Source organism: Actinocrinis sp. (assembly GCF_035605935.1).
GTDB lineage: Bacteria > Actinomycetota > Actinomycetes > Streptomycetales > Catenulisporaceae > Actinocrinis.
In genome coordinates, this window is record NZ_DATNGK010000128.1 from 1 (window position 1) to 57,671 (window position 57,671).

46 protein-coding genes and 1 pseudogene (1 of these 47 running past the window's edge) are annotated in these 57,671 nt (G+C 69.3%); 24 read left to right on the forward strand and 23 right to left on the reverse strand.

Translation table 11 applies throughout. The annotated features are described in order from the left end of the window. On the reverse strand, positions 1–626 hold a 626-nt coding region (locus tag VN779_RS10910), incomplete at its 3' end, for a response regulator transcription factor (RefSeq protein ID WP_325722353.1). Further along, positions 614–1,948, reverse strand: coding sequence for a sensor histidine kinase (locus VN779_RS10915; protein ID WP_325722354.1), 1,335 nt, complete (start codon positions 1,946–1,948; stop codon positions 614–616). The genes VN779_RS10910 and VN779_RS10915, both read right to left, overlap by 13 nt. A 317-nt stretch (positions 1,949–2,265) precedes the next feature. Here VN779_RS10915 and VN779_RS10920 point away from each other — a divergent pair, with 317 nt between their 5' ends. From VN779_RS10920 to VN779_RS10935, 4 genes are read left to right on the forward strand one after another with little or no spacing between them, the layout of a single operon-like run. Beyond that, positions 2,266–3,018 (forward strand): DUF4239 domain-containing protein, encoded by a 753-nt coding sequence (locus VN779_RS10920; RefSeq protein ID WP_325722355.1) that lies wholly within the window; start codon positions 2,266–2,268, stop codon positions 3,016–3,018. A gap of 10 nt (positions 3,019–3,028) precedes the next feature. Next, a complete protein-coding gene (locus VN779_RS10925) occupies positions 3,029–4,156 on the forward strand; it encodes a hypothetical protein (RefSeq protein WP_325722356.1) in 1,128 nt (375 codons plus the stop codon). 40 nt (positions 4,157–4,196) lie between these two features. Further along, entirely contained in the window at positions 4,197–5,030 is an 834-nt protein-coding gene (locus tag VN779_RS10930; RefSeq protein WP_325722357.1) for a class I SAM-dependent methyltransferase, read from the forward strand. A 1-nt stretch (position 5,031) separates the two neighbouring features. Beyond that, complete coding sequence (locus VN779_RS10935) at positions 5,032–5,787, forward strand: hypothetical protein (protein ID WP_325722358.1); 756 nt, start codon at positions 5,032–5,034, stop codon at positions 5,785–5,787. A 41-nt stretch (positions 5,788–5,828) separates the two neighbouring features. Here the strand turns inward: VN779_RS10935 and VN779_RS10940 are convergent, their stop codons facing one another. From VN779_RS10940 to VN779_RS10970, 7 genes are all read right to left on the reverse strand, one after another. Further along, positions 5,829–6,917, reverse strand: a complete 1,089-nt coding sequence (locus VN779_RS10940) for a polyprenyl synthetase family protein (RefSeq protein WP_325722359.1) — start codon at positions 6,915–6,917, stop codon at positions 5,829–5,831. A 474-nt stretch (positions 6,918–7,391) separates the two neighbouring features. Next, entirely contained in the window at positions 7,392–9,005 is a 1,614-nt protein-coding gene (locus VN779_RS10945) for an ATP-dependent DNA ligase (RefSeq protein WP_325722360.1), read from the reverse strand. Between the two features lie 81 nt (positions 9,006–9,086). After that, positions 9,087–9,563, reverse strand: a complete 477-nt coding sequence (locus tag VN779_RS10950) for a GNAT family N-acetyltransferase (RefSeq protein ID WP_325722361.1) — start codon at positions 9,561–9,563, stop codon at positions 9,087–9,089. Then, complete coding sequence (locus VN779_RS10955) at positions 9,560–10,873, reverse strand: MFS transporter (protein WP_325722362.1); 1,314 nt, start codon at positions 10,871–10,873, stop codon at positions 9,560–9,562. Before VN779_RS10955 ends, VN779_RS10950 begins: the two co-directional genes overlap by 4 nt. A 105-nt stretch (positions 10,874–10,978) precedes the next feature. Further along, the gene (locus VN779_RS10960; RefSeq protein WP_325722363.1) at positions 10,979–12,904 is read right to left on the reverse strand and encodes a cellulose binding domain-containing protein; all 1,926 of its coding nucleotides are present in this window, start codon (positions 12,902–12,904) and stop codon (positions 10,979–10,981) included. A gap of 177 nt (positions 12,905–13,081) precedes the next feature. Next, on the reverse strand, positions 13,082–13,414 hold the full coding sequence (locus tag VN779_RS10965) for a hypothetical protein (RefSeq protein WP_325722364.1): 333 nt from the start codon (positions 13,412–13,414) through the stop codon (positions 13,082–13,084). Continuing rightward, on the reverse strand, positions 13,407–13,592 hold the full coding sequence (locus tag VN779_RS10970) for a hypothetical protein (RefSeq protein WP_325722365.1): 186 nt from the start codon (positions 13,590–13,592) through the stop codon (positions 13,407–13,409). Before VN779_RS10970 ends, VN779_RS10965 begins: the two co-directional genes overlap by 8 nt. 239 nt (positions 13,593–13,831) lie before the next feature. Between VN779_RS10970 and VN779_RS10975 the strand changes: the two genes are divergently transcribed. Both VN779_RS10975 and VN779_RS10980 read left to right on the forward strand, forming a co-directional pair. After that, entirely contained in the window at positions 13,832–14,581 is a 750-nt protein-coding gene (locus VN779_RS10975; RefSeq protein ID WP_349260738.1) for a TetR family transcriptional regulator, read from the forward strand. Between the two features lie 650 nt (positions 14,582–15,231). Beyond that, positions 15,232–16,677: a GH1 family beta-glucosidase gene (locus VN779_RS10980; RefSeq protein WP_325722367.1), complete on the forward strand. Its 1,446-nt coding sequence runs from the start codon at positions 15,232–15,234 to the stop codon at positions 16,675–16,677. 122 nt (positions 16,678–16,799) lie between these two features. Here the strand turns inward: VN779_RS10980 and VN779_RS10985 are convergent, their stop codons facing one another. Both VN779_RS10985 and VN779_RS10990 read right to left on the reverse strand, forming a co-directional pair. Further along, entirely contained in the window at positions 16,800–17,486 is a 687-nt protein-coding gene (locus VN779_RS10985) for a LytR C-terminal domain-containing protein (RefSeq protein ID WP_325722368.1), read from the reverse strand. Between the two features lie 2,229 nt (positions 17,487–19,715). Next, the gene (locus tag VN779_RS10990; protein WP_325722369.1) at positions 19,716–21,956 is read right to left on the reverse strand and encodes an MMPL family transporter; all 2,241 of its coding nucleotides are present in this window, start codon (positions 21,954–21,956) and stop codon (positions 19,716–19,718) included. Positions 21,957–22,188: 232 nt separating this feature from the next. Between VN779_RS10990 and VN779_RS10995 the strand changes: the two genes are divergently transcribed. From VN779_RS10995 to VN779_RS11005, 3 genes are all read left to right on the forward strand, one after another. Then, on the forward strand, positions 22,189–23,076 hold the full coding sequence (locus VN779_RS10995; protein ID WP_325722370.1) for a TetR/AcrR family transcriptional regulator: 888 nt from the start codon (positions 22,189–22,191) through the stop codon (positions 23,074–23,076). Between the two features lie 116 nt (positions 23,077–23,192). Beyond that, the gene (locus VN779_RS11000; RefSeq protein WP_325722371.1) at positions 23,193–24,809 is read left to right on the forward strand and encodes a serine/threonine-protein kinase; all 1,617 of its coding nucleotides are present in this window, start codon (positions 23,193–23,195) and stop codon (positions 24,807–24,809) included. A gap of 141 nt (positions 24,810–24,950) precedes the next feature. After that, positions 24,951–25,877 carry a cation diffusion facilitator family transporter gene (locus tag VN779_RS11005; protein ID WP_325722372.1) on the forward strand — a complete coding sequence of 309 codons (927 nt, stop codon included), beginning with the start codon at positions 24,951–24,953 and terminating at the stop codon, positions 25,875–25,877. Here VN779_RS11005 and VN779_RS11010 read toward each other — a convergent pair. Beyond that, on the reverse strand, positions 25,870–27,327 hold the full coding sequence (locus VN779_RS11010; RefSeq protein WP_325722373.1) for an FUSC family protein: 1,458 nt from the start codon (positions 27,325–27,327) through the stop codon (positions 25,870–25,872). The genes VN779_RS11005 and VN779_RS11010 overlap by 8 nt on opposite strands. A gap of 67 nt (positions 27,328–27,394) precedes the next feature. On the opposite strand from VN779_RS11010, the gene VN779_RS11015 reads away from it, so the two are divergent. Both VN779_RS11015 and VN779_RS11020 read left to right on the forward strand, forming a co-directional pair. Then, positions 27,395–27,949 carry a MarR family winged helix-turn-helix transcriptional regulator gene (locus VN779_RS11015; RefSeq protein ID WP_325722374.1) on the forward strand — a complete coding sequence of 185 codons (555 nt, stop codon included), beginning with the start codon at positions 27,395–27,397 and terminating at the stop codon, positions 27,947–27,949. A gap of 26 nt (positions 27,950–27,975) precedes the next feature. Further along, entirely contained in the window at positions 27,976–28,401 is a 426-nt protein-coding gene (locus VN779_RS11020; RefSeq protein WP_325722375.1) for a PPOX class F420-dependent oxidoreductase, read from the forward strand. A gap of 108 nt (positions 28,402–28,509) precedes the next feature. On the opposite strand, the gene VN779_RS11025 is transcribed toward VN779_RS11020, so the two are convergent. Together VN779_RS11025 and VN779_RS11030 are read right to left on the reverse strand one after the other, a co-directional pair. Continuing rightward, complete coding sequence (locus VN779_RS11025; RefSeq protein WP_325722376.1) at positions 28,510–29,316, reverse strand: DNA-formamidopyrimidine glycosylase family protein; 807 nt, start codon at positions 29,314–29,316, stop codon at positions 28,510–28,512. A gap of 63 nt (positions 29,317–29,379) precedes the next feature. Beyond that, entirely contained in the window at positions 29,380–29,817 is a 438-nt protein-coding gene (locus tag VN779_RS11030; protein ID WP_325722377.1) for a TIGR03668 family PPOX class F420-dependent oxidoreductase, read from the reverse strand. A gap of 113 nt (positions 29,818–29,930) precedes the next feature. Here VN779_RS11030 and VN779_RS11035 point away from each other — a divergent pair, with 113 nt between their 5' ends. The 3 genes from VN779_RS11035 (at position 29,931) to VN779_RS11045 (ending at position 31,924) form a co-directional block, all read left to right on the forward strand. Then, entirely contained in the window at positions 29,931–30,200 is a 270-nt protein-coding gene (locus VN779_RS11035; RefSeq protein ID WP_325722378.1) for a DUF1876 domain-containing protein, read from the forward strand. A 24-nt stretch (positions 30,201–30,224) separates the two neighbouring features. Then, positions 30,225–30,755, forward strand: a complete 531-nt coding sequence (locus VN779_RS11040; protein ID WP_325722379.1) for a universal stress protein — start codon at positions 30,225–30,227, stop codon at positions 30,753–30,755. A gap of 278 nt (positions 30,756–31,033) precedes the next feature. Beyond that, complete coding sequence (locus tag VN779_RS11045; protein ID WP_325722380.1) at positions 31,034–31,924, forward strand: hypothetical protein; 891 nt, start codon at positions 31,034–31,036, stop codon at positions 31,922–31,924. 18 nt (positions 31,925–31,942) lie between these two features. On the opposite strand, the gene VN779_RS11050 is transcribed toward VN779_RS11045, so the two are convergent. Next, positions 31,943–33,145: an ROK family transcriptional regulator gene (locus VN779_RS11050; RefSeq protein WP_325722381.1), complete on the reverse strand. Its 1,203-nt coding sequence runs from the start codon at positions 33,143–33,145 to the stop codon at positions 31,943–31,945. Positions 33,146–33,270: 125 nt separating this feature from the next. Between VN779_RS11050 and VN779_RS11055 the strand changes: the two genes are divergently transcribed. The 6 genes from VN779_RS11055 to VN779_RS11080 all read left to right on the forward strand — a co-directional run bounded on the left by VN779_RS11055 (position 33,271) and on the right by VN779_RS11080 (position 39,362). Continuing rightward, complete coding sequence (locus tag VN779_RS11055; RefSeq protein ID WP_325722382.1) at positions 33,271–34,437, forward strand: Gfo/Idh/MocA family oxidoreductase; 1,167 nt, start codon at positions 33,271–33,273, stop codon at positions 34,435–34,437. Then, positions 34,434–35,354, forward strand: a complete 921-nt coding sequence (locus tag VN779_RS11060; RefSeq protein ID WP_325722383.1) for a sugar phosphate isomerase/epimerase — start codon at positions 34,434–34,436, stop codon at positions 35,352–35,354. The genes VN779_RS11055 and VN779_RS11060 overlap by 4 nt, the downstream gene beginning before the upstream one ends. A gap of 62 nt (positions 35,355–35,416) precedes the next feature. Beyond that, positions 35,417–36,184 (forward strand): sugar phosphate isomerase/epimerase, encoded by a 768-nt coding sequence (locus tag VN779_RS11065; RefSeq protein WP_325722384.1) that lies wholly within the window; start codon positions 35,417–35,419, stop codon positions 36,182–36,184. Next, positions 36,181–37,284: a Gfo/Idh/MocA family oxidoreductase gene (locus VN779_RS11070; protein ID WP_325722385.1), complete on the forward strand. Its 1,104-nt coding sequence runs from the start codon at positions 36,181–36,183 to the stop codon at positions 37,282–37,284. The genes VN779_RS11065 and VN779_RS11070 overlap by 4 nt, the downstream gene beginning before the upstream one ends. A 57-nt stretch (positions 37,285–37,341) precedes the next feature. Further along, entirely contained in the window at positions 37,342–38,646 is a 1,305-nt protein-coding gene (locus VN779_RS11075; protein WP_325722386.1) for a D-arabinono-1,4-lactone oxidase, read from the forward strand. Between the two features lie 149 nt (positions 38,647–38,795). Further along, positions 38,796–39,362 carry a YceI family protein gene (locus VN779_RS11080; protein WP_325722387.1) on the forward strand — a complete coding sequence of 189 codons (567 nt, stop codon included), beginning with the start codon at positions 38,796–38,798 and terminating at the stop codon, positions 39,360–39,362. An 82-nt stretch (positions 39,363–39,444) separates the two neighbouring features. On the opposite strand, the gene VN779_RS11085 is transcribed toward VN779_RS11080, so the two are convergent. The 4 genes from VN779_RS11085 to VN779_RS11100 all read right to left on the reverse strand — a co-directional run bounded on the left by VN779_RS11085 (position 39,445) and on the right by VN779_RS11100 (position 45,830). Next, complete coding sequence (locus VN779_RS11085) at positions 39,445–41,319, reverse strand: serine/threonine protein kinase (protein ID WP_325722388.1); 1,875 nt, start codon at positions 41,317–41,319, stop codon at positions 39,445–39,447. A 221-nt stretch (positions 41,320–41,540) separates the two neighbouring features. Continuing rightward, a complete protein-coding gene (locus VN779_RS11090) occupies positions 41,541–43,271 on the reverse strand; it encodes a glycerol-3-phosphate dehydrogenase/oxidase (protein WP_325722389.1) in 1,731 nt (576 codons plus the stop codon). A gap of 115 nt (positions 43,272–43,386) precedes the next feature. Then, complete coding sequence (gene glpK / locus VN779_RS11095; protein WP_325722390.1) at positions 43,387–44,907, reverse strand: glycerol kinase GlpK; 1,521 nt, start codon at positions 44,905–44,907, stop codon at positions 43,387–43,389. 86 nt (positions 44,908–44,993) lie between these two features. Then, positions 44,994–45,830: an MIP/aquaporin family protein gene (locus VN779_RS11100; RefSeq protein WP_325722391.1), complete on the reverse strand. Its 837-nt coding sequence runs from the start codon at positions 45,828–45,830 to the stop codon at positions 44,994–44,996. A gap of 339 nt (positions 45,831–46,169) precedes the next feature. Between VN779_RS11100 and VN779_RS11105 the strand changes: the two genes are divergently transcribed. Then, a complete protein-coding gene (locus tag VN779_RS11105; protein ID WP_325722392.1) occupies positions 46,170–46,937 on the forward strand; it encodes an IclR family transcriptional regulator in 768 nt (255 codons plus the stop codon). Positions 46,938–47,073: 136 nt separating this feature from the next. After that, a complete protein-coding gene (gene glpK, locus VN779_RS11110) occupies positions 47,074–48,591 on the forward strand; it encodes a glycerol kinase GlpK (protein ID WP_325722393.1) in 1,518 nt (505 codons plus the stop codon). Here glpK (VN779_RS11110) and VN779_RS11115 read toward each other — a convergent pair. The 3 genes and pseudogenes from VN779_RS11115 to VN779_RS26645 all read right to left on the reverse strand — a co-directional run. Beyond that, entirely contained in the window at positions 48,576–50,198 is a 1,623-nt protein-coding gene (locus tag VN779_RS11115; protein WP_325722394.1) for an APC family permease, read from the reverse strand. The two genes, glpK (VN779_RS11110) and VN779_RS11115, sit on opposite strands and share 16 nt — an antisense overlap. 125 nt (positions 50,199–50,323) lie before the next feature. Further along, positions 50,324–51,949 (reverse strand): hypothetical protein, encoded by a 1,626-nt coding sequence (locus VN779_RS11120; RefSeq protein WP_325722395.1) that lies wholly within the window; start codon positions 51,947–51,949, stop codon positions 50,324–50,326. A gap of 87 nt (positions 51,950–52,036) precedes the next feature. Beyond that, positions 52,037–52,237: pseudogene (locus VN779_RS26645) on the reverse strand (zinc-ribbon domain-containing protein); the annotation flags it as partial. On the opposite strand from VN779_RS26645, the gene VN779_RS11125 reads away from it, so the two are divergent. Continuing rightward, on the forward strand, positions 52,224–52,457 hold the full coding sequence (locus VN779_RS11125) for a DUF2277 domain-containing protein (protein ID WP_325722396.1): 234 nt from the start codon (positions 52,224–52,226) through the stop codon (positions 52,455–52,457). The pseudogene VN779_RS26645 and the gene VN779_RS11125 sit on opposite strands and share 14 nt — an antisense overlap. 33 nt (positions 52,458–52,490) lie before the next feature. Here the strand turns inward: VN779_RS11125 and VN779_RS11130 are convergent, their stop codons facing one another. After that, positions 52,491–53,834: a helix-turn-helix transcriptional regulator gene (locus VN779_RS11130; protein ID WP_325722397.1), complete on the reverse strand. Its 1,344-nt coding sequence runs from the start codon at positions 53,832–53,834 to the stop codon at positions 52,491–52,493. Between the two features lie 280 nt (positions 53,835–54,114). Between VN779_RS11130 and VN779_RS11135 the strand changes: the two genes are divergently transcribed. Next, positions 54,115–57,671: the 5' portion of a hypothetical protein gene (locus VN779_RS11135; RefSeq protein WP_325722398.1), read on the forward strand. 1,387 nt of this gene lie beyond the right edge of the window; only the first 3,557 of its 4,944 coding nucleotides appear in the window; its start codon is at positions 54,115–54,117; the stop codon falls past the right edge of the window.

Here is a 57,671-nt window from a genome sequence, read left to right on the forward strand (position 1 = left end):
CGCAGGACCGCCAGGACCCTGCGATGGTCGCCCTCGTCGGGCGGCAGGTCGAGCTTCGTGAAGATGTTGTTGATGTGCTTGCCGACCGCGCTCTCCGTGATGACCAGGGTGTGCGCGATCCGGGCGTTCGAGCGGCCCTCCGCCATCAGCGCCAGCACGTCGCGCTCGCGCGGGGTGAGCCGGTCCAGCGGGTCGTTGCGCCGTCGCAGCAGCAGTTGCGAGACGACCTCGGGGTCGAGCGCGGTGCCGCCGGCCGCGACCCGCTCCAGTGCGTCGATGAACTCTGTCACGTCCGCGACCCGGTCCTTGAGCAGGTAGCCGACCGCGGCCGTGTTCGTCGCCAGCAGGTCCGCGGCGTAGCGCTCCTCAACATACTGAGACAGCAGCAGTACTGCGACCTCGGGCCAGGCGCGGCGGATCACCATGGCCGCGCGCACACCTTCATCCGAGTGCCCCGGAGGCATGCGTACGTCCACGACGGCCACGTCGGGCCGGTGCTCCTCCACTGCGGTGAGCAGCGCCTCCGCGTCACCGACCGCGGCGACCACGTCGATGCCGGAGCCTTCCAGCACCCTCGTCAATCCCGCGCGCAGCAGCACGGAATCCTCGGCGATCACAGCACGCACGGCAACTCCACGGTGATGACGGTCGGGCCGCCGACCGGGCTGGCCAGGGCGAAGGTCCCGTCCACCGAAGCCGCGCGGCGGGCCAGGCCGGCCAGGCCGGAGCCGCGCGCCGGGTCCGCACCGCCGACCCCGTCGTCCACGATCCGCATCCGCAGCCGGCCGCGGGTCTGCACCACCTCGACGTCGGCATGAGTCGCCTCCGCATGCTTGGCGATGTTGGTCAGCGCCTCGGAGACCACGAAGTACGCGACCGCCTCGACCGCGGGGGCGGCCCGTTCGGGCACTTCCACACTCAGCCGCACCGGGAACGGAGCGCGCGCCGCGATGCCGGAGAGGGCCGCGTCGAGCCCGCGGTCGTCGAGAACCGCGGGGTGCAGGCCGCGCACCAGGTCCCGCAGCTCGGCCATCGCCGCCTTCGCCTCTTCGTGCGCCGAGTCGATGACCGCGCCGGCCTCCGGCGGCAGACCGTCGAGCTTTGAGCGGGCCATGCCGAGATTGATGGCCAGCGAGACCAGCCGCTGCTGCACGCCGTCGTGCAGGTCGCGCTCGATCCGGCGGCGCTCGGCGTCCACGGCGTGCACCAACGCGGACCGGCTCTGCGTCAATCCGGCGACCCGCTGTTCGAGCTGCACCGCGCGGTCCGGCCCGAGCAGCGAGATGGCGGCCCGCTCGTCAAGCGCGGCGATGATGCCAGCCAGCCATGAGGACAGCCAAAGGGCGGCAACCCCGGCCGCGCACAGCAGCACATCGCGGGACGCGGCGTCGGGAGCGCGCAGCGGTGAGTGCAGCGGCAGCGCCGGGGCGATCGCCGGGAGCAGCAGCAGCACGAAACCGGCCCCGCCGAGCGTGATCATGCCGAGCCCGGCCGCCGCGAACGCCGGGGCCGCGACGAGGTGATAGCCGAGCTGCCGCCAAGCGTCGCCGGTGCGCAGGGTGACCAGGAAGCCGCGCCAGCTGGCCGACTGAGCGTCCAGGCCGCCATCGGTGCGCAGCTCGACGCCGAGCAGTGAGCCGAACCGGCTGCGCTGCATGATCGTGGCGAGCCGCAGCACCCGAGGCAGCAGCAGCAAGCCGATCACGGTCGCGAGCGAGAAGATCGAGTACCACAGTTTCCAGTCCACGAACACTGGCAGCACGAACACCGTGGCCCAGCAGCTGCCTGCGGCCACGAATGCGGCGTCACGCCAGACGAGCCGGGAGAACGGCCCGCGCAACATGGGCGCGTGCCGGGACGGCGCGGTGGCACTGCCGCTCGGCGCGCCGGCCGCCGCGGCGCCGCCGGAAGCCCCCGTGGCGCCGGATGCCCCCGTGGCGACAGTCATGATCGAACCCCAGTCATGATCGGAAACCTGTCATGACCGGAAGCCTATGCAAGCCGGCGGTGCCAAACCATGACGTGAGGCTCCGTAACCAAGGTGGGGCTAGCCATACCCTCGACTCAGTGTTGTGCGCTACTGACCCGGAGGTACAGCCCCGGCACAGTCCGCGCGGCTTCATCCTGGGTCGCTCTTATGACCGCGCACTCCCCCATCACCCGAACGAGCGACCCTGATTCAGTCATCGGCGGGGAATGCTGACCGTGCGGTCGCCGTGACGTGGCGTGACGCGCATTCGTCAGCAAAGGGGAGGGGCCGGGCCTATGGGGCTCTCGATTCTGATCGGCCTTGTCGTTGTCGCGGTGGCCGTGCTGGTGCTGCTGGACCGGCGGCGCAAGGATGCGAGGGTCGAGCGTGAGGACGCTCAGGCCGTCGAATACATCAACTTGTTCATCGGAACGCTGTACATGGTGCTGCTGGCGCTAGTCGTCGTGGTGATGTGGCAGAACGTCTCCGATGTCAGCAGCGACGTACGCACGGAGGCTTCCGGATTGCAGGCCCTCGCGCAGACGGCGCAGCGGCTACCGGCGGCCGAGGGGCAGCCGCTACTCAAAGCAGCACACGAATACGCCGCCACCGTGCTGAGCTCCGAGTGGCCGCCAAAGCCGGGCAGCGATAACGGCGCGGACGAGAGTGCCCCGGCGGCGCGCATCCTCGCCGCAGCCCGAGCGGCCGTCACGCATCCAGTGGCGTCCGGGGCGACGGCTGGAACCATCGAGGACCAGGCCATCGGCGAAATCAACACGGTGGCCGACGCGCGGGACGACCGTTTGGCGAAGTCCGGCGCCAGCATCCCCGACGTGCTGCTGATCGCGCTGGCGGTACTGAGCCTGATCACGATCGCCACTCCGCTCGCGCTCGGTCTGCGCGCCGACGCCCTGGCCTTCGCCGGGTTCGTCGTCACGACGGCGCTGGTATGTCTCGCTTTCTGGTTCGTCGTGGAGCTTCAGTCGCCCTTCCACGGGCTCATCCATGCCAGTCCGCAGCCTTTGCGAGACGCGCTGGCGGATGCGTAGCAGGCCGCTGATGAGACTTTCACTCCTGGGCGCGCTGCTGGCAGCCGGGATCGTCCTGTCGGCGAGCCCGTCAGCCGTGGCGGCATCCGGCTCGAATCCGCCGGCGGGCGTTAGCGTTGGTCTCGACCTCGGTTCGCTGCACCTTTCCACGTTCACCGACACACTTCCCGGCGAGGCGGCGACGGCGTTTCACGCACTGGCCGGCGATGTGGTTCGGCGCGTGTATGTCGTGCGCAACGACGGCCTGCTACCGCTGATCGACGTGGCGGTGCACGATCCGGATGTGTCCTCGTCCGCGATCCGTTGCACACCAGACGGCGATGACGATGATGACGCGGATCTGGGTCCGCTGAGCTGGATGAACTGCTCCGCGACTTTCCGAGCCTCGGCTGGCGAGCACGTCAGCAGCGTTACCGCGACTGCGGTCTCAGCCGTCTTCAGACGCACCCTCTCCGCAGCTGCCGCCGCGGGCTATACGGCCGTCGCTCCTGGCCTCTCCGCAACCCTCGATTTCGAAAATGGCGTGCCGCAGGGCGGAAACCTGCCTGCAGACACCACAGTGGGCGCGAGGGTCCGGATCCTGAATACCGGATCGACCGAGCTGACCGGGCTGCGCGTATCGCCGCCGCCATCGCTGTCCGGACTCAGCTGTCCCGACGGATCAACGATCAGCTCGCTCGATCCAGGCGAATCAGCCATCTGCTCCGGTTCGCTGACAACCGCGGCGGGCCGACACGATGACACGTTGGTCGTCGCCGGAACCTGGCGCTGGGATCGCGCGATCACCGCGCAGGGCCGGCAATCGACGCGCTTGTTCCCAATCCAAGCCACCGCAGCCGCTACTTACCACGGCATCGCGCGCCCGAGCCCGCGCCCGACTCCGACCCCGCCGCCACCGCGACAGCACTCCGTTGTCGCGGTGGTGCCACCGGCCGTGCCACCCTCGTCGTCTGCGCCGACCTCGGCATCGCCAACGCCGAGTGCGCCGCGCAGCCCGACGCCGACGCCGGTTCGGCCGCTGCTGCCGGCCGCGGTGCAGTTCGTCCCTTCTCGCGGGCTCTCGTTGCCGCTGAAGGTACTGGCCATCGTGATCATCCCGGGCGTGGCCGCGGGGCGCCGGATCGCGTCGCGCAAGTGACCTGGCGCGCACGGGGTATGTCTCCCTCCGAGGAGGCGCAATGCGTACACATTGGGACACAGACGCGCAGGCCAACGCGTTCACGCGCGGATTGTTCGACGGCCTGCCGGAGAAGTACGACCTGCTCGCCGAGGTGCTCTCGTTCGGCCAGAACCGGCGCTGGCGGCACGCGATGGTCGACGCCGCGCTGCGCCTGAGCCCCGACGCGCACCGAGTGCTCGACGTCGCGACCGGAACCGCCGGGGTCGCACTCGCCTGGACCCGGCGCACTCCGGCGGACGTGGTCGGCGTCGACCTGACCGAGGAGATGCTCCGCGTCGGCCAGGCTCGAGTCGCGAGCCACCATGCCGAGGGGCAGATCAGGCTGGTCGCCGGGCGTGCGGAGCAGTTGCCGTTCCCGGACGCGTCATTCGACGCGCTGACCTTCACCTATCTGCTGCGCTACGTGACCGATCCGGCGGCGACGCTGCGCGAGTTGGCTCGCGTCGTGCGTCCCGGCGGAGCCATCGCGAGCCTCGAATTCGCCGTGCCGAGCAAGCCGATCTGGCACACCGCGTGGCGGGGATACACGCGGGCGGTGCTCCCGGCCGCCGGTTTCGCCACCGGCGGTCGCGAATGGGCGCAGGTCGGCCGGTTCCTCGGGCCTTCCATTAGCGAGCACTACCGGCGTCATCCGGTTGAGGAGACCGTCGCGCAGTGGCGTGAAGCAGGCATCGAAGACGTCGGGGTGCGCACGATGAGCCTCGGCGGCGGAGTGGTCATGTGGGGCAGAAAGCGTCGCGATGCCGCGGACGCGCAGGACACGCTGGAGAGCGCCGGGGCAGCCTCGGCTGCGGATGCGCTCGCCGCGGCACCTGAGCCGAACGGCGCCTGACATGGCCGACGCGGATTCCCTCTCCCCTGCCTTCTACGCGCGGCGCGGCGGCGCGCGCTGGGACTGGTGGACGGTGCTGCATCCGCCGTACACGCTATGGCATCTCTCCTACGTCGTTCTCGGCGCCGCGCTCGCCCCTCGTCTCAATTGGCTGATCCTGGGTGCGTCAGTGCTCGCGTTCGCGCTCGCGGTAGGCATTGCGGCTCATGCGCTCGACGAGTGGAACGGCCGGCCGCTGCGTACCGGGATCAGTGACAGAGCCCTGTGGGTCGCGGCAATCGTCTCGCTGCTGGCCGCCGCCGCGCTCGGCATCCTGGTTCTGCCGCGCACCGGACTCGTGCTGATCCCGTTCGTGGTGGTGGGGATCGTGCTCGTGCTCGGATACAACCTCGAACTCTTCGGCGGCGCACTGCACACAGACCTCGGCTTCGCCCTCGCCTGGGGCGCGTTCCCGGCGGCGGTCGGCTACGTGGCGCAGGCGCCCGCGCTCAATTCGCCGCGCACTCTAGGGGCCGTGGTCGTCGTAGCCGCCGCGACGGCGCTGTCCGCGGCGCAGCGGCGTCTGAGCACGCCTGCACGCATGCTGCGCCGACAAGCGGCCGACGTCACCGGCGTCATCCAGCTCTCCGACGGCTCGATCGTTGCGCTCGATAAGGCGACGCTGCTGGATCCGCTCGACGGAGCTCTCAGGCTGCTGTCTTACGCGACGCCTGCCATCGCCATCGCCGTCCTGCTCTCCCGAGTCGCGCACTGGTAGCCCGGCTCGGCTCCGTTCCACGCGCCGGCGGTGCCTCGCTCTCAACCGTCCGTTACGGCCGCGACCAGGCCCACCAGCGACTCGCGCACGCCAGCGTCAACTGACACGCCCGAGCTGATCGCCTCGATTGCCTGCTTTCCCAGATCCTTGATGCGCTCCTCCACGGCCTGCCGCGCTCCCGCCTCCTCCATCAGCACCCGGATCTCGCCGACCGCCGCGAGTGAGCCGCTCCCCACCAACCGCCGCAACCGCTCTCGACCCGCTGAATCCGACCGCTGATACGCCTCCGCGAGCAACACCGTGCACTTTCCGTCCCGAAGGTCGTCGCCGGACGGCTTTCCGGTGTCGGCCGGATCGGCGAACGCTCCGAGCAAGTCATCGCGCATCTGAAACGCCAAGCCCAGTGCCTGCCCGTAAACCTCATACGCGGCCAGCAAGTCCTCGTCCGCGCCGGCCAGCGTTCCGCCGAACCGCAATGGGCCGGTCGTCGTGCACGCGGCGGTCTTGGCGCGCGCTACGGTCAGGGCGTCGTCGAGGTCGAACCAGCCGGCCGCCTGCGCGACCAAATCAAGGTACTGGCCACGGATGGTCTCGGCGCGCATCGCGTCGTACACGGGCCGGCCGCGCTCAACCGCGCCAAGCGACAGCCCGCTCTCCCGCAGCAGCCGATCGGCCCAGACCAGGCACAGGTCCCCGGCGGCAATCGCCGCGCCGACGCCGAACTGCTCCGCGTCTCCACGCCAACCGGCGCTAGCGTGCCGAGCGGCGAAGGTCCGGTGCACGGTCGCGCCGCCACGCCGAGTCTCGGATCGATCCATCACGTCGTCGTGTATCAGGGCGCAGGCATGCAGTAGTTCCAGTGAAGCGCCGCCGCGCACGATCCCGTCGTCGACGTCGTGGCCGGTCCCGGTCCAACCAAGCACGCAAAGAGACGCGCGCAACCGCTTGCCGCCGCGCGTGATCAGGTCGGCGATGGACGAGACGAACTCCTGATCCGCGTGCCGCCGGTGTCCGTCGCAATCGACCTCGCCGCCGCCAGCCTCGTCGACAGTGACCTCTTCGAGCCGCTCGCCGAGAAACTCCGCCAAGACCTCGTCCACCCGCGAACGCAGCGGCTCGAGTTCGCGCATGTCCGACCTCCCAGTTCGCCGGTTCGGGATACCCGAGAGCTACGGCCTCATCCCTAACCTGCCCACGCGCTCACTTCCTTTACACGATCCGGCACCTCACGCTGTTCAATTCCTTTCTTTGCGCGCCCGCACGTTGACCGGCTCTCTGTACGGCGCTACGGCGCGCTTTCAGTAAAGAGGATTTACCATTCAAGGGAGCCGCCGTGCTCTCGGGACGGGCTTAGCCCGCAGTCGTTGAGTCGGTGCGCAGATTCGCCCCCGGAAACGGGGCGGTCCCCGGCATCACGGGGGGGATGCGATGCCGGGGACCCTTCCGGCGGGAACGAATCCACACGCCGGGTGATAGATCAGACGGGGTGGGGTGTCTGATCATGAGCTAGTGTGTCAGCTCCGTCCGGCGTGGGGAAGAGCCGCATCGTTTAGCTCAGGCAAAATCGGTACCAGGACTTTCTCTGGTCCCCAGCGTATGGTGGTTCAGTCCGCTGAGTCCCGATCTTGGCCCGCGTCGGCCGCCGCGGCTGCGTCTGCGGTTGAACCGGACACGCGACCGGAGCTGCCCGGATCACGCGCGGGAAGCAGGGCTTGAACGGCGGTGATCGTGTCGGCGTCCGCGGCGTCCTTATCGGGCCGGTAACGCAGCACGCGGGCGAAGCGCAGCGCTACCCCGCCGGGGTAGCGCGGGCTGACTTGGACGCCGTCAAGCTCGATCTCGACGACCAGTTCCGGTCGCAGGTACACGGTCCAGTCGGTGCGGCGTTGCTCCAGCTTAGGGAATTGCTCGGTCTGCCAGGCCAGCAGCTCATCGGTGAGGCCCTTAAAGGTCTTGCCGACCATGATCGGCGGGCCACCGTCCGGATCACGAGCCCCGAGGTGCAGGTTGGAGAGCAGGCCGGTGCGGCGTCCGTGGCCCCACTCCGCGGCGAGAACGACCAGATCCAGGGTGTGCACCGGCTTGACCTTCTGCCAGGAGCGCCCGCGCCGGCCGGCCGCGTAGACAGCGTCCAGCGCCTTGACCATGACGCCTTCGTGTCCGGCTGTCAGCGCCGTCGCGAGCAGGTTCTGCGCCTCGTCCTGGCTCGGCCGGTACGCGCCGGGAATGACGTACGGCTCGGCGACGCGCCGCAAAGCGGCCTGCCGCTCGGTCAGCGGTGCGTCGAGCAGGTCCACGCCGTCGAGGTGCAGGCAGTCGAAGAAGTACGGCCGCAACAGCAGATCGCGCTCAGACGTGGCGCCGAAGCGGCTCATCGTCTCCTGGAACGGCCGCGGGCGACCGTCATCGGTCAGCGCCAAAGTCTCGCCGTCGAGCACCACGGTCTCGCAGGGCAGCGCGCGGACCAGTTCGACGAGCTCTGGCACGCTCGTGGTGATCTCTCGCAGCGTCCGGGTGTAGATGTTGACCTGCTGGCCGCTGCGGTGCACCTGAATCCGCGCGCCGTCCAGCTTGTACTCGACGCTCACGTCACCGAGTTCGGCGAGCGCCGCGGGGAGGGACTCGGCCGGTGAGGCGAGCATCGGGCGGATCGGCCGGCCTATTTGCAGGGTGAACGCGGCCAGCGCGTCCGGGCCGCGGTGCAGCGCGGCCTCGGCGGTGTCCGGCAGCGAACCGGAGAGCATGAAGGCCCTGCGAACCAGCTCGCCGGGCACCTGCGCGGCTTTCGCGACGGCGTCGAGCATGACGCCCTCCAGCGCGCCCTGCCGCAGCTCGCCGGTGAGCAGCCGCAGCAGGAAGTTCTGCTCCTCGGCGGTGGCGGCGCGCAGCAGCGAGCCGAGCAGATCGCCGCGGCGCCCGCGCGAGCCGGTACCCGAGGTCCCCGCGAGGCTTTCCAGGGTCTTATCCACCTCGCCGACGGTTAGCGTGGGCGCGTCGGCAGGTGGCGCGTCGAGCTGGACCAGAGTGCGCCATCCGGTGCCGAAGCGGCCCTGCAAAGGCACCCCGACCAGGAATGCCGCGACGACGCGTACAGCGACCGGGGCGTCAGCATCCGAGACGGCGGCGCGAAGTACGCCGGCGAGCGCGTCGACCTTGGCCAGGCGTGACCGGGTCGCCGCGACGGCGGCGGAGACCTGGACAACCTCGGCGAACAGCATGGTCCTATGGTGCCGCCCGGCACTGACAAATGGCTCGCGCCCCGGGAAATGCGCTGGTCAGTCGGCTGGCAGCGAGGTTGGCTACGACGAGGCGAGTCGGCCGAGAGAATCGCCGGTGAGCCGGAAGATGGTCCACTCGTCCATCGGTACCGCGCCGAGCGACTTGTAGAAGCCGATCGACGGCTCGTTCCAGTCGAGCACCGCCCACTCGACCCGGCCGCAGCCACGCTCGACAGCGATCTGCGCCAGCCGCGTGAGCAGTGCGCGGCCGTGTCCCTCGCCGCGGGCGTGCGGCTTGACGTACAAGTCCTCCAGGTAGATGCCGTGCCGGCCGAGCCAAGTGGAGAAGTTGAGGAACCACATCGCGAAGCCCACCGCTTCACCGGTGTCATCGTTCTCGGCGATGAGCGCGTACACGGCCGGGTGCTCACCGAACAGCGCAGTGCGAAGGTGCGCCTCCGTGGCGGTCACCTCGTGTGGCGCGCGCTCGTACTCGGCCAGCTCGCGGACCATAGAGAGGATGGCCGGTACGTCATCCGGCGTAGCGGTTCTGATCATCGTTCAAGGGTAACCGGCGCTTCCTGCGGGCGTAGCGCCGAGGCTGCGAGTGCGACGGCCAGGACCAGCACGACCGGGATCGCGAGCGCCGTGGGCAGGCCGACCACTTCCGCGGCTCCGCCAATGACGATCGGCCCGATGATGAATCCGATGAAACCGAGACTGGCGACCCGCGCGATCGCCTCGCCCGCACGTGCCGGATCACGCGTGCCGGCCGTGGAGAACACTTGCGGCACGATGCATGACAGCCCCGCGCCCAGGCATGCGAAGCCGATCACACCGGCGATCGGTGAGTTGACGAGCAATCCCGCGGCGAGCCCAGCGGAGGCGAGGACGCCGCAGCCGCGAACGAGCCGGACCGGCCCGAATCGCGCGGTGAGCCGGTCGCCGACGAGCCGGCCCGCCGTCATCGCGATGGAGAACGCGGCGTACGCGATGGCCGCGAATCCGGCGCTGGTGTGCAGGTTGTCGCGCAGATAGACCGCGCTCCAGTCCGCCGCCGCGCCCTCTCCGACCAAGCAGCAGAAGGCGAGTGCGCCGAGGAAGAGGACAGCACTGGACGGAGCGAGGAACGCGTGCAGACGGGCGAGGAGCGATGGCGGCGTGGGCGGTCGAAGGGAATCAGATTGCTGAGATGGCAGAGGCGCGGCGGCTGGCGGGGATGCGTTAGACGGCGTAACAGCCCGCTGCGATAGTGCCCAGCGAGATGACAGGCTCACGCCGAGCACGACGACGCCGGTGACAGTTGCGAAGCTCGCCGCTGGCCCGAGCCCGGCGCGCGCGTATAAGCCGCCGAGCGCTGCGCCGATGAAGCCGCCGATGCTGTACACGGCGTGAAAGGACGAGATGATCGGCCGCCCCCACGCGCGCTGCACCTCGACCGCATTCGCGTTCATCGCAACGTTGAGCGTGCCGTGCACGGCTCCGAAGCCGAACAGCGCCAGCACGAGCAACGGCAGGTTCGGCGCGAACGCCGGGCCGAGCAGTATCGCGCCGTCAACGAGCGCGGCGGGGAGCATCACGCGCCGGCTGCCGTACCGGTCCACCAGCCGACCGACCGCCTGCATGCCGACGATCGCTCCGGCGGCGAAGGCGAGCAGGGCCAGGCTGAGCTGGCCGTCGCTGACGCCCAGCCGCTGTTTGACGGCCGGGATCCGCGAGGTCCAGGAGCCGAGGATCACGCCGTAGAGGAGAAAGAGCAGCGCGACCGCGATCCGGGCACGTCGGAGCGGGTGCTCGTTCAGGGATCGCAAAGCCCTGAGCGATCTCATGCCGAACGCCACACGCGGCGTGGCGTCGGTCTTGGTCATCCGGTCACGGTAGCGCGTGGCGTTCGGCATGAGTATCGAAAAAGGAGGACGGTCAGGCAGTCAGCTGGTCAGACAGTCAACTGGCCGGGCAGGCGCGGGCGGTGGTTACGAGGTCGAGCAGGCGGCTCCATTGAGTGTGAAGGCGGTGGGCACCGCGTCGCTGCTCGTCCAGGTGCCTTGCCAGCCGACCGAGACGGTTCCTCCGGGACTGATCGTCGCGTCGTAGGCGACATTCGTCGCGGTGACCGCCTCTCCGCTTTGCGTCACTGTCGCGCTCCAGGCGTTGGTCACTTTCTGGTCGCCCGGGTAAGTGAACTTCAGTGTCCAGCCGTTGATCGTCGACGTGCCGGTGTTCTTGAGGGTCACGTTCGCGACGAAGCCGCCGGGCCACTCGCTGGCCTTGGCGTAGGACACGTTGCACGTCGCGCCGCCGGTGCTCGCGCTCGGCGAGGGCGAAGCGGACGGCGAAGACGACGGTGAGGATGAAGGCGAGGAGGACGGGGATGCGGACGGCGAGGAGGACGGGCTCGTGCTCGGACTCGCCGAGGGGCTGCCGGAGCTACCGCTGCCCGAGATCACGTACGTGACCAGTGAGCGCGCCGGAACGCTCGCGCTAAACGCACCGCCGGTGACCGGGATCGCCGTCTGCGCGGCCGCGTTGTTCGAGCCGTTGGTCAGCACCGGGGTAGCCGTTCCACTCGTGATCCCGGCGTTCTGCAGCGAGTACGAGACCGAGTCGGCGCTGTTCGCCGTGTTGAGTACGACCACTGCGACGGTGCCGTCAGTGTTCTTGTACGCGCTGAGTTGCAGGCCGGTGTCCGAGGTGGTCGTGCCGATCCGGGTGGCTCCGGGGTGGATGTAGCGGCTGTAGTTGGCGAAGGCCCAGAGCCGGCCGGTCGGGAGCACCGAGGAGCCGTTGATCTCCAGCAGGCCCTCGTTGTCACCGTTCTCGGACGGGGTCGTGCTGCCCCACCAGTACAGGAACGCACCCAGGTTCGCGCCGGTCAGGCCTTGGTAGATGTGCTGCGCCCAGGTGAAGCCGGAGGCGTCGCTGCCGTCGTCCCAGGCCGAGTTGAATCCGTCAAAGGTGGACCACTCGGTCTGCCAGGCCGGCTTGCTCCAACCGGATAGCGGCGAGGTGGGCGCGGCGGTGTAGCCGTGGCTGGTGAGCACCTTGGTGTAGGAGTTTGCGGTCGAGTCGGCCGCGATGGCCGAAGCGTACTGACTCGCGTAGTCCCAGCCCTCGGTGGCGCAGCACTCCAGCTGGGTGGACAGGCCCGAGTTCGCCAGCGCGGGGCCGAGATTGTCGAGCAGCTGCGCGGTCTGCGACGGGCTCAGCTGCATGCTGTCATAGCTCGTTGAAAGGTTGGCCTCGTTTTCGGGGCCGAGATAGGTCAGCGGGATGCCCGCGGCCGCGTAGTCCTTGGCGTACTGGACGAGGTAGTTCGAGTACGCCTGCACCCAGCTGCCGCTGCTGCACGTGGCGCCGGTCAGTCCGCAGATCGCTCCACCGTTGCTGGTGGAGTTGTTGGTCTTCATGAACGCGGGGGCGCTCCAGGCGTCAGCGAATACGTTGTTGACGCCGTAGAGGCTCTTGATCTGCTGGGCGAACCACAGCTGGCCCTGGTCCTGGTTGATCGAGGCGAGCGACTGGTACGCCGGTGCGGCAGTGGGGCTTCCCGGGGAGGTGGGCTCGATGGTGCTACCCGAATCGGCGCTGATCTCGTTGCGCAGCATGGTCAGTCCGGCGCCGGAGGTCGGGCTGTAGAGCAGGCTGAGCACCTGCTGCTGAACCGAGGCGGAGGCGCTCATGACCGTGGACGCTTCACCGAAGGCCTCGGAGGCGCCGAATCCGGTGATGTTCTGAAAGGTCGTCGATCCGTTGATCGTCACGGTTCCGGCGGCGTACGCCGGGTGCGACTGTGACACGACGATGGTCAAGCCGCTGGCGACGAGCAACACGGCGAGCGGGGCGCGTACCGCGTTCCAGCGGCGCGCCGTGATGTGGGCAACCTGTTGTGACGGGGACACGGCGGCGCGCCCTCCCTTCTCGTCGGCCGACCGGACCTGATGTCTGATCAGCCAATTGAGAAGTTACGAAGGGCGCCGCGGGGACTCAACGAGAAGCGCTTTACGGGCCGAGTACGACCTGCACAGCCGTGAATCTTTCACGCGCGGGCGGCAGCGGGCGGCCGTGGCGCGCCTTGATCAGGACCCGAACTTCCACAGCACGCCGTGCCCGGACGCCGAGCGCAGGGTGAGAAACGCGAAGATGGCGAGATCCGCGACGCCGAGCGCGATCGCCAGCACGGCGCGGCCGCGGCGCGGGTTGGCGCCGCGCAGGGCGGCGATGCCGAGGCCGATCGCGAGCGGGCCGAGGATGAGGTTGCCGACGAGCAGTCCGACGAGTCCGCTGATGAATGCGACGACGGACTTGCCGCTGTTGTCGCGCGCCTCGCTGCGCGATTCGTTGCGGGCGGCGCTGTTCGGGTCGGCGGGACGGTTCGACGAGACGACGCGGTTGGACGCGAGATCAGCCACGACGCACCCCCTTGCGGAAGAAGTTGAAGCTGCTGTTGGACAGGGCGGTACGGGCCGCGAACAGGAGCAGCCAGCCGCCGATCAGCGCCGTGAGCGCGAGCGCGACGGGCGCGGTGACGAGCGACAAGGCGCCCATGATCAGGGCGAACAAGGCAATTCCCGCCATCAGAAGAATCATGGTTCCACCTTCCCGGCCACGGTGCGGCCGGTCGTGGTTACGGCACCGAGCGAAACCGTAACAGTTGTTCACTGAAATCCAGGATACCCTGTCGAGGGTGAGAGAACAGTCGTTTACCGAGTGAGTTGGACCACATGAAGCACTCGCAGGCTGAGCACGCGGCGCCCGAGCCCGTCGATTCTGGGGCTGGGCTCGAGGTCAGGGCCGAGGCCGAGGCGGAAATCGAAGTCGAGGCGGGGATCGAGCTGTCGGGCGGCGTCCGCCAGGTTCGAAAGCAGCGCACCCGTCAGGCGCTGCTCGACGCTGCGCTTGAACTGCTTGAGCAGCAAAGCTTGAGCAGCCTCGGCCTGCGCGAGGTCACTCGCGCGGCGGGCATCGCCCCGGCGGCCTTCTACCGGCACTTTCCCGACATGGCGACGCTCGGTGTCGCGCTCGTCGAGGCGTCCTTCGGGAGCCTGCGCGCCATGGTGCGGGAGATTCGCGCGCAGGGTGGCGATGTGGACGACGTGATCGGGCGCTCCGTCGACGTGATAGCCCAGCACGTGCATGAGCAGCCGGCGCACTTCCGCTTCCTGGCCCGCGAGCGGCACGGCGGGGTCGCGGCCGTCCGCGTCGCCATCGCTGCCGAACTGGACGGCTTCGTGCGCGACCTGGTCGAGGACCTTTCCGCGCAGCCGGAATCGGCCGGCTGGTCTGCAACGGAAGTTCGAGTACTGGCAGAGCTCTACGTCAATCACACGATGCTGACCGCGACGGCGATCCTGGAGGCGACGACCGGCGAGCCCCGGCTGGGGGTCGACCCGGGGTCGGGTGTCGATGCGACGAGCTCTCACGCCGGTGCCGAAGTCCGCGCGGGCGCCGATTCTGCGGCGCGGTATGAGGAACGGGTCATCTTGAATGCCGCGCGGATGCAGCTGCGGCTCATCTCACTCGGCCGGCGGCACTGGCTCGAGGAACGCCCGGCCATCGAAGAACAGGATCGCGAATAGGAGTGGCGGCGATCGACCCAGCGGAGCTCACCGGCATGCGCCCACCGCTAACGACCGCAGCGCCGGCGGGACCTGATGGGCCGTAAGGTAACGCCGCAACTTCCACTCACCGGCCTCCGCATAACCGACAGCACCGTGAACCCGGGACCTGACGGGTCGTAAGGTAGCGCCCGCTGCTGCCGGGGCTCGCACCGCGCAAGCGCCACACGGCTGCCGATCTGACGGTCCGACAGCTTGCGCTACCGCTGGTCGACGACCCCTCTCGGCGGCGACAAGCACCGACCATGGCGCTAAGCAACGGTGCACCCTCCCCCATCGCCTCATCCCGCGCGATTCGCGAGCACTTCGTCATCGCTGCGTCGCCGGTGCACAAGCGGTGCGAGTTTCATCTCGAGCCGCTGGTCGCACGCCCGTTCGCGGGACACGTTTGACAGCGGTGGTCCGTACCGGGATCCTGATCCCGTGAGAGCGCTCTCAAGGTCGGCGCTCCGTACACGGCCACGCTCGCGTCACCGAGTTGGTCGGCGAATAATACGGTCAGTGGTCGGCCCACGACAGCGCGCTTTCCGTGAGCGCGACGACGCGGGGCTGTCGGGTGCGGCGCGGGGTGTTCCCGGCTGCGGTCGGGCCACCGGAAGAGGGGATTCCCCATGACAGTCACCGCGGGAGCCGCCCGAGTCGGAGTAGGGACGCAGGGGGCCGCGGCGACCGCCGCTGCGCCGCGGCGTTTCCCGGCCGGCTTTCACTGGGGGGCGGCCTCGTCCTCCTACCAGATCGAGGGCGCCTGGAACGAGGACGGCCGCGGTCCGTCGATCTGGGACACCTTCTCCCGTACGCCGGGCAAGGTGCGCAACGGGGACACCGGTGACGTGGCCATCGACCACTACCACCGCTACCGCGAGGACGTGCGGATCATGGCCGACCTCGGCCTGACCGCCTACCGTTTCTCCGTTGCCTGGCCGCGCATCCAGCCCACCGGCAGCGGCCCGGCCAACGCGCGGGGACTGGACTTCTATTCGCGGCTCGTTGACGAGCTGCTTTCATCCGGCATCACGCCGTTCCTCACGCTGTACCACTGGGATCTGCCGCAGGCGCTCGAAGACGAGGGCGGCTGGACCAACCGGGAGACCGCGCTGCGCTTCGCCGATTACGCCGAGCACGTCGCGCGCCGGCTGGGCGACCGGGTCGAGTTCTGGACCACCCTGAACGAGCCGTGGTGCTCGGCCTATCTGGGATACAGCAGCGGAAAGCACGCTCCCGGCCGCATCGATCAGGCCGCGTCGCTGGCTGCGGTGCATCACCTCAATCTGGCCCACGGCCTCGGCGCGCAAGCGGTGCGTTCGGTCGTCGGCGAAGCGGCGCAGCTGTCCGTGACGCTCAACCTGTGTGCAGTGCGGGCGGCCAGTGACAGCCCCGAGGACCAGGACGCGAAGCGGCGGATCGACGGCGTCGCGAACCGGCTGTTCCTCGACCCGATGCTGCGCGGCTTCTACCCGGCGGACGTGCTGGCGGACACCGCGGGACTCACCGACTGGTCGTTCGTGCGCGACGGCGATCCGGCTGCGATCAACGCCCGGATCGACGCCCTCGGCATCAACTACTACACGCCGCTGACCGTGGCGGCCCCCGACGGCAGCGGTCACGTGGAAGAAGTAACCGACCACCCGGGCTGTGGCGACCTGACCTACCCGCCGGTGGACCTGCCGCGCACCGTCATGGACTGGCCGATCGACGCCGATGGTCTGCACGAACTGCTGCTGCGGGTGCACCGGGACTACGACGGCATCCCGATGATCATCACCGAGAACGGTATGGCGAACGACGACTACATCGGCCCGACCGGCGAGGTGCGCGACCCGGAGCGGATCGCGTACGTGTCCGACCACATCGACGCCGCGGCGCGCGCGATCGAGGACGGCGTTGACCTGCGCGGATACTTCCAGTGGTCGCTGCACGACAACTTCGAGTGGGCGTACGGATACGGCAAGCGCTTCGGCATCGTGTACGTGGACTACCCGACGCAGAAGCGGATCTTGAAGTCATCCGCGCACTGGTACCGCGACCTGATCGCGCAGGAGCGGGGTCTGGAGCAGTAGCACGAGCGGTAGCCGCGGCTGAAAAAGGGCTACGCAAATCCATCAGGCCTCTGTGTCCGGTTCAACTGGACACAGAGGCCTGATCGGTTTGGCAGCGATTCCGGGTGGCTGCGACCTGGGGATCAGCCTGCCGGGTAGGTGTCGCCGGTCGTCCAGTCGGTACCGATGACGACGGTGACTTCCGTGTACGTGTTCGACTGAGTGAGGTTGGCGGTCGGGATGGCGAGCGCCTTGGCGACCGCCGCGGCCGAGTCGGCTCGGGTCGACGGGTAATAAACCTTCGTGACCGCGGTCTTCGTCATGTTCCCGCCCACTGTGGCGAGCGCGAAGCCGTCCTTCACCATCGCGTTCTTGATCATCAGGGCGCGCTGACTGACGCCGCTGGCGTTGAACACGGCTGCGTGCACCCGCGCGATGTCGACGGACGCCGCCCCGGTCGCGGCAGGGCCGGACGCAGCGGAGGAAGGTGAAGACGATGCGTTGGCCGCGGCACCGCTCGTCGCGTTCGCGGAGGCCATGGGACCGGCGCTCGGTGTGGTCTGGTTCGTCTTGTTCTGCGACGCGGAGGTCGGATCCGCGACTGCGCCGTTGGCGGGATTGCCGGACGGACGCGTGACGAAATAGGCGATCAGCGCGAGGACGACGACGCCTACCGTGCCGCCGATGATGGCGAGTTTGCGGTTGCCACCGCCGGCGCCGTTGTTTCCGCCGTGGTCGCCTCTGCCGCCGCTACCTGAGCGACGACCGTGGGCGGAGGAACGACTGCGTGAGCTTTCCTCTTCTTCGTCGAGGTCGACGTCGCGGTTCACCCGGCCCTCGGCGCGGGCGGCGCGACCGGCCTCAAGGCGAGACTGGCGCGGTACTGACCCGGCGGACGGCGCGTCACTGTCGGAAAAAGGCGGGGACGGGGGCAGGCCGGTAGACGGGGACCGTAGGCCAGCCCTCGAGTCGGGTCCTGAAGCTGGCGGCCGCTGTGCGCCAGGGCCTGATCCGCGCGAGCCGGGGGAACTCGGCGGCGAGAAGGGGTCAGCCGACGGCGCGAAGGGAGCCGTCGGGAAGGCACCGGACGAGAACGGAGCGGACGGCACGTCGGCGCGCGAATCGCCGGGACGAGTGCTTCCGGCAGGGTACTGACCCGGTCGTGGTCCGTCGGGCCGTGGCTGACCCGGTCGTGGTCCGTCGGGGCGCGGAGCTTCGGAACGATTCGATTCGGGGCGAGGCGCTTCAGGGCGCGAGGTTTCGGGGCGCGGCGGCGCATCGAACGCCGGACGGCCGTACTGCGCGGTGCGGTGCTGTCCGGAGTCGAACTGAGCCGAGTCGAACTGACCTGAGTCGAAGCGGTCGCTGCCGCGAGTCGGGAATTGACCAGAGTCGCCTTGGTCGCGGTCACCAGTCGGGAACTGACCTGAGTCGAAGCGGTCACCGCCGCGAGTCGGGAATTGACCAGAGTCGCGCGATTCGCCGGTGTGTTGCCCAGTAGCGTGCTGGCCGGTATCGAACTGACTCCGGTCGAACTGGCTCCGGTCGAACTGGCTCCGGTCGAACTGGCTTAACGGCTGCTGTCCCGTTCCGAACGGCGTTGAGTCACGGTCACGCTGACTCGCATCGAACTGGCCCGTCCTCTGCTGTCCCGTCGAGTGCTGTCCTGTCGAGTGCTGGCCGGTGGTGTGTTGTCCGCTGTCGAACTCGCTCGAGGCGAACTGGCCGGTCCTGAACTGTCCGCTGTCGCCTAGACCCCGTCGGGTCGGATCGGAAATGCGCGGCAAGTCGGCGCCGGTAGGCAGATCGCCATAGTCAGGCGGCGCCGCGCGCGGCGCTTCGTTGCTGTCGGGAGCTCCGCCGTGCCGCCCTCGGGTCGGCTGCGACGATCCGTCTAATCGCGGCTGAGCCTGCGGCGGCGGATTCGACGGCTGGAACGCGGACGTCGGCGCGGCGGAACCGATGCTTGGCGGCTGCGGTTGCGACTGCGAGGGCCCGGGAGGCAATGCGGCATGCGGACGCGCTTGCCGCGGCAGATAACCGTGCCCTGGGGCGGACTGCGGCTGCGCCGGGCGAGGAGGCGTGAGCTGCGGCGAAGGCGCTTGGGGGCGTGGCGGCGCCGGATGAGCCGCCGGACTTGGTGCGGGATTCGGCGGCTGTACCTGTGACTGCGGCTGGTAAGCAGTGGGCGGCAGGGCGGGCCGCACGCGGCCCTGCTGTGACCGCGACGGCTCCGGAGTCTCGTCAGGCTGGTAGGCCGGCCGGAAGTCGTCCTCGCGCCGCACCCCGACGCCGCTCGGCAGCCCGGTGGACCCGCCTGCGTCCGGTCCGGTGCCGCCGAGCCAGCTGTCAGAACCTTGCTGCGTTGAGGCGATTTGGTGCTGCGCCGGGTCCACCCGCCGCTGCACTGCGTCCAATGGCTGCCGTGCTGGATCCAACGGCTGCCGTACTGGGTTGGCCCGGTGCTGCGCCGGGTCGGATTGCCATCCGGTGCCCGGCTGCTGTTGCGCCGCGTCCATCCGCTGTTGCGCTGCGTTGAACTGTTGATGCGCCGTGTCCAACTGCTGACGCCCAGTGCCCGGCCGTTGCTGCGCCGCGTCTGTCCGATGCGGCGCTGCCTCCGGTGGCTGCTGTGCTGGGCCGGGCCGCGGTTCGTCAGGGCTCTGTCGGGAGGGGCCGCGCCAGGCGGGCGCGCTCTGCGCGTCAGGGCTCTGCCTGGCGTGGTCCGCCCTGCGGTTAGCGCTCGCCTGCCCACCGATGCTCGGCCGCAGCCACGAGTCCGCTGGTGAGGCCGCCGCGTCCGCGCCCACATCGGAGCCGGCGACGGGCTCGGTCCCAGCCTCCTGCTGCCACGGCTGCTGCCGGTCCCACGGACGTTGCAGCTGCTGCTGACGCTGCCACTCCCGGTAGGCCTCGGACAAGCCGTCGCCGCTTTCGGCGCCGTGCTCGCCGCCCTGATACCAGCCGCGCTCGTCGCTCATCGGCCCGGATCCCTTCCGCGCCAGCCGACGGCCTCGGCCGGACCGCGTCCGGGCCGACCTCGAAGACCGACTAACCGACTAACCGTTGTCTGCGTGTGCGAGTTGACTGTAGCGGCTGTCCGGTTGTCCAGTCACTGGTCCGTCGCTCAGTCCGATGCGGCGATGCACCGCGCGCAGCCAGCGCGGGGCGTACCAGATGCGCTCTCCGGCGAGCGCGGTGACCGATGGCACGAGCACCCCGCGTATCAGGGTCGCGTCAAGCAGAACGGCCAGTCCGGCGCCGAGCCCGAGCATCTGCAAGAAGCTGACTGTGCTGGTGGCGAAAGCGAAGAAGGTGACCGAGAGCAGCCCAGCGGCCGTGGACACGATCCTGCCGGTGCGAGCCAACCCGTGCACGACCGCGGTGTTCGTATCGGCACCCTGATCGTGCATCTCCTTGATGCGGCTAGTAAGGAAGACCTCGTAGTCCATCGACAAGCCGAAGGCGAGGCAAAGTGCGAGCACTGTCATCGACGTGTCCATCGGCCGAGGCGTCGCGTCCAGCAGCGAGGTGAGATGACCGTCCTGGAAGACCCAGGTCATCACGCCGAGCGCCGCCGAAAGACTCAGACCGTTGATGATCAGGGCCCGGATGGGTTGGATCACACTGCCGGTGAACAGGAACAACAGCGCGAAGGTCGCGATGACGACGATCAACAGCGCCCAGGGCAGGTGCGCGCCTATCGAGTGCTTCGCGTCGACCAACGCCGCGGTGCGCCCGCCGACCAGCGTGTCGACATGCTCCGGCCCCGGCAGCGCTCTGATATCGCCGACGAGTTGCTGCGCGGCGGCGGAGGTCGGGTCGGGAGCTATCACGATCGAGTAGCGCTGCGCGGCCGCATTGCCGAGCAAGGCGGCTCCGGGATCGCCCTGTGCGGCGCGTCCGGCGGCGAAGGTACCGGCGCTGCTGTCGACCCGGACGACCCCGGGCAACATCGAGAGCTGACGTGCGTAGTCGGCGTTCGCCGCGGCGGACGAGACCGGGCCGGCTGTGATCACATTGACGGTCGTCGACGTGTCGCCTGCGAAGTCCGCGCTGATGACCTCCGCGACCTGGCGGCTGGATATGCCCGGCCGCAGCACGGTTTGGTCCGGCGTGCCGAAGGTCACACCGAGCAGCGGCGACGCGGCGACCAAAAGCACGGCTAGCACGGGCACGGCGGCGAGCACCGGTCGACGCGTGACACCCCGGGCTATCCGGCCCCACAGCGGCGAGGCGTCTCCGCGTCCTGATGCGGCCCAGCGCAGCCGGCCGGCGTTGACCCGGTGCCCGAGGACTGAGAGCAATGCCGGGATCACGATGACCGTGCTGATCGCGGCGATCAACGCGACGCCGATGCCGGCGAATGCGAAAGACTTGAGGAAGTACTGCGGGAAGATCAGCAGCGCGGTGAGTGCCACGGCGACAGTGGTCGCCGAGAACAGAACCGTCCGACCCGCGGTGGCCGTGGTTCGCACGACCGCGTCGCGTACGTCCTGGCCGGTGGCCAACTGCTCGCGGAACCGGCTCACCATCAGCAGCGCGTAGTCGATGCCGAGCCCAAGCCCGAGTTGCGTGGTGAGGCTGACGGAGTAGATGGAGACGTTGGTTATCGACCCGAGGATGAACAGCTCGGCGAACGTCGCCAGGATGGCTATGCCGCCGATGGCGAGGGGTAGCAGCGCGGAGACCACGCTGCCGAAGGCGAACATAAGCAGGATCATGATCAGCGGCACGGCGATTCCCTCGGCCAGCGCGAGGCTCTTGCCCACCTGAGCATTGACCTGGACGTTGACCGCCGCGTCGCCGCCGGCGAGCACCGAGATCGCCGGGCTGCCGACGCCCGCGCCGGGCGCCGCGTATGTGGCTATCAGGCTCTTGGAGCTGTCAGTGACCTGCTGCGCGTCACCCTTCACATGCAGCAGCACCATCGCCTGCGTGCCGTCCTTCGAGCGCAGCGACGGCGCCGGAGTCGTCCAATAGGAGGTGACTCGATCGATCGTCGCGGAGCGTGCTTTGAGCGAGTCGGTCAGCCGCAGCCCGGCCGTCTGCACGTCCGAGGAGTCGACCGTGCCGTGTTGCGCGTGCACCAGCAGGATCAGGTTGTCCTGGCCGCCGAACTGCGCGTCGATCTGGTTGGCCGCCCTGGTCGACTGCGAGTTCGCGTCGTCGAAGCCGCCGCCTTGCAGCTTTCCGAAAGCTCCGACTCCGATGACCGCCGCCACTGCTAACAGAATGCCGGTCACCAGCAGCACGAGTCGCGCCCGCCGGTACATCAAATCGCCGAGTCTGTGAAGCATCCGTCCGCCCTCCATCGGTGGATCGCCGTCCCCTGTGCCGCTTCCGGCCGGCGGCTGCGCCGTCGGCCAACTCTGTGGTGTTGCCGCCCGTTGTTCACGCCCGCGAGCGCGCCGTACCAGTACCGCTTCGGATGTGTACGGTGTTTACTTCGCGGGTAAGTCCACGGTATCGAGCAATGTGAACGGCGTCAACATCTGCGAGCCGGAAAGGTGGCGGGTGATAATGACGGGCATGAACGCGCACGCCGGGGCCGCCAAGACCGGTCCAAACGCCGAGCCCGCGAGCGAGGCGGGTCGCGGCGAGGCTAGGCGTGACGCGTCCGGTCGCGGCAAGGTGGCACGTCCTGAGATCGGTCACGGCGAGTCAGGTCGAGGCGAATCAGGTGGCGAGGCTGGTCGGGACGAGTCCGGTCGTGGCCGCTACCACCACGGCGACCTGGCCAATGCGCTGACCCGGGCGGCCGTCGCGCTGGCCCGCGAGGGCGGTCCGGATGCTGTGGTGTTGCGCGAGGCGGCGCGGCGGGTCGGCGTGTCTCCGGCAGCGGCGTATCGGCACTTCGCAGGCCACGATGAACTGCGGTATGCGGTCAAGCAGCGCGCTCAGCAGGAACTGGCGGACGCGATGGACGCGGCTATGCGAGACGTGGAGCCCATGGCCGATCCCGCTCCTGAGGCACTGAGTCGACTAGGCGCGATCGGCGCCGCTTACGTGCACTTCGCGCTCGACGAGCCGGGTCTGTTCCGCACCGCGTTCTGCCGCACTCCCCCGACCTCGCCGGAATCGGACGATTCGGCCCCGGCATCGGGCAATTGGCACGGGCCTATGGCGGAGGAGGAAGGCGGGGAGAAGGAGCCGAGAGCGGACGAAGCGTCGGCTGAGGTCAATGACATGCTGCGTTACCGACCGTTTCAAATGCTGAGCGAAGGCCTCGATCGGCTCGTCACGCTGGGCATTCTGCGGCCCGAGCGCCGGCCCAACGCCGAGATTCCCGCGTGGTCGATGGTGCATGGCCTGGCCACGCTGCTGCTTGACGGTCCACTCCAGGTGGACGACGAGGCGGCTAGGGACGCCCTTTTGGAACTGGCGCTCAGAACGATCGTCGACGGGCTGCTGAGCTGACGGTTCGCCAGGTTCGCCGGTCTCGCCCGATAAGTGCGCCTGTTGAGTACCTTACGAGTCACCCAAGCTTGCAAGGTTTCACCGGACCGTTACGCCGAACAGGCGATAATCCCGGGATGGACTCCGCGACGCCCGCCCCGGTGATGCCGGGCACCCTGATCGCCGATCGCTACCGCCTCGTCCGGCCGCTCGGCGCGGGCAGCAGTGCGACCGTGTGGGAGGCTGCCGACACCGCGCTGGACCGGACGGTGGCGATCAAGCTGCTGCACAGCTCCGCTCTCGCCGACCCAACCGAGCGCGAGCGGCTGCGGCGTGAGGCGCGTTCGCTGGCCCGACTGGCGCATCCGCGCGTGACGATCGTCTTCGACTACCTGGAGCAGGTACAGCCGAACGGCAGCGTCCAGCCGGTGCTGGTGACCGAACTGCTGCACGGCGTGACGCTGGCCGAGCGGTTGCGCGTCGGACCGCTGCCGGTCGCGGACGCGGTCACGGTGTGCGCGCAACTGGCCGACGCGCTTCGGGCGGCGCATGAGGCGGGGATCGTGCACCGCGACGTCAAGCCGGCCAACGTGGTGCTCACGCCGGGTGGTGCGAAGTTGCTCGACTTCGGCATCGCGCTCGCCGCGACGGATTCGAGCCTCACGGGCAGTATGGCGATCGGCACACCGGCGTGCATGGCACCCGAGCAGCTAACCGGGCGCGGCGCCGTGCCAGCGTCTGACGTGTACGCACTCGGCTGCGTCCTGTACTGGTGCCTGACCGGGCGTCCGCCGTACGACAGCCCGAACGTCGCTCAGGTCGCGGAAGGACACGTATACGCGCCGCCGCCGCCGCTTACCGCACCGGGCCTTTCGCAGGGCGTCGTCGACGTGTACCTGCGCTGCATGGCAAAGGACCCGACCCAGCGCCCAAGTGCATCGGATGTGTTCGCGTTCCTCTCGCAGCCGACGGCGAACGTTCCGATGTCGCCGGAGCACACGATGGTGATGCCGTCGTACGAAGTGCCAACCCAGGTCACCGCGCGACCTAGCCGGGGGCAGGGCCAGGGACCGGGCCGTGGACAGGGCGGATCGGCTGTCGCAGGGGGCATCGGCGGCGGCGCGCGCGGCGCGGCTTCGAGCACTGAGAGCAGGAGCCGCGGCAGGGACTCAGGGCTCAAGCTGCTGGTCGTCGCGCTGTTCGTCGCGGCGGCGGCCGCCGGCATTACCGCGCTTGTGATGAACACCGGAAACACGAGCAAAACGAACACTGGCGGGCCGTCGTCTGCAGGTCAGAGCGCGGCGAGCACCAGCGCGCCGACGACCTCGCCGACCCCGGCGTCGCCGTCCCCCGTCGATACGACCACCACGGTCGCGAATGCGAACCCAGTGTTCGGCGATCCGGCGGCGGACCCGATCGGTTACCTCGAGGCAATGCGTGCGCAGATCGACGGCTTCATCGCGCAGGGCCAGGACACCATCGACCCGAACACCGGCCGCGATCTACAGAACTCCCTTAGCGATGTGGAGAACGCGGTCACCGCTGCGCGGAACAACGGCGGTGGCGGCAGGCAGCAGCGCGCGGTCCAGCAGAAGATCAACGCAGTCGAGCAGAAGATCAACGACGATCTGGACAACGGCCAGATCTCACAGGGCGCGGCCGACCAACTGACCGGCGAACTGCAGAACCTCTCGAACGGCTTGGCGAACAACAACGGTGACGGAGGCGACGGTGGCGGTGGCGGCAACAATTGACGCTCCGTGATCCACACCGCCGACAGCCGATAGGGTGACGGCCATTGATCGGCCGCCAGGGGCTACCCGCTCGGTCTACCCAACCGGATCAACCGATCAACTCACTGATGAGACCGGACGACGGCAGGGTGACATTCGGCGATGAGTAGCGCTGGCGGCAGCAAGGCGATCGTGGCCGCGCTGGGCTCGAACCTGGCGATCGCGGTGTCGAAACTCGTCGCTTTCGGGTTCAGCGGCTCCTCCTCGATGCTCGCCGAGGGGATCCACTCGATCGCCGACTCGGGCAACCAGGTGCTGCTGCTGGTCGGCGGCAAGCGGGCGAGTCGTGAGGCGACCGACCAGCATCCGTTCGGCTACGGCCGGGAGCGGTACGTGTACGGCTTCCTGGTCTCAATCGTGCTGTTCAGCCTCGGCGGCTTGTTCGCGGTGTATGAGGGTGTGGAGAAGATCAGCCATCCGCATCCACTGGAGAACTGGGCCTGGCCGGTGGGCGTGCTGCTGTTCGCCATGATCGCGGAAGGGTTCTCGTTCCGCACCGCGATCGCCGAGTCGAATCACGAGCGCGGCGAGCAGAGCTGGCCGCAGTTCGTGCGGCATGCGAAGGCGCCGGAGCTGCCGGTGGTGCTGCTTGAGGACTTCGGCGCGCTGATCGGTCTGGTACTGGCGTTCTTCGGTGTGCTGCTGACTCTGGCGACGCACAGCGGCGTCTGGGACGGGATCGCCACGCTCGCGATCGGCTTGCTGCTCGGCACGGCCGCGGCGGTGCTCGGCATCGAGACCAAGAGCCTGCTGCTCGGCGAGGGCGCGAGCGCGCAGGACTTGCAGCGGATCCGCGCGGCGCTGGTCGACGGCGCGGTGGTCAACTCGGTAATCCACATGCGCACGATGCACCTGGGCCCGGACGAGCTGCTGGTCGCGGCGAAGATCGCGGTCGACCACGACGACACCGCGCTGGAGGTGGCGCGGGCGATCGACGCGGCAGAGCGCCGGGTGCGCGAGGCGGTCCCGATCGCCCGGGTGATCTATTTGGAGCCGGACATCCGGCGGACGCCCAAAGAAGTCAGCTGACTGATACTGGCGTCGGTTCGGGCCGAGGTGACGGCGGGCGGTAGGTCGCGAGCACATCTCGGGCCGTCCCGAGGTTGCGCCGGATCTCCTCCACCAGGTTTTTCGCCGAGCGTTCCGGTCGGGCGTCAGGTGGTGTGTCAGTGCTGCGGACGAGGAGCCGTACCGGCTCGGCGCAATGCTGTACCGCATCGATTGCGTCAGCGAGCTGGCTGAATCGTCCGCGTTGCATAAGACGGATATGGCGCGCAGCAACGCGGTACGCCCGCGGCGGCGTAGCAACCTGTTGGACTTGGTTCAGATTCCACTCGAAGCGGGCGCCTAGCGCGTGAAGGGCTGAATGGTCTGCTGGGTCATTCCGCAGTGCGGTAAGAAGCTCCCCGAGCGTGACCAACGCGTCGCCGACGCGTCGCCGCACGACGTCTGTCGTCCGCACCGGCAGCACGAACCAGGAGACCGCGATCGCGATCGCCGTCCCGACCAAGATCTCCTCCAACCTGGTGGCCAGCAGACTGAGATGGACCTCGCCGAAGTACCCCTGCAGCAGCGCGAGCACTGAGGTGACGCAGCCGGCCCAGTAGGCGTAGCTGAACGAGCGCAGCCAGTTCGCGACTGCAAGTACCACGAAGATCAGCGCGATCGAGCGGTTGTCGTGCGGGCCGAAGAGGTGGGCGAGCAGCGTAGCCACGATCGTGCCGCCAGCCGCGCCGGCGAGGCGCAGCAGGCTCTTGTAGACGACGTCGCCGCGGCCGCGGTTTGCGCTACATACGACAAACGCGGTGATGACAGTCCAGGCCCAGCGTGGCGTGAATCCCCAGCGTCCGATGATGAAGGCCGCACCGAGTACCAGGCCCATCTGCACGGCCATGCGCGTGCTGGCGGGGACGGCCGTCTTAGTACGCTGTGATTCGCCATGGTGGGTGGCGGCGGGCTGCTCGCGCAGAAAGCCGATTCGCTGCGCGGCGAGTTGCATGACGGAGACGCTCAGGAAGGCGATCAGGGCGATGACCGCTGACCAGCCGGTCGCGCCGTGTCCCGGAGGCATGGGGATCGGCGTGACCAAAATCGCAACGAAGGGCAGCGCGAGGAGCGTGCCCGCTTTTGTGGCCCGCTGCCCGAACCTGCGCAACCAGATCGACAGGCTGACAGCGAGCGCGAAGAGCGCGTCACCGAAGTTCGGGTGATGCAGCATCAGGTTGCCGATCTCGCTCGCGGCGACCGCGATCAGCGGCAGCACGACCAGGCCGATCAGCCGTCCGCGCAGGTCGGCGCCGCGCTGTGTGCGGGCCAGGGTCAGTGCGAGGACGACTGCGATCAGCGGCGCGTCCACGTTCAGGTGCGCGGCGTTTTCCAGCAGCAGGCCGGAACCGAAGCTCAGCAGGACGGCGGCGGTCGCGACGATCGCGGCCCGCAACTCGGGATCGTGAGCGATCGCGTACGATTTCCTACTCAAGGTGCGCCCCCTCGCGAGCAAGTATCGCCAGCCAGCTGCATGAGATAGTACGTGATAGCTTAGTAATATGGCCAGCGCGAATCCGGACCCCCTGCTGGGGGCCGCGTCTGAGATCCGGCGCGCGGCGAATCGGCTGACCCGGCGGCTGCGTACCGAGCGTTCTGCGGATGCGCTGAGCACTAACAAGCTGGCAGTGCTCAGCCACCTGTACCGCAACGGCCCTACGACGGCGGGCCGGATCGCCGCCGTCGAACACCAGCGTCCGCAGTCGCTCACCCGCGTCTTCGCCGAGCTGGAGCGGGCCGGGCTGATTGTGCGCGCGAGCAGCGCGCAGGACCGCCGACAGTCCGTCCTCGAACTGACGATGACTGGGCTGCGCGCGCTGGCCGACGACATGGCCGAGCGGGACGCCTGGCTGGCCGCCGCGCTGGGCGAGTTGAGTGAGACGGAGCGGCAGGTGCTGCGGATCGCGTCCGGCATCATGGACCGGCTCGCGGAGGCGGAGGTTACCGTGGTGCTGGAGGCGGATCCGGACGCGGAATCGGGGTCAGGGGCGCAGCCGGAGCCGCGGGCCAAGCGGGGCGGCGCCGTGACGGAAAACGGCGGAGGCGAGCTGCAATAGCGGTGCAGATCGGCGAGGCTTGGGTCATGGCGACGATGACACGAGAACAGGCCCTCGACTTCCTGACCACCGGCACTCGCACCGGAAAGCTCGCGACCGCCTCAGCCGTCGGCGCGCCGCATGTCGCACCCGTCTGGTTCGTGCTGGACGGCGACGAGCTGGTCTTCACCACCAACGAGACGACCGTGAAGGGCCGTCACCTGCGGGCCAACCCGCGCGCGGCGCTGACTGTGGACGTCGACGAGTATCCGTATCACTTCGTCTCGGTGCGCGGTGCAGTGTCGCTGAGCGTGGAGCAGGATGACCTGCTGACCTGGGCGACGCGGATCGCCGAGCGTTACGTCCCCGCCGGACGCGCCGAGGAATACGGTCGGCGCAACGGCGTGCCGGGCGAGCTGCTGTGCCGGATGAAGATCGAGCGGATCATCGGGATCAGCGATATCGCGCACTGATTCGGGTCAGGTGCTGTGTCCCGTTGAACTGGACAGGCCAGGTCAACTCTGTTCAGTTCAACGGGACAACTGGCCGATTCGACTGTGTCCGGCTGAACCGGACAGGTGTCAGCTAGCTGCTTCCGGTCCCGGTCCCTTTTGGCAAGTCGGGCACCAGTACGTGACGCGCGCTTCCCCTACCGGCCCCTGCTCCGCAATGCGGATCGTCGTACCGCAGCGCAGGCACGGCTGATGGTCGCGGCCGTATACCCAGTGCGTGCGGCCGCGCCTCATGTCGCCGGTGGTGACGTGCCCGTGGCGAGCCTTATTCGCATCAAGCAGCCGCTGCGCAAGGTCAACCATCCGCCCCGGGTCCGCCACATCTGACACGGGTGTCCAGGGCGTCACGCCGCGCAGAAAGCACAGCTCCGACTTGTACACGTTGCCGATCCCAGCCAAGTTGCGCTGATCGAGCAGCGCCTCACCCACCGCGCGATCCGGTACCGCGAGCAGCCTGCGCACCGCCTCGCCGCGGTCCCAGTCGAGGCCCAACAGATCGGGACCGAGGTGCCCGACCAGCGTGTCTTCACGCGTAGTCGGCACGAGGTCGAGCACCGGCAGCCGGTAACCCACCGCAGTGCGTTCGGCCGCGGCCAGCACCGCGCGGATCTGGTGGGTGGGCCCGCCGCGCCACCGTTCGCCGGTCCGGTAGATCTGCCACGCGCCGTCCATCCGCAGATGGGAGTGCAGGGTCAGGCCGTTGTCGATGCGGAACAGCAGATGCTTTCCGCGCGCGACGACGTCGTCGATGCGGTGTCCGCGCAGGTCGGTCGTCGCCAGCCGGGGCACGCGCAGGTCGGACTGCACCAGCACCTCGCCGGCCAGCGCCTCGCGCAGCCGGTGTGCGGCAAGCCAGATCGTGTCGCCTTCGGGCACATCACCATCATGCCGTCCGCCGATGCTCCGCACCCGCGCGCCCGCCGCCTCGTCGGCGCCCCGCTACATGAGCGCGGGCGGCCCCTCCGCGAACGACCAGCCGGACCACTTGTCCACCGTCACCACGATCACGGGCCCGTCCGGCGGGTTAGTGCGATACCAGGGATAGCGCTCGGCCAATCCGCCGAACACGCCGAAGGACACGTCGTCGGGCTCGACGATGCACGCCGTACCGTCCGCGCGGGCCCACCAGAGCCTGGTCCAGTCATCGTCGTAGCGCTGCGCCAGCAGGCAGACGCGTGGGTTCGCGGCGATGTTCCGTAGCCGCTTGAGATCTTGCGAGCGCTTCGGCTTGCCGTCGATGGCGATGAACACCTTGTCGCCGGAGACCAGGTAGGTGACCGGTACGAGGTGCGGTATGCCGTCCTCGTCAGTCGTCCCGAGCACCGCGACGGGGCTGTCGGCGAACCGTTCACGCGCGTGCTCGGCGGAGAGTCTCATCTTCCGACGCTACGACGCCGACGCGTTGGCCGCCGAACCAGAGCCGGACCCTGGTGTTACCGCGCGGTCGGGTGCACGCTGGATTGGAACCGCAGAAGGTAGGTGAGGCGACGGTGCAGACTTTCGTCGGCTGGCATAGCGAGGTGACCTTCCGCGAGGCCGGGCCGAAGACCCGGGCGACCGCGCTGCTCAAGCTCCCGGACGGCACCGAACTTCGCGCGCACGGGCACGCCAGCAAGCACCCGAACGACCCGATTCAAACCCAGGTGGGCGAGGAACTGGCGGCGGCCCGCGCACTCAACGACCTGGCGCGGCAGCTGTTGGCGCGGGCGAGCCAGCACATCGAGTCGGCCACTCATGTGCCAGCGCACCCGGCGTTGTGAGCCGAACGCCATGAGTGCGGCGCCATGAGCATGGGGACGGCCGCGACCCGGTTCGCCCGGATCGCGGTGGCGTTCGACGACTCGGCCGGAGCCCGCGCCGCGTTGGCCCGCGCCGTCGCCTTGGCGCGCGTACTGCCGGACGCGCGGCTGACCGTCATCGCGATCGACGAGCTGCCGGAGCAGGTGAACGCCTTCGCCCCGGCCGCAACGGGAGGGCCGCGGCGCATCGACCTGGCGGGCCAAACCGGCGAGGACGACGCGAGCGGCAGCGCGGCAGGCACCACCTCAACATCGACCCGGTCCCGCACTGTGCAGCGCGCCGAGGACTGGATGCGAACCGCCGTGGACTATGCGCAGCGGCACGGCGTTCAGCTCGATACCGAGCTGCGGATCGGACACCCGGCCGGCCAGATCCTGATCGCCGCTCGGGCCGCGCGCGCCGACCTGATCGTGATCGGGCACAGCCGGCATCCCGAGCTGCACAATCGGGTCCTCGGCTCGACCGCGGAGCACGTGGCGCGGCACGCGTACTGCTCCGTGCTCATTGCTCACTAAGAGGGCGTCTGATCCCATGTTGGGGTCTCACGTCACGCACTATCAGCGGCGGATTGCCGCAATTGTCGGGTACGGCACAGCGAATCTGCCAAGCGACGGGCCTGGCAAGGCGCCGGAGCATCCGCATACCGGGTCGTCTGTGGATGTTTCGGCAACGCAGCCAGGGTCGTCGATCGGCCGATTCGCCCCCAACATGGGATCAGACGCCCTCTAAGCTCGGCCACAGGTCGCGCGCGGCGAAACCGGCGGCGCAGCGAGAAAAGGCGCAAAGTGGTTGAGTGCTCGACTTGCTGCGCTCGCTGATCGAAGAAATCACGGCTGCTGACGCGCGCCGGTACGCAGTCGCGGACGATGCCGGCTGCGAGATGCACTGCGCGAAGATCATCGAGGATGATGGCCGTTACCTCGCGGTCTACCACAGCACTCTGGGCGACGGCCGCTTCCACGTCGCCCTCGCCACCTCTGCCGATCTGCTCGACTGGCATCGCGAACGCGACTTCGGCTCGAACACCTCGCAGCCGACCATCGCGAACGTGCCCGGCGGCGGCTACCTGGTCGCCTGGGAACAGGAGCCGAAGAACCACATCGCGCTGCGCTACTTCGCCGATCGCGACGCCCTCTTCACCGGACGCCCGCTGCGCGCGTTCGACGCCAAGCGCTCGCTCTCGCGGTGCGCTGAGGGCACGCCGAACATCTACGCCGTGCAGCTGAACCCTGATATCGATCATTCGGTCGTCACGCTCGGCGGCCACTACTGGTGGAAGTGCGACGTGGACCGCCAGCTCAGCGCCACGCTCACCGATTTCAAGCGCTGGAAGGCCGTGCGGGAGCCTGGGTTCGACGAAGCGCTGCTGCGTTTCGGTGTCGGCGGCAACGTCGGCGGACGCGACCCGATCACTTTCTTCGGGCACGCATACGCGGTGATCGAGGCGCAACACGCGAAGGGCGACTTCGGGTCGTGGCGCACATATGTCTACGACTATGACGCCCGCGAAGCGCATCCGACGAAGATCCGCACCGACGCCGGCAGTACCGCGTTCGCCAATCCGCATGTCACGGCCCTGACTGCGCCGGACGGTAACCGCGCCCTCGCAGTGAGCCTGTTTCTGCCGGGGGAAGGCGCCGCCAAAGGTGAGAGCGGGCAGTTGATCTACTACCGCACCTACTGAGCAGCGGCGAATCAGTGCTCAGTGAACCGGCTGCGCCAGCAGCTTCTCGATGCCATCCGGAGAAAGCAGGTGCCGCGCGGCCATGCGTGCCGCGCCCTCGACGCCCGCGCGTTCGCCAAGAGCCGAGGTCTCGATGGCGAGGGACCGCGTCGCGAGCGGCAGCGCCCTGCGATACACCACGCCGCGGATGTCGGCCAGCAGATCCTCGTGCAGTTGCGCGATGCTGCCGCCGATCACGATCGCGTCCGGGTTGTGGAAGCTGACCAAGGAGGCCAGTACTTCGCCGATCTGCTGACCGGCCAGTCGAACGCGGCGGCGCGCCACCGGGTTGCCTTCCGAGACCAAGCGCACCACATCGCGTCCGCCCTTGGCGGCGAGTCCGGCTTCGCGCAGCGCCTGCGCGATTGCCGCGCCTGACGCCACCGCCTCGACGCAGCCAGTGTTGCCGCAGTGGCAGAGCACTTCTTCGTGCCCCGGCAGCGGAATGTGCCCTATGTCTCCGGCCGCGCCGGCGGCCCCGCGGTGCAGCGTGCCGTTGGAGATGATGCCGCAGCCGATTCCGGTGCCCACCTTGATGTAGAGCAGGTGCTTGCTATCGCGGCGGTGGCTGTACTCGCCGAAGGCCATCATGTTGACGTCGTTGTCGACGAGCACTGTGACGCTCGCTTCGTCGTGCTGTCTGAACCCTTGCTCATGGAAAAACGCCGGGATGCGGTAGCCGTCCCAGCCTTGCATGATCGGCGGCCGGATGACGGTGCCGGTCTCATGCTCGACCGGTCCGGGCACGCCGATGCTGAACGCGCGCAGGTGCGCCCGCGGCCGGTCGCTGCGCGCCAGCAGCTCACCGGTCAACTCGTGAACTGCCGTGAGGATGGTCTGCGGGCCCTCGTTGATGTCGATCTCGCGCACCGCCTCCGCGAGCGGCGCTCCGCCGAGCGTGGTCAGCGCGAGCCGGCAGTGCGTCGCGCCCAGGTCGACGGCGCAGATCAGCACGTCGGGAGCGAGCTGGAGCGCGAGCGGCGGGCGGCCGCGCTCGGTGACCACCGGCTCGGTTTCGACGAGCAGACCCCGCGCTACGAGCAGATCGACGCGCTGCGCCACCGCCGCCCTGGACAGGCCGGTGGCCTGTGCGAGCTGACTGCGCCGCGTCGCGGTCCCGTCGGCCACGAGGCAGGCCAGTTCGCTGAGCGCGGCGAGATGCCGACCGCCGAGACTGCTCATAAGGCTCCTGATACCGCTGGCCGAGGCCATCACCCCGGCCTTTATGACAGAACTTAGCGTAAATCCTGCCATTGTCAACGTAAAGAGGCGGGATTAACGTACGGGTGAGCCGAATGGAGGTCGCGATGATCGAGGCACCGCTGCGCGTGGCGATCGCCGGCGCAGGCATGGTCGCCAGGCTGCACCTGGACGCCGCCCGGCGGGCGGGTGCGCGCGTGGTCGGCGTTTGCGCCTCGACACCCGAGCGCGGGAAAGCGGCGGCCGAGCGCTTCGGCCTCGAGCGCTCCTTCGATTCGGCCGAGGAACTGGTGACCGGCGACGCGGCGGATGTCGTGCACATCTGCACGCCAAACGCCTCGCACTTCCGGCTGGCTGAGCTCGCGCTGCGCGCGGGCAAGCACGTGGTCTGCGAAAAGCCGCTCGCGACGACCGGCGGCGAAGCGGATGCGCTGGTCGAGCTGGCGCGTGGCAGTGGCCTGATCGCCGCGGTTCCCTTCGTCTACCGCTACCACCCGATGGCCGCCGAGGCACGCGCCCGCGTGCACGGCGGGTTCGTCGGCGACGTACGGCTCATCCACGGCCACTACCTCCAGGACTGGCTTTCCGAACCCGGCGACAACAACTGGCGGGTCGATCCGCGGCAGGGCGGCGCGTCGCGGGCGTTCGCGGACATCGGTTCGCACTGGTGCGACCTCGTCGAGTGGATCAGCGGGCACCGGATCAGTGCGCTGATCGCCGAGGCACAGACGGTGCTTCCGGTGCGCTACGGCTCCGGCCGGGAGACCTTCACCGGACCCGACGCAGGGGCGGGTCACGGCGAAGCGGGCGGCGGCACTGAAGTGACCACGGAGGACGCGGTCCAGGTGCTCTTCCGCACCGACCGCGGCGCCTCAGGCACGTTGACCGTCTCGCAGGTCTCGCCGGGCCGCAAGAATCGGCTGTGGTTGGAGATCGACGGCGCCGGGGCCTCTCTCGCCTTCGATCAGGAAAACCCTGAGTCGCTGTTCGCGGGATCACGCGCGGGCAACGCCCGGCTGCTGCGCGATTCCGCGCTGCTCTCCCCCGAGGCCGCGCGTCTCAGCGTGCTGCCTCCCGGCCATCCGATGGGTTACGCCGACTGCTTCGCCGGCTTTGTCGCCGACGTGTACGCCGCTATCCGGGCCGAATCGTCGACCGGCCAGGATAGCGCGCCCGCGTTCCCGACCTTCGGCGACGCCGCCCGAACCGTCCGTCTGACCGAGGCGGTACTGCGCTCCGCCCGGTCCCGCTCCTGGATCGAGGTGCCCCGATGAAGCTGGGTTTTCTCACCGCCTGCCTGCCACAGCTGCCGCTCGCGCAGATCGCCGAATGGGCCGCCGAGCACGGCTACGAGGCGCTGGAGGTCGCCACCTGGCCGTCCACCGGGTCGCGGGACTTCGAGGCGAGCCATATCGACGTCTCCTCCTTCGACAAGGGTGACGCCGAGCGAGTCAGGGCCCTGTTCGACCAGCACGGCCTCGAGATCTCCGCCCTCGCCTACTACGAGAACAACCTGCATCCGCACGAGCGCCGCCGCTTGCAGATCGCAGACCACGTACGCCGCAATGTCGACGCCGCGCAACTGCTCGGCGTGCCTTACGTCGGCACGTTCATCGGCCGCGATCCGAGCCTGTCGGTGAAGGACAACATCGCGCTGGCCGAGCGGATACTGCCGCCGCTGGTCGAGTACGCCGGGGAGCGCGGGGTCAAGCTCATCATCGAGAACTGCGTCATGGAGGGCTGGCACCCGGATGGCTATCCCGGGAACCTCGCCTACGCGCCGGAGCTGTGGGAGTGGATGTTCTCGCTCGGCTTCTACCTCAACTACGACCCCTCACATCTGCTGTGGCTCGGCATCGACCCGGTCGAGGCGCTTCGCCCCTACGTCGACCGGATTCCGCACGCGCAGGCCAAAGACGCGCAGATCGATCCGCGCGCCCGGGTGCGTTACGGCTTCTTCGGCAAGAGCTTGAGCCGCGAGAACCCGTGGGACGTCGGATGGTGGCGATACCGCGTGCCGGGCCTCGGCGACGTGGACTGGCGGGCCGTGGTCGACACGCTGTACGAGGGCGGATTCACCGGAACCCTCTCGGTCGAGCACGAGGACCCGGTATGGGGCGGCGACGAGACCCGGGTGAAGCAGGGACTTGAGATCGCGCATCGCACGCTGCGACCGCTGATCGTCGGCTGATCTGCGCAGCACCGGCACACCGAGGAACGACGACTACGAAGACAGAAGCAATGGGAGGGAACGTGTCGAAACCGATCAGCGTGCAGCTCTACAGCGTGCGCGAGAGCATGGCCGAGGACCGAGACGCCACGCTGCGTCGCATCGCAGGCCTCGGATATCGGGCGGTCGAGCCGTACAGTCCGGCCGACGATCCGAAGGGGTTCAAGGCGCTGGCCGACGAGCTGGGCCTGACCATCTCCGGCACGCACGCGGGCGGCCTGGTGCGCGATCCCGAGCCGGGCCCGACCTTTGAAGCGGTAGCGCAGCTCGGCACGCCGCTGGCGATCGTTCCGGCCGGCATCCCGGAGGCCGAGTTCACCACGCGCGACGGCATCGCCCGAGCGGCCGATCTGCTTAACGGACTAGCGCAGCAGGCGGCGGCGTACGGCTTGACCCTCGGCTACCACAACCACTGGTGGGAGTTCGAGCCGAAGATCGACGGCGTGCACGCGCTCGAGGTGCTCGCCGAGCGGCTGAGCCCGCAGGTTGTCCTGGAGATCGACACCTACTGGGCCGCGGTCGCCGGGGCGCAGGTGCCGCAGCTGCTTGAGCGGCTCGGCGATCGCGTCGTCGCGCTGCACGTGAAGGACGGTCCGATCGCCAAGGACGAGCCACACACGGCGGTCGGCGCCGGGGCGATGCCGGTCCCGGACATCCTCGCCGCGCGGCCAGAGGCCTGGCGGGTCGTGGAACTGGATAGCTGCGCGGGCGACATCTTCGAGGCGCTGGCCGCGAGCCACGCGTACCTGACCGGTCTTGCAGGCGGCGCAGCGGAAGGCGGGGTGGCATGACCGGCGGGCCCGTTGGCGTCGCGATCATCGGCGCCGGAGTGATCAGCTCGGAGTATCTCAGGAATCTGACCGCCTTCCCGGACGTGCGGGTCCTGGCGATCGGGGACCTCGACGTCGAGCGCGCGGCCGCTGTCGCCGCGCGCAACGGCGTGCCGGCTTCGGGGGATCTGGAGACCGTGCTGGCCATCCCCGAGGTGGAACTGGTGGTCAACCTGACCACCCCGGCCGCGCACATATCGGTCGCGCTCGCCGCGGTGCGAGCCGGAAAGCATGTGTACGGAGAGAAGCCGCTGACCCTCGACCCGGCCAGCGGCGAGAAGCTGCTCGCCGAAGCGCAGGCGGCCGGCCTTCGGGTCGGCAACGCCCCGGACACGTTCCTGGGCGCGGGCCTGCAATCCTCGCTGCGCGCGCTGCGCTCCGGAGTCATCGGGCAGCCGGTCGCGGTGACCACCGTGATCCAGAACCCGGGCCCGGAGTCCTGGCACCCGAACCCCGAGTTCCTGTTCCAGATCGGCGCGGGCCCGCTGTACGACATCGGCCCCTACTATCTGACCGCGCTCACCGCGCTGCTCGGTCCGGCCACGCGCGTGGCGGCGACGGCCCGGCAGGCGCGGGCGCAGCGGGTGATCGGATCGGGGCCGCGCGCCGGCACGGTGTTCGCGGTCGAAGTCCCGACCCACGTCACGGCGCTGATCGACCTGGCCAGCGGGGCCGCGGCCGCCTCGACGTTCAGTTTCGACTCGCCGCTGCAGCGCCGGATGATCGAGATCACCGGGACGGAGGGCACGCTCTCGGTACCGGACCCGAACACCTTCGAGGGCCCGCTGCTGGTGCGCGGTCCGAAGGACGAGGACTGGCGCGAGCTGCCGGTCTCCGGCCCGGTGGCGGGACGCGGACTCGGCGTGCTGGACATGGCGCGGGCACTGCGATCCGGCGCGCCGCACCGTGCCTCCGGGCAATTGGCGCAGCACGTGCTCGAGACGATGGCCGCGATCGCGGACTCCGCGGAAAGCGGCGAGTTCCGCGATGTGGAGAGCAGCGCGCCGATCCCGGAGGAACTGCCGCAGGACTGGGATCCGTACGCGGGTACGCTGAGCTGACGATCGCCAGGCGATCGGACGCCAGCACAGCCGCGCGGAACAGGAGCCGGACACGCAATGCCAGGTGACAACAGCCTGACGAACTGGGCCGGGAACATCGCCTTCGCCGCGGCCCGGGTGCACCGACCGGATTCGATCGGCGAGCTGCGCAAGATCGTCTCGGCCAGCCGGAAGGTGCGCGCGCTCGGCACCGGGCACTGTTTCAACCACATCGCGGACACGCCGGAGGATCTGGTCGCGGTCGGCGGCCTGCCGGACGTCATCGAGATCGACACGGCGGCCGGCACCGCCTCGGTCTCGGCGGGGCTGCGGTACGCCGAGGTCGCCGAGCAGCTGCACCGCGCCGGTTTCGCGCTGCCGAACCTGGCCTCGCTCCCGCATATCTCGATCGCGGGAGCCTGTGCGACCGGCACGCACGGTTCCGGCGACCGCAACGGCGGGCTCGCCACGGCAGTCAGCGCGCTGCGGTTCGTCACAGCGGACGGCGACCTCGCGCAGCTGAGCCGCCGCGACGACCCGGAGCGCTTCCCCGGCGCGGTGGTCAACCTCGGCGCGCTCGGCATCGTGACCAACGTGACGTTGGACCTGGTGCCCGCGTTCGACGTCGCGCAGTACGTCTACCTCGGCCTGGGGCTTGAGCGGCTCGCCGCCGAATTCGCGACGGTGTCAGGAGCCGCATACAGCGTCAGCGTGTTCACGAAGTGGGCCGGAGGCGAAGGCGCGGTCTGGCTGAAGCAGCACCTGGGGTCGGGAACGACCGCGGCGCACCGCGCGGAGGGGAACGCCGGGAGCGGGCCGGCCGAATCGCAGTGGCTCGGCGCGCGCCTAGCTACGACGCAGCAGCATCCGATTCCGCAGATGCCGGCCGGCTTCTGCACGCAGCAAGGCGGCATCCCAGGGCCGTGGCACGAGCGGCTGCCGCACTTCCGTCCCGAGTTCACGCCGAGCGCGGGCGAGGAGCTTCAGACTGAGTTCCTCCTCCCGCGCGAGCAGGCCGCGGCGGCGATCGGCGCACTGCTCGCGCTCGGCGACCGGATCGCGCCGGTGCTTCAGGTCTCGGAGATCCGCACCGTGGCGGCCGACGATCTGTGGCTCAGCCCCGCGTATGGCCGCGATAGCGTGGCGTTCCACTTCACCTGGGTTAAGGACGCGGAGGCAGTCACGCCGGTGATCGGTGCGATCGAGGAGGCGCTGCTCCCGCTGGGCGCGCGTCCGCATTGGGGGAAGGTCTTCACCATGCAGCCTGCGCGGGTCGTGCAGCGGTACGAGCGCGCTGAGGACTTCCGGCGGTTGATGGACGAGTTCGATCCGGTCGGCAAGTTCCGCAACGCGTACGTCGAGGACCTGTTCCCGACGTCCTGAGCGCGCCCGCTGCGCCGGCCGGCCCTGTGGTCCTCCTTTCGATTATTCTTCGGCCGTCTTCCGGCAAGATGGTTGAAAACTTGATTAGTTTGGCGTAAGGTCGTCTCCGACACAGAAAGTTGAAAGTTGAACTTACTCGGAGGCGAGCTATGAGTACCAGCACCGCGCAGATCCCCGGTTACAAGGCGGGCACCTGGACCATCGACCCGGTGCACTCGGACGTGTCGTTCACGGTGCGGCACATGGTGGTCAGCAAGGTGCGCGGCTTCTTCCGCAAGTTCGAGGGCACGCTGGTGACCGGCGAGAGCCCGGAGCAGAGCTCGGTCACCGCCACCATCTACCTCGACTCGATCGACACCAACCAGGAGCAGCGCGACGCGCACATCCGGTCGGCCGACTTCTTCGAGGTCGACACCTACCCGACGATGACCTACCAGTCCACCGGCGTGCGCGCGGACGGCGGCGACTGGGTCCTGGACGGCGAGCTGACCCTCAAGGGCATCACCAAGCAGGTCCCGCTCAAGCTTGAGCTCAACGGCTTCGGCCCGGACGCCTACGGCGGCTACCGCGCCGGCTTCTCCGCGAAGGCCGAGATCGACCGCAAGGACTTCAACGTCAACTTCCACGCGACGCTGGAGACCGGCGGCCTGGTCGTCAGCGACAAGGTCACCATCGCCCTGGAGATCGAGGCGATCCTGGACAAGGCCGAGGGCTAGGGCGCGCGAGCCGGGCGCACGACGCCTGGCACAAAGCCTCCCGAAGCGGTGACGCTTCGGGAGGCGCTGTTTTAGCGGCTGATCAGGCTCCGCGGATCGACCACTCGTTGTTGGTGTTGCCGTTCGGGTGCCACAGGATGGTGTTCGAGCCGACCTGATTGCTGCCGCCGCCGTCCAGTGCGGTGCGGGTGGCGCGGTTGATGATCTGGTAGCGGCCGCCGCCGACATTGTTGAACCACCACAACTGGTCGTCGCTGCCGCTCCACGGAGACTGCGTCGCGGTAGCTCCATCGGAGCTGTTTCCGCCGCTGTCGACGACCATGCCGTTCGTCCGATTGACGATGCGGTAGTAGCCGTTGCCGGCGCTGACGATCTCCCATTGCACGTTCCCGCTGGAGCTGGGGGCCCACTGCTTGAGTCGGGACCAGGCCGGGACGCTGCCGCCGCTGTCCATGAACAGTCCGCTGGTGGCGTTGACGATATCGACCCAGCCGTTCGCGATTCCACCGCCACCGCCGCCCCCTCCCCCACCGCCGCGCTGGCTTGGCGAGGGACTCGGCACCGGCGGACCCGCGGTAGGCGACTGCCCCGGCTGCGGGCCCGATGACGGCGAAGCGGCACTTGACGGCGATGCGCCCTTGGACGCGGACGAACTAGCGCTCGCCGAGGCCGTCGCCGTCGCTGAGGCTGTGCCGGACGGCGGGGCCGTGCCGAACGCGCCGCCGTCGTTGAGCGCGGCGAGCGTGCTCAACGGCTGTTGCGTGGGCACTGCCACGAAGGTGCCCTTGACCGGCGGGGCGGAACCGATGGACGAGAACAGCCAGGTCGCCGCGAATGCGAGCACGATGACGACCACGACGGCCGCGAGCTCCGTGCGCCGCGGCGCGGTGAACACCCGGGACGTACCCACCCCGCCCGCGCCGTCAGCTCCTGCGCCGACGATCCGCACGAGCGTCGTGCTCGGTGGGAGCGCGGACTGTGCCAGCACCAGTTCCGTGGACTGTACCGGCTCGAACGCCTGGGTACGCTCAGAGGGCTGAGTCAGCAGCGGCGGCGGTCCGGCCGGGTCCTCGTCGCGCACCACCCACTGCGGCGTGGCCTCCACCGTGGGAGCGATCTCGCGCAGCAGGCTGGCCAGGTTGTCCGCGGTCGGCCGGTGCTGCGGGTGCTTGTCCAGGCAGGCCGCGATCAGCAGCCACATCGGGTCCGGCAGGCCGGCGATGCGCGGCGGCGGGACTTCGGCGCGCAGCAGCTGTACTTCTGCAGGGGTCCCCGTGAACGGCGGACGCCCGGTCAGCGCCTCGTACAGCAGCACGCCGACCGCGTACACATCCGCGGCGGGAGTGCTGATGCACCCGACCCCGATCTCAGGGGCCTGGTACTCGATCGGCATCGCGGCGTAGAACGGCTGGCCGACCGCGTCCTCCAGGGCGGTGACCCCGGCGCACGCCGCCAGTCGCGCGACGCCGAAATCGGTCAGCCCGACCCGCAGCGAACCGGCCTCGTCCTGCAGCGGTTCGAGCAGCACGTTGCCCGGCTTGATCCCGCCGTGCGCCACCTCGACGGCGTGCGCGGCGGCCAGCGCGTCACACAGCTGCGCGACCAGCATCGCCGCGTGCGCGGGCGCCAGTGTGCCCATCCGCCCCAGCAAGACCCGCAGGTCCTCGCCGGGCACGGGCCGCATCGACAGCGCGACCCGGCCCTCGTGCGCGACAACGTCGTCCACGGCCACGATGTTGGGGTGGCCGAGGCCGCGCACCGATTCCAGCACCGAGCGCAGCGCCGCGATCGCGTCCGCGTTGCCCGTCAGCTCGGGATTGAGGATCTTGATCGCGTACTCGGCTCCGCCTTCCCGATCACGCACCAGCCATACCGCGCCGACCGCACCGGCGCCGAGCTGTCCAAGCAATTCGTAGCGTTCCGCGAGGAACCGCCATTGTGCATCAGTATCCGACAACGCGCCGCTCCCACCCGATGAACCGCCACGCCTGCCGAGCGTGGCACGAACTTCACCGGTTCAGCGCCGCGCGGCCGGGTGGATAAAAAAGCCGGCCGGGTCACCGCGACGCCGGAGCGGTGAATTCGTGCATTCTATGGAAACGTGAGGCACGCTCGGGAAGAGCTGTAGCCAAGTTCTCACAAAAAACGCGGTATCGAGATCAACGCGAAACCGGCAGATCATGCCAACTTCGGAGCTCTGACATCCTCAACCTCGAGGTCAGCGGCGGTACGGCGGGCTTCGTCCGCGGTGGAGTCGTCGGCGCGCTCCTGGGATTCGCGTTCCGCGCGAACCCGGCCCAGGTACCGCTCGACCTCCGCGCGCTCGGTTTCGGCGTCCCAGCCGAGCACCGGCGCGATGAGAGCCGCCACCTCCGGCGCGGCGGACACGCCCCGGTCCCACTCCTCGATGGAAATCCGGGTTCTGCGGGTGAGGACGTCGTCCAGGTGGAGCGCGCCCTCATGTGACGCCGCGTATACGGCTTCCACACGCAGGTAGTCCTCGGCGCCCTCAATCGGCTTGGCCAGACTCGGGTCCGCGGAGATGAGTTCGAGCAGTTCGTCGATACATGACCCGTAGCGGTTCAACAGATGTTCAACGCGTGAGGGGTGCAATCCGGCGCGCTGCGCGATACGGCGGCGTTCGTTCCACAGCGCCGCGAACCCGTCAGCGCCCAGAATCTGCACCTTTTCGGTAACGGATGCGGGTATTGATTGTTCGAAGTCTGCGACGGCGGCGTCCACCGCGTCCTTGGCCATCACCCGGTATGTGGTGTACTTGCCGCCGGTCACGATGACCAGACCGGGGGCCGGTGAATCGACCACGTGTTCCCGGGAGAGCTGAGCGGTTTCCTGTCCTTCGCCCGCGGAAAGCAGCGGTCGAAGACCCGCGTATACGCCCTCGATATCGTCGCGGCCGATCGGCTTGGCGAGCACCGCGTTCACGTGTTCGAGCAGATAGTCGATATCCGCCTTGCTCGCCGCCGGGTGATTGCGGTCGAGGTCCCAATCGGTGTCGGTGGTGCCGATAAGCCAGTGCCGGCCCCATGGAATGACGAACAGCACGCTCTTCTCGGTACGCGCGATCAGGCCGGTGTCCAGGTTAATCCGATCGCGCGGGACGACCAGGTGCACTCCCTTCGCCGCACGCACGGACACATTGCCGCGGGCGTGGGCGAGTTCGTGTACGTCATCGGTCCACACGCCGGTGGCGCTGATGATCCGCTTCGCCCGGACGGTGAACTCGCGGCCGCTCTCCAGATCGCGCACGACCGCGCCGGTGATTCGCTCGCCCTGCTTCACGAATCCGGTGACACGGGTGCGGGTCGCGACGGTGGCGCCGTACTGCGCGGCGGTGCGCGCGAGCATCATGACGTAGCGGGCGTCGTCGACCTGTGCGTCGTAGTACTGAATCGCGCCGACGAGCCCGTCCTTGCGCAGGCCGGGTGCACGGCGCAAGGCGGCGGTTTTGGTCAGATGCCGGTGCCGGGGCAGCGCGCGGGTGCCTCCCGCGGTGCCCATCGTGTCGTAGAGCAGCACGCCGGCGCCGATATAAGCACGCTCCCACAGCCGGTGGCGCAGCGGCAGCAGGAAAGGCACCGGGCGCACCAGGTGCGGCGCGATCCGGTTAAGCAGAATGCTGCGTTCCTTTAATGCCTCGCGTACGAGCCCGAAGTCCCGCTGTTCGAGGTAGCGCAGGCCGCCGTGAATCAGCTTGCTGGAACGGCTTGAGGTGCCCGCGGCCCAGTCGCGGCCCTCGACCAGGGCCACGGAGAGCCCGCGGGAGACCGCGTCCAGCGCGGTTCCGGCGCCGACGATCCCGCCGCCGACCACCAGGACGTCGTACTCTTCCTCAGCCAGTTGCTGCAGGGCGGTCAGCCGGTATTGCGCGCCGAGCGGAGTGGATTGCACCGTGGTCCTCTGCTTTCTCGTTCCGGGTCCCGTTGGCAGTGCTTGTCACAGACGGGTCCGGTGCGTCCCCGCGCGCAGAGCGCGGCGCGCGGGGACGCACCGGTCTTGCCGGCCGTCAGTCCTCGAACTCGATCCAGTCGAGGGTGCGGGAGACGGCCTTCTTCCAGTTGCGGTATCCCTTGGCGCGCTGCTCATCAGTCCACTGCGGCGCCCAGCGCTTGTCCTCGTTCCAGTTGCTGACCAGCTCGTCGGTGTTCTTCCAGAACCCGACCGCGAGGCCCGCCGCGTAGGCCGCGCCCAGCGCCGTGGTCTCGGCGACCACCGGCTTGGAGACCGGCACGCCGAGCACGTCCGCCTGAATCTGCATGGCCAGCTCGTTCGCGGTCACGCCGCCGTCGACGCGCAGGACGTCTAGCCGCACGCCGGAGTCCTGCTCCATCGCCTCGACCACGTCGCGGGTCTGGTAGCAGATCGACTCCAGGGTCGCCCGCGCCAGGTGCGCGTTGGTGTTGTAGCGGGACAGGCCGACGATCGCGCCGCGCGCGTCCGAGCGCCAGTACGGGGCGAAGAGCCCTGAGAAGGCCGGCACGAAGTACACCCCGCCGTTGTCCTCGACCTGCCGGGCCAGCGCCTCGCTCTGCGCCGCGCCGGAGATGATGCCGAGCTGGTCGCGCAGCCACTGCACGGCCGATCCGGTCACCGCGATCGAGCCTTCGAGGGCGTAGACCGGCTTCTCGCCGCCGAACTGGTAGGCCAGCGTGGTCAGCAGGCCGTTGTTGGAGCGCACCAGCTCGTTGCCGGTGTTGAGCAGCAGGAAGTTGCCGGTGCCGTAGGTGTTCTTCGCCGAGCCGGGGGTGAAGCAGACCTGGCCGACGGTGGCCGCCTGCTGGTCGCCGAGGTCGCCGGTCAGCGGCACCTCGCCGCGCAGCGGGCCGTCCGCGCGGGTCACGCCGTAGCCGACCGGGTCGGAGGAGGGCCGGATCTGCGGCAGCATCGCCCGCGGGATGTTGAAGAAGGAGAGCAGCTCGTCGTCCCAGTCGAGGGTCTCCAGGTTCATCAGCATCGTGCGACTGGCGTTGGTCACGTCGGTGACGTGCACGCCGCCGTTGACGCCGCCGGTCAGGTTCCACAGCAGCCAGGAGTCGGTGTTGCCGAAGATCGCCTCGCCGGACTCGGCCGCCGCGCGCAGCCCGTCGACGTTCTCGAGCAGCCACTGGATCTTGCCGCCGGAGAAGTAGGTGGCCGGGGGCAGGCCGGCCTTGCGCCGGATGGTCTGGCCGCGCTCGTCCTTGTCCAGGGCGGCAGCGATCCGGTCGGTGCGGGTGTCCTGCCAGACGATCGCGTTGTAGTACGGGCGGCCGGTGCGCCGGTTCCACACCACCGCGGTCTCCCGCTGGTTGGTGATGCCGAGCGCGGCCAGGTCGGCGCTGGAGAGGCCCGCGGTGTTCAGCGTGGTCTCGATGACCGCGCGGGTGCGCTCCCAGATCTCGGTGGGGTTGTGCTCGACCCAGCCGGCCTGCGGCAGGATCTGCTCGTGCTCGAGCTGGTGCCGGGCGATCTCGTTGCCGCCGTGGTCGAACACCATGAAGCGGGTGCTGGTGGTGCCTTGGTCCACCGCGCCGACGTAGTCAGCCATGGAGTGCCGCCTTTCTCAAAGTTCTCACCGCGTTGTGTGGGGCGTTGCGTTGCCGGGGTGCTGCACTTGTACTACGCAGCCCCCTGCTATGCGGGCTGACTCTCCCGGACTCGCTGCTCGTTTTCCTCGATGACCGCGTCCGGCTCGGTCGGGCCGGGCAGGAAGCGCCCGATCAGGACCTTGTAAAGGCCGGCGCCGATCAGGCCGCCGATGAGCGGGGCGACGATGGGCACCCAGAAGTACAAGTCGCCGTACTGGTCGCGGAAGGCGGTTCCATAGCCGGTGAAGAAGGAGGCGAGCCGGGGGCCGAAGTCACGCGCCGGGTTGATCGCGTAGCCGGCGTCGGTACCCCAGGCCATGCCGATGGCGACCACGATCAGGCCGACGACGACCGGGGCCATGTTCGCGAGCGGCGAGTTGTTGCGCAGGTCGGTGACGGCGAGGATGAGGAACAGCAGGATCGCGGTGCCGATGACCTGGTCCCGGAAGCCGCCCCACAGGTGCACCGGCAGCGCGCCGTTGCCGGGCAGCGTCGAGAAGACGCCTTGGGTCTTGATGGTGTGTCCGGGGTCGAGCTTGCCGAGCACCTCGGTGTAGTTCCAGCGCACCAGCAGCGCGGCGACGAATGCGCCGAGGGTCTGGGCGAGGGAGTAAGGCAGTACCTTGCGCCAGGAGAAGCCGCCGAAGGCCGCCAGGGCCACGGTGACCGCCGGGTTCAGGTGCGCTCCGCTGATCCGGCCTGCGACGTAGACGCCGAGGATGACGCCGAGGCCCCAGGCCCAGGCGATGCTGTCGTGATTGCCGATACCGCCGGCGACGACCTGAGCGACGACGCCGACGCCGATCAGGATGAGGATAAGCGTGCCGGCGAACTCGGCAGCCAGTTCGCCGAGGAGCCCTTTGGCCCGCAGCCTTCCCACCATGTCTCCTCCTTGAGACGTGCGCGCATCGTGAGACAACACGCTGAAACAACACAGGCGCTCCGCAGCGGGAGCGCAGAGCTGGACCGGCGATCGGGCAGTGGTGGAGGTTCGCTCGAAGGCCGACAACGGTGAAACTAGGCAACCGGAAATCCGCCGTCAACGTACGGCGTTCGACATTGCCGAACTCTGGTCACTTGAGGCGAGGTGAAGTACCGTTTCGCAGCATGGCGGTAACCCATGCGGCGCGCTCCTGCGGGGAATCTCGGCGGGAGCCGCGTTGTGACGCGACACTGCCATTCGACATAGTCGAACTACGGCCGACCGGCTACCATCTCTGCCATGCCGGGACCCGTGCAGTCGATCGAACGCGCAGCCGCCATCCTGAGGCTGCTGGCCCGCGGTTCCGGGCGCCTCGGCGTCGGCGAGATAGCCACGTCGCTCGGCCTGGCGAAGGGCACGACGCACGGCATCCTGCGCACCTTGCAGGGCGTCGGCTTCGTGGAGCAGGACAAGGCCAGCGGCAAGTATCAGCTCGGTGCGACGCTGCTGCACCTGGGCACCAGCTACCTGGATGTCAACGACCTGCGTTCGCGCGCGATCAACTGGGCCGACGCGCTGGCCTCACGCAGCGGGGAGGCGGTGCGGATCGGCACCCCGCTGGACGGCAAGGTTCTGGTGGTGCATCACGTCTTCCGGCCGGACGACTCGCTGCAGACGTTGGACGTCGGCTCGCTGCTGCCGCTACACGCCACCGCGCTCGGCAAGGTGCTGCTGGCCTACGACGCGGACGTGGCCTCGCAGATCAAGGACGACGACCTGGAGCGGTTCACCCGGCGCACCCTGGTCACGGCCGACACGCTGAACCGGGCCATCGGGCAGGTGCGCGAGCTGGGCTGGGCCGCGGAGGTAGAGGAGTTCACCCCCGGGCAAGCCTCGATCGCGGCGCCGATCCGCGGCTACGGCGGCTTGGTCGTCGGGGCGATCAGCATCGCCGGGGCGGTGGAACGGCTGTGCCCGATAGCGGATCGGGCGGATCCTGGGCTGGTGGCCTTCGTGCAGAACGCGGCGCGGGCGATCTCGAGGGACTTGGGCGCCGGAAGGTGGTAGCGCGCGCTGCGGCTGGCCGGGACGGCGGCGAAGGACCGGCGGCGCTGAAGCGCCAGCTTCTCTCCCGCCGTCGGGCTACCGCCGCCCAAAGCCCCGGCAAGGTGCAGCGCGCAAAAACAGCACAGAAGGGTCAGCCATGGTCGCGCAGTATGTGATGTCCATCGACCAGGGCACCGGCTCGACCCGCGCGATCCTGTTCGACCAGGGCGGCCGGCTGGTTTCCGTGGCGCAGCGCGAGCACCGGCAGTTCTACCCTCGGCCCGGCTGGGTGGAGCACGACGCCATGGAGATCTGGCGCAACCTCGAACACGTCGCCCGCGAATCGCTGCACCGGGTCGGGGCCGGCGCCGACCAGGTGGCCGCGATCGGCATCGCCAACCAGCGGGAGACCTCCGTCCTTTGGGACCGGCGCACCGGCATGCCGATCGGCCGGGCCGTGGTCTGGCAGGACACCCGCACGGACGAACTGGTCGCCGACTTCGCCCAGCGTCCGGACGCCGACATCGTGCTTGAGCGCACCGGTCTGCCGTTGGCTACATACTTCTCCGCGCCGCGCATCCGCTGGCTGCTCGACCACACGCCGGGCCTCTACGAGCGGGCCGAGCGCGGCGATGTGCTGTTCGGCACCATGGAGAGCTGGGTGGTGTGGAATCTGACCGGCGGCGTCGACGGCGGCGTGCACGTCACCGACGTGACCAACGCCAGCAGAACGCTGCTGATGGATCTTCGAACCCTACAATGGGACAAGGAGCTGCTGGACTTCTTCGGCGTTCCGGCCGCGATGCTGCCGGAGATCCGCTCCTCGGCGGAGGTCTACGGCACGGCGAAGCGCGCGGTACGCGGCGTGCGGATCGCGGCAGCACTCGGCGATCAGCAGGCGGCGCTGTTCGGCCAGACCTGCTTTGCCCGGGGCGAGGCGAAGTGCACGTACGGCACCGGAAGCTTCCTGCTGCTCAACACCGGCGACACCCCGGTGCGCTCGACCCACGGCCTGCTGACCACGGTCGGCTACCGGATCGGAGAGGAACCCGCCGCATACGCGTTGGAGGGCTCGATCGCGATAACCGGCGCGCTGGTGCAGTGGTTCCGCGACAACCTCGGCCTGATCTCCAGCGCCCCGGAGATCGAGACGCTGGCGCGCACGGTCGAGGACAACGGCGGCTGCTATATCGTGCCGGCCTTCTCCGGCCTCTACGCGCCGCACTGGCACAGCAGCGCGCGCGGCATCATCGTCGGCCTGACCTCGTACATCACCAAGGGCCACCTGGCCCGCGCGGTGCTTGAGGCCACGGGCTGGCAGACCCGTGAGGTGGTCGACGCGATGAACGCCGACTCAGGGCTCGAACTGACCACGCTGAAGGTGGACGGCGGGATGACCGCCGACAACCTGCTGATGCAGTTCCTCGCGGATGTGCTCGACGCCCCGGTAGTGCGCCCGATGATCGCCGAGACGGTCTCGCTCGGCGCGGCCTACGCGGCGGGCCTGGCGGTCGGGTACTGGCCGGATCTCGAAGGCCTGCGCCGCAACTGGCACCGGGCGGCGCAGTGGCTCCCGGCGATGGACCCGGCGCGCCGCGAGAGCGAGTACACGAACTGGCGGCGCGCCGTCGAGCGGACCTTCGACTGGGTGCAGCCCAATCACCCCGCGAGCTGATCCGCCGGTCCGTCCGGGTTGCCGGCCGGCAGCGGCGTGGTCAGGGCGTTCGACTTCGGGATCGTCTCGCCGCGGAAGAATCCGGGCCGCACGAACCGGTAGATCAGCATCAGCGGGATGCCGAGGACGAGCGCGCCGATGCCGGTGAGGAACACCCCGCCGATCGCCCAGTGCGGCGAGAACGGCAGCGTCCAGTACGTGCTGCCGTAGTCAGACGCCCAGAAGACATGGCAGGCGTAGCCGAAGAACGCGAACAGGATCAGCGCGCCGAGCAGCGGTAGCACGCAACGCAGCCAAAGGGTTTTGCCGTACCGGCGCCCGCGCCGGACCAGGGGCAGGTAGTACCAGAAGCAGGCCAGGCCGGTCAGGCCGTAGTAGAAGGCGATGGCCAGGCCGAGCGAGAGGATCGAGTCGCCCAGCACGTTGTTGCTGATCTTGGTGAGCGCCGCGTAGAACGCGACCGAGGCCAGACCCATGCCGATGGTCGACCAGGTCGGGGTCTGGAAGCGCGGGTGCACCCGGCCGAACCGCGCCGGGATCGCCTTGTGCGTGGCCATCGAGAGCGAGGTGCGCGCGGTCGGCATGATCGTGGTCTGCGTCGAGGCGGAAGCCGAAGTCAGCACCATGAAGACCAGCAGCTTGCTGAGGAACCAGCCGAATCCGGCCGAGCCGAAGACCGAGGTGCCCAGGCCGGAGAGCACGTCGCCGGAGTTGTCCGGGTTCGCCAGTCCCGAGCCCTTGTCGTCGACGCCGGCGAAGGCCTGCGCGGCGACGGTGACCAGCGCGTAGGTCACCAGCAGCAGGATGGTGGAGAGCACGGCAGCGCGGCCCGGCGTCTTCGCGCTGTCCTTTGTCTCCTCGTTGATGGACACGGCGGTGTCCCAGCCCCAGTAGATGAAGACGGCGAGCAGCAGGCCCGAGGTGAGGGCGGAGAACGAGCCGATGTCGAACGGGTTGAACCAGGACGCTGCGACGTGAATCGATCCGGCCGGCGCGCTGCCGCTGTACACCTTCGCCAGCGCCACGACGGAGAGCACGAGCAGCATCAGCAGCTCGACGGTGAGCAGGACCCGTTGCAGCCAGACCGAGACCTCGATGCCGATATAGCAGATCACGGTCATCACCACGATCCACACGATCCCGGCGACCTCGGTCCAGCCCGGGCTTGCGGCCAGGCCGTTCGCGCCGACCAGCTGGAAGCCGTAGCCGCCGGCGATCTGGGCGAGGTTCGCCATCACGATGATGTCGGCGGCGATGATGGCCCAGCCGCCGAGCCAGCCGGTGCGCGGGCCGAAGGTGCGGGCGCCCCAGGTGAAGGTGGTGCCGCAGTCCGGGTCGGCCTCGTTGAGCCCCTGGTAGCCGAAGGCGATGAGGAACATCGGGACGAACGCGAGGATCATCACGACCGGGGACTGGAGCCCGACCGCGGCGACCACGAAGCCGAGCGTGGCGGCGAGACTGTAGGCGGGCGCGACCGAGGCCGTGCCGATCACGATGCTGGAGACCAGCCCGAGCGCGCCCTGTCGCAGTCCCTTGCTCCCGGCCGCTCCGGGTTCGGCGGAAACCCGGTCGCGGTCTCCGGTGGTCCCCGCTGTCATCTCGGCCATGGGGCGGCTCCCTCAAGTGTTAGGACGTGGACCCTGACTTGTCGCAAGTCAGGGCTTGTGCCTGCACATGCAGAGAATCGCTCCAGTAACAGCCGTTCACAAGCCTGCCGCGCCGACCGGTCCAATCAGCCGGCTGACGGGCCTTCGGCCGCAGGCTCCTGCGTCGCCGCGGGCGCCGGCTGTGGTGCGGCTTGCGGCGCCGGTTGCGCGCCTGGCCAGGAGTGCACGTAGCTGGACCCGCCGGGTTGCGCAGCCTCCGCTACGGGCTGCGGACCGCGCGGCGTGACCAGGAACGAGAGCGCGAGGTAGGCCGCGGTGCACCAGATCGCGCCCGCGACGACGGCGCCGATGACGCTGTAGGTCAGACCGACGTGGGTCGAGCCACCGCCCAGCGAACCGAAGCCGGATGAGCCGGACACCGCCGCCTCTCCGAGCAGCGCCGCCACCAGGCCCGCGATCGCGCCGAATACCGCGGCCCGCCAGGCCTGTATCGGGGCGAACGCCGCCAGACTGACCACTCTGCGGCGGGTGCGCACCAGGAACCACGGCAGCGCGGAGCCGATGACGGCGGCCAGGATGACGAGGTAGATCAACCAGGGGCGGCTGTTGCCGAAAAGGCCGATCTTGTCAGCGCCCGCACCGGTCAGGGTGACGACGAGACCGTTGGTCAAGGTGACGCAGAAACCGGTCAGCGCGCCGCCGATCATCAGGTTCGGCAGCAGCAGCGCCGCGGCGATCGCCTGCGCGGCCTTCTCCCGGCCGCTGGAGCCGTCAGCCGTGAGCACTTCGTACTCGACCCAGGCCAGGACGACCAGCCCGGCGAGCAGGCCGACCGCGCGCAGCTGCGTCCATACGATGCGCGCGCTGCCGCGCCACGGCGCAATCAGCTTCCTGACCCACTCGCCGCCGGGGTCGCCGACCGGGCGGCGCGCGACCGTGGTCAGCCGGCCGATCAAGAACGCGGCGAACGCGATGAGCAGCGGGCCGAAGAACACCCAACCGGGCGAGACGCCGATCGAGGAGTGCAGGCTGCCGGTGGAACCGCTCGCCGTGCCGAGGGTCAGCGCGGCGCCGGAGTCTCCACTCGAGGTGCCGCCTCCGCTGCCACCCCCGCCGAACGGATCGGTTCCGCCGTTGCCGAAGGGATCGGTTCCACCGGGCACGGTCAATGAGTTGGCGCCGCTGCCGGTGAGCGAGCGGACCAGGTTGAACACGTCCGAGGCGTTGCTGACCAGGGCGAGCACGAGCAGCACCAGGCTCACTCCGAGCGCGGGCATCGCCGAGCGCGCTACCAGCTGGAGCGGCGAGGCGCTGGGCGACACCGCCTCGCTGCGCCGCCCGCGGCGCATCCAGAGGAAGAAGAGCAGCAGGGTGACGGTCCAGGCGGTCAGGCTGACGGCGAGGTTCAGGCTCAGCGCGAAGCTGAGCCCGCCGCCGAGGCCCGAGTCGCTCGAGGGGCTGCCGCCGATGGCTAGGTTCGCCGGCGCTCCGAGGGCTCCGGCGACCAGGATCACGCTGCTGGTGAACCAGTCCTGGAAGCCGCCATGGCCGGTCGGGCTGCTGAGGAAGGCGAGACCGATCACCACGCCGAACACCAGGAGCAGCACGGCGATCAGCGGCGCGAGCGCGTCGCGCAGGACGGCGAGCAGGTCGGCGCGGCCGAGCAGCGCCGGGCGGAAGAGCGGGATGGGGGCCGGAGCCCCGGCGGGCGGCGCGGCATAGACCGGCGGGGCCTGGTACGCGGGAGTCACTGGAGGGTCGAGAGCAGGTTCTTGGCTCGGCGGCTCGTGGCTCGGTGGCTCGTAACTCAGTGGCTCGTGACTGGGCGGCGTGAGGGCGGTCCCGCAATGACTGCACGCTGTCGCGCCCTCCGGCACGGATTCGCCGCAATGCGGGCAAGTATCCATGTTTCCCCCAGAATCGAAGAACCTTGAATCGGGTATCGGCCGCTCGTTCCTACCTGCTCGGATCCGCGCTGTCAAAGCTGATCCGGCATTTGTCGGAGGTCTGCCGCACACTGGCGGTATGTGCAGAAGCATCAAGACCCTTCGCCCGCCGATGACGCCCGAGGTCGGCGAGGAAGACGTTCACGCCGCGGCCTTGCAATACGTCCGCAAGATCTCCGGCTTCCGCGCGCCCGCCGCGCACAATCGCGCCGCGTTCGACGAGGCGGTCGAGGCGGTCGCCGCGGCCACCGCGCGGCTGCTGGACTCCTTGGAGGTGCGCGGAGCGACGAGCAGCCATGCGGCGGTGCCGTGAGTCCTCGGGCCTGAACCGCTCAGGCGGAGCCGGTCACCATTCCCAATAGAACCCGACGACGGCGTGCTCGACGCCGCCCTCGAGGAAGCGGTGCGCCTCGTTCGCCGCATTGAGCGTCACCGGTTCGCGGTGCGTGATGGAGCTGTTCATCACGCCGTTCCACTCCGCCCACCACAGCTTGGACGGCACCATGTCCGGGTGAAAGTGGATCCACAGCAGGAACTTGTCCACCTTGCGCCGGAACACCCGCCGCATCTCGGTCGGCGGCGCCTCCTCGTACCGGAAAGTCGTCGTGTAGTTGAGCACCGCCGTGGCACCAAGTGGCAGCGGGCGCTCGAGCAGGATGTCGATCGAGTGGTACACGTTGCCGTCCCGCGCGCGCAGCTGATAAGGCAGGCCGGGGACACCGCCGGTCTGTACATCGAGCGTGAGCATGTTTGTGTCGACCATGTACGTGTACCGGTCCAGGCCGTCCTCGGTCGCCTCAATGATCTGGTCGCTGCGGTGCTGGACCGGCAGCCCATCCGGGCCGAGGTAGTGGTACTCGCGCAGATCCACGGTGCGGTGGCGAGCCGGAGGCGCGTCGAAAATCGGCAGGTCGGTCTCCTGCGCGTCGCCGCGTACATAGCGGATGGTGGAAGAGCCCGCGTGCAGGAACCGCAGCCGGTCCGCGTCGTCGGGGGCTATGTCGAACGCGTCCACGAACCAACTGAGCGTGGCGCTGCTCAATATCGTGTCGGGGCTGTTGCCGGCCAGCGCCCGGGAAATCCGGCCGCGCAGCTTCACCGGATCCTGGTCGGCGTCCTCGGATCCGCGCTGACCCAGGGTGCGAGCGATCACCTCGCTGATCGCGTCGACCGGGCTCTTTCCCGGAACCAGCAAGGTGCGCCACTGCGTGCGATATCGGCCTGGCCTGGTCAGCAGGTCGTAGAGATAACTGCTCGCCGCGGTGGCCGGGGCCGGAGTGCGGACCGCACCAAGGGCGCCCGGGCCCCGGCCGCCGTTTGCGCCCGCTTCCCCGGCAGCGCCCGCAGCTGACCCGGCGGGGACCTCGGCCGGGCGGCGGCGGCGCTCCTCGATCGCGTCACGCGCGGCGGCGAAGGCGAGCCGTTCCGCGCTGTCCGCGCCGAGCAGTACCACGATGACGTCGAGTTTGTCCGGCGGCGGCAACACCTTGCCGGAGAAATAGCCGCCGATCACGCCGTGCGCGTATCCGGTTTTCTCGGCCAGATAGCGATAAGAAAGCAGGGCGTCGCTGCGGCGCCGCGCATATCTGCGGCGCAGTCGGCGCAGCGAATCGCCGAGGTCCTCGAGGGTCTCCAGATTCCGGAGCCCCAGGTCCTCGGGAAAGGAGGCGCCGCCGCCCAGCCGATCCATCTGCCGCCCTGTTCGTGAACTGACGTAACGCTCCGTCAGGGTAACCGCCGTCAGCGGAAATCGCGGTCCGGGAGCGGTCTTTGACCGGACTCCGCCAATTGGGTGACCAAGACTGCCGATTTCGGCCGCCGGTGTCCGGCGCTGTCCGACCGTGTCCGATGCCGCGGCCGTTCCCGGGGTGACCCATGCCACTGTAGGACCCGCGTGAGGCATCGCAAGCGGCCGGTCAGGTCGCCACCTGCCACTGTGCAGGCACCGTTTCGAGCACGCAGAGTGGCGGATGACCGAGTTCCGATTTCCCCCGGTGCTGAGCACGGCCGCCTGGGACACCGAGATCGACGCCCCGCAGGGGGCGGCGAGCGGCGAGGGCGGCGGGCTCGGGGGTTCGGCGCGCGGTGGTCCGCACCTGGATTTCGGCAGGGTCGAACACGTGGAGTTCGGCGTGCTGGCCAGGGCGCTGCTGCTGCTCGACGCGGCCGTCGCGGCCGGGGTGGGCGCGACGGTGACCTTGCCCGCGCATGAAGTGGAACAGCTGGAACAGGGCGGGCGGGACCTGCCGGAGCGGGACGCGCGGTCGGGCGGCGCGGATCCTGACTCCTGGTCCCGCGCGCGACGCACGAGGCACCGGGCCGGCAGACGTGGCCAGGCTCGGGCCTTCATGCGGCAAGCCGGTTTCCGGGAGGCGCCGCACTGGCCGGTCGATGCCGTGCGAGTGCGCGGTGCCGGGGCCGCGGGAGAAGCGGGACAAGGGGAGGAATCCGATGAGACACCGTCCGGGGATCTGGCGGGCGGCCGAGCTGATCAAGCCGTCGAGCCGCTGGGCGACCGGCGCAGGCTGCTGCCGTTACAGTGGCTTCAGCCGCTGGAGGGCGCGGGCCTACGCGGCACCGCGCGGTACGTCGCCGTTGAGCAGGGACTCAGTGACCTCGGCCTCTCGGCCGCCGACGCACGCGCGATCAGTGAGACGGTCCTGGCCGAGCTGATCGACAACGCGGCCAAGCTGGCCGCGTCGCGAGGATCCGGCCGCCCCCGCGTACTGGTAGGCGGACAGTTGTACGACCGCGGATTGCCGCCGCGGCCGAGCGATCCATTCGCGAAGCCCGCGTTCACCGGCAGCGCGTTCGGCGACGCGGCGTTCGGCGACGCCGCGGTGGGATCCGGCTGGCCGCCGGACGCGGAGCACGGCGCGAGCCGCGTGCTGCACCTGGTGGCCGGCGGCAGCGGCGCTCCCGAGACGCTGTTCGAGGCGACCGTCCCGGTCGGTCCGCGCTTCACCGCGCCCACCGGCCACTGGAGCGGTCACCCGGCGCTGCACCGGCCGCACCGGCTCGGCTGGCTCGGTTGCGGGCTCGATGCGCGGCAAGGGCTCGCAGACGCGGATCGGGCGGCGTTCACCGCGGCGATCTCCCGCACCCGCGGCGGTCTCGGCATCTCAGGGACGCGAACGTCCGGGGTCGTCGTGACGATCTCGGCCGGCGAGATCGACGCCGGGCCACAGTCGACCGGCAACCTGCGCGAGTCGGTGCGTCAGGCGCTGGACTTCCTGGCTCAGGGCGCCGAGCGCGCAGCGGTGGCGGCGGTGTTCCCGGATCTCACTCGGCAGGTACTGGAGTCGTGCGTTTCAGGAGGGGAATCGCACGGCGCCGGTGCCGCCGGTGCCGCCGGTGAGGCAGCGGGACCGGAGAAGGGCGCACCGGAGAAACGCGGCGCGCAGAAGGCCGCCGATAAGGGCGGCAGGAACAGCAAGCACGCGGCGGGCGCCATGCTGGTGGTCGGCGCGCAGGGCCGTGCGCTCTGGCACGGCGGTTCGGTGCCGGTGCGCGCCGCTCTGGAGTTGCTCACCAGCGTCGGCGGCGTGGCGCTGGTAGGCGAGGTCCGGGAGCGGTGGCTCGCCGCGGGCGGATCGGCCGACGAGTTCGACCGCTTTCTGCGCAACCAGCGGCACCTGATCACCGTCGAGGGCGAGAGCCTGATCCTGCTGCTCTCGCCGCTGCATGTGCTCAGCACGCTGACCGATGCGTCGCAACGCGAGCTGAGCGCGGAGGCGGCCCGCAACAGCGGGCACGGCGTGCGCCGCGGGATGTTCCGCACGCCCACGCTCGCCGTGACGAACCGCTGGCTCGACGTCGGCCGACTGCTTGAGGGCACGCTCGGCTTCGACGTGGCCGCGTTCACCCTGGCCCGCGCGGTCCAAGCGGAACTGGCCGCGCTGCCGCCGAGCCGCAGCCCGGTGGTGGTGGCGCAGACACACACTTGCCCGCCGCGTTTGGCAAGTCGGCTGAGCGAATGCCTAGCGCTGGGCGACCGGACGTATCCGGCAAGCTCGGAGCTGGATCGCGGCGGCTGGCCGACCGCCGGCGACGTGCCGGGCGAGGCTCGGGTCGTGCTGTGCGCGGATGTGATCCTCACCGAGAACTCGGTGCGGCGAGCGGTCGCCGACATCGCCGGGCACGCCGAGCCCGTGGTCATCGCGTGCGTGGTCGACGCGCGGGTCAACCGAGGGCGGATCAGTGTGCTGAATCGGGAGATCCCGGTCGTCGCGCTGGCCGAGATCGACCTCGAGGCGGGCCAGGCCGAGCAGTCGGAGCGGATGGGCCGGATGCACCGCCTTCAGGCTCTGGTGCCCGGCGTTGGAGCGCCGCCCCCGATCGTCGACATCGACCCGGTCTCGCTGCGCCCGGCTCCGGCCCGCGCACCGGAGCGGCTGCCGATGAGCGAGGAGGAGTTGCTGTACTGGTGCGCCCCGCAGCCCGAGTCCCCCGCCGGGGCGCTGCGGATCGGGCACATCGAGTACGCGCGACGGATGCACGCGAGCGCCGCGATCGATCTGGACCGGATGTTCCGCCGCGACGACGCCCGCACGCGCATCACCGACGTCCTGGTCGACTCGATCCAGCGCGGGCTTGCCCGGGTGCAGCACCGCGCCGATCCGGGGCGGTCCGAGGACGCGATCCAGATCTGGTATCCCGGCGAGGCGCGATCGAACGCGGGACTGCTCGCGCACGCGGCGTGGACGAGGCTGACCGAGGGCGGACATCGCGTCAGCGCGCCGATCGGCGTCCTGTACCCCAGTCACGGTGCGGCCTGGCCGAACGGCTCGTCCGGCAAGGAGCAAGCGGCACGCCCCCGCACGCTGTTGATCCTGGACTACGCCGCACGCAGCGGCCGTACCCTGCAAGAGCTGATCCGGCACGCGGTGCGAGTCGGTGCCGAGCGGATCGTCGCGGTCGTGCTGCTGGATCTGCTGCCCGAGCACGACAGCGGGATGCTCGCGTCTCTGAGCGCCGTCTGCGCGGAACCGAGTTCGACGCGGGCGACGCGCGGTTCCGATGTTCCGGTCACGGTGCGGTTCATCAGCGCGACGAGCATCGGCGCCCTGAGCGCGCATGAATGCAGCCTGTGCGCCACCCGCGAAAAGTACGCGGACGTCAGCGAGGCGCCGCTGCGGCTACGGCGGCACGTGGACCGGCTGCACGAGTTGCTGCGCGCGCGCCGCCGCGACGAGCTGTTCGAGAGCGCACCGGCCGACCTGTTCGGGGTGCCGCTGCTCGGCGACGACGCGATCGACTATCTGCGGTGGCGCGGGCTGCTGCGCCGGGCGCTGCACGACACCGGGGCCCGCCAGGAGGTGCTGGACCGGATCGCCGCGCTCAACCAAGCCTCGCCGGATTCGGTCTGGGGCCGGCGCGGGCTGACCCGGTTGCTGGCCGCCGAGCACGGCTGGTTGAAGCTGCCGCCGCTGCGTTACAGCGCGGCGCGCACACAGTTGGCTCGCTGCTGTCTCGATGAGCTGGACAATCCGGCGCCGGAGCCGCCGTGGCTGCGGGCGCAGGCCGT

Excerpts from the sequence above, each read along its gene's own strand:
- VN779_RS10915 (WP_325722354.1), bottom strand. The coding sequence starts at position 1,948 with ATGACTGTCGCCACGGGGGCATCCGGCGCCACGGGGGCTTCCGGCGGC.
- VN779_RS10920 (WP_325722355.1), top strand. The coding sequence starts at position 2,266 with ATGGGGCTCTCGATTCTGATCGGCCTTGTCGTTGTCGCGGTGGCCGTG.
- VN779_RS10925 (WP_325722356.1), top strand. The coding sequence starts at position 3,029 with ATGAGACTTTCACTCCTGGGCGCGCTGCTGGCAGCCGGGATCGTCCTG.
- VN779_RS10930 (WP_325722357.1), top strand. The coding sequence starts at position 4,197 with ATGCGTACACATTGGGACACAGACGCGCAGGCCAACGCGTTCACGCGC.
- VN779_RS10935 (WP_325722358.1), top strand. The coding sequence starts at position 5,032 with ATGGCCGACGCGGATTCCCTCTCCCCTGCCTTCTACGCGCGGCGCGGC.
- VN779_RS10940 (WP_325722359.1), bottom strand. The coding sequence starts at position 6,917 with ATGCGCGAACTCGAGCCGCTGCGTTCGCGGGTGGACGAGGTCTTGGCG.
- VN779_RS10945 (WP_325722360.1), bottom strand. The coding sequence starts at position 9,005 with ATGCTGTTCGCCGAGGTTGTCCAGGTCTCCGCCGCCGTCGCGGCGACC.
- VN779_RS10950 (WP_325722361.1), bottom strand. The coding sequence starts at position 9,563 with ATGATCAGAACCGCTACGCCGGATGACGTACCGGCCATCCTCTCTATG.
- VN779_RS10955 (WP_325722362.1), bottom strand. The coding sequence starts at position 10,873 with ATGACCAAGACCGACGCCACGCCGCGTGTGGCGTTCGGCATGAGATCG.
- VN779_RS10970 (WP_325722365.1), bottom strand. The coding sequence starts at position 13,592 with ATGATTCTTCTGATGGCGGGAATTGCCTTGTTCGCCCTGATCATGGGC.
- VN779_RS10980 (WP_325722367.1), top strand. The coding sequence starts at position 15,232 with ATGACAGTCACCGCGGGAGCCGCCCGAGTCGGAGTAGGGACGCAGGGG.
- VN779_RS10990 (WP_325722369.1), bottom strand. The coding sequence starts at position 21,956 with ATGCTTCACAGACTCGGCGATTTGATGTACCGGCGGGCGCGACTCGTG.
- VN779_RS10995 (WP_325722370.1), top strand. The coding sequence starts at position 22,189 with ATGAACGCGCACGCCGGGGCCGCCAAGACCGGTCCAAACGCCGAGCCC.
- VN779_RS11000 (WP_325722371.1), top strand. The coding sequence starts at position 23,193 with ATGGACTCCGCGACGCCCGCCCCGGTGATGCCGGGCACCCTGATCGCC.
- VN779_RS11005 (WP_325722372.1), top strand. The coding sequence starts at position 24,951 with ATGAGTAGCGCTGGCGGCAGCAAGGCGATCGTGGCCGCGCTGGGCTCG.
- VN779_RS11015 (WP_325722374.1), top strand. The coding sequence starts at position 27,395 with ATGGCCAGCGCGAATCCGGACCCCCTGCTGGGGGCCGCGTCTGAGATC.
- VN779_RS11020 (WP_325722375.1), top strand. The coding sequence starts at position 27,976 with ATGGCGACGATGACACGAGAACAGGCCCTCGACTTCCTGACCACCGGC.
- VN779_RS11030 (WP_325722377.1), bottom strand. The coding sequence starts at position 29,817 with ATGAGACTCTCCGCCGAGCACGCGCGTGAACGGTTCGCCGACAGCCCC.
- VN779_RS11040 (WP_325722379.1), top strand. The coding sequence starts at position 30,225 with ATGAGCATGGGGACGGCCGCGACCCGGTTCGCCCGGATCGCGGTGGCG.
- VN779_RS11050 (WP_325722381.1), bottom strand. The coding sequence starts at position 33,145 with ATGAGCAGTCTCGGCGGTCGGCATCTCGCCGCGCTCAGCGAACTGGCC.
- VN779_RS11055 (WP_325722382.1), top strand. The coding sequence starts at position 33,271 with ATGATCGAGGCACCGCTGCGCGTGGCGATCGCCGGCGCAGGCATGGTC.
- VN779_RS11060 (WP_325722383.1), top strand. The coding sequence starts at position 34,434 with ATGAAGCTGGGTTTTCTCACCGCCTGCCTGCCACAGCTGCCGCTCGCG.
- VN779_RS11070 (WP_325722385.1), top strand. The coding sequence starts at position 36,181 with ATGACCGGCGGGCCCGTTGGCGTCGCGATCATCGGCGCCGGAGTGATC.
- VN779_RS11075 (WP_325722386.1), top strand. The coding sequence starts at position 37,342 with ATGCCAGGTGACAACAGCCTGACGAACTGGGCCGGGAACATCGCCTTC.
- VN779_RS11080 (WP_325722387.1), top strand. The coding sequence starts at position 38,796 with ATGAGTACCAGCACCGCGCAGATCCCCGGTTACAAGGCGGGCACCTGG.
- glpK (WP_325722390.1), bottom strand. The coding sequence starts at position 44,907 with ATGGCTGACTACGTCGGCGCGGTGGACCAAGGCACCACCAGCACCCGC.
- VN779_RS11100 (WP_325722391.1), bottom strand. The coding sequence starts at position 45,830 with ATGGTGGGAAGGCTGCGGGCCAAAGGGCTCCTCGGCGAACTGGCTGCC.
- VN779_RS11105 (WP_325722392.1), top strand. The coding sequence starts at position 46,170 with ATGCCGGGACCCGTGCAGTCGATCGAACGCGCAGCCGCCATCCTGAGG.
- glpK (WP_325722393.1), top strand. The coding sequence starts at position 47,074 with ATGGTCGCGCAGTATGTGATGTCCATCGACCAGGGCACCGGCTCGACC.
- VN779_RS11115 (WP_325722394.1), bottom strand. The coding sequence starts at position 50,198 with ATGGCCGAGATGACAGCGGGGACCACCGGAGACCGCGACCGGGTTTCC.
- VN779_RS11125 (WP_325722396.1), top strand. The coding sequence starts at position 52,224 with ATGTGCAGAAGCATCAAGACCCTTCGCCCGCCGATGACGCCCGAGGTC.
- VN779_RS11130 (WP_325722397.1), bottom strand. The coding sequence starts at position 53,834 with ATGGATCGGCTGGGCGGCGGCGCCTCCTTTCCCGAGGACCTGGGGCTC.